Source organism: Shinella zoogloeoides, assembly GCF_003574625.1.
Lineage (GTDB): Bacteria > Pseudomonadota > Alphaproteobacteria > Rhizobiales > Rhizobiaceae > Shinella > Shinella zoogloeoides_A.
This window is the reverse complement of the sequence record NZ_QNUJ01000012.1, coordinates 1-56,876: the sequence shown is the minus strand read 5'-3', so window position 1 is coordinate 56,876 and position 56,876 is coordinate 1. Positions and strand designations below refer to the sequence as shown.

Genomic DNA, 56,876 nt, shown 5'->3' with positions numbered 1-56,876 from the left:
TGCCGAAAGCTGTGGTATGGGATCGTGCTGTCCATAGAGCTCGAAGATCGCTTTGTGATGGATCAGGAATGCAAGCTCCAGCCATTCCTCCCGATAGTGCGCGACGGTTTCGCTCCATTCGTCGCCCGCCTGCCGCGAGTTCAGTGAGAGTAGCGCTCGTCGCGACTTGTCGACGATCGGGATCGAGTAGCCGTTGGCGCCAACGCCATGATCTTGCGCATCGAGTAGGAATTCGTGCGCGGCAGATGGAATCTCGACTTCGCGCCAATCGAACGGCAACTGCCGGACGAGTCCTTCGCGGAGAACAGGGTCGATCCTGACGTAGTCACGCAGGAGATAGCGGGAAACCCAGCCATCGCGATAGGTGGTGCGCACGTAGGGCGTGTCCACAATATCCACAATCGTGAGCGCGAGATGATATGTTGAGAAGTCCACCCCGTATGCGAGCTGGAATATTTGAAGTGCGTCTTGAACGCTTTCAGCGTCCTGGACCTCAAGTGTAATCCTCTCAAACCGAGAAGGTCTTTTTGAATTCATTTGGCTGCTCCAAGGGTGTGGGCCACCGTTCGGCCCGATGTCAGTCGCGTTCCTCCACTATTATGTGTGGTTATGATATAACTGTAAGGGCTATTTAGTAATGCGACAGTTGGGCCAGTTAGAGATGCGACAGTCTCGCCTTTCGACGCACTGGTCAAAGCTAACGTTGGGAGCAAGGATGACGATCTTCAGCCTGGTTGAGACCATGAGCGGTCGGAGTCGTCATGTCCTTTATGATCACCATGTCGCAGAAAGAGTTGCATCGCCTCGACATCATCCAGAAGATCCGTGACGAACGCCTGAGCGTCGTCGAGGCTGCCGAACGGCTCGGCCTAAGTCGAAGCCAGGTCCATCGGCTGCTGCAGGCCTATGACCGGGATGGTCCGGCTGGCGTTGTTTCCAAGAAGCGATCACGGCCGAGCAATCGGCGCCACAGCGAGGAGTTTCGCAATGCGGCGCTGGATCTGATCCGCGAACGCTATCTGGATTTCGGTCCGACGCTGGCGCGTGAGAAGCTGATCGAGCTGCACCGGATCTCTGTGGCTAAGGAGACGCTACGGCAATGGATGACCGAGGCTGGTATCTGGGTCTCACGTAGAGAACGCAAGAAACGGGTTTTCCAGCCACGCGGCCGACGTGATTGCTTTGGCGAACTGGTGCAGATCGATGGCTCGCATCACTGGTGGTTCGAGAACCGTGGGCCCAAATGCGCCCTACTCGTCTATATCGATGACGCGACCGGCAAGCTGCTGCATCTACGGTTTGCCGGATCGGAGAACACATTCGACTATCTGCGCGCGACCAAGGCATATCTGCAGCAATGGGGCAAACCACTGGCCTTCTACAGCGACAAGCACGGCGTCTTTCGTTCGACCCATGCGTCGCAGAAGGACCGGACGAGCGGCCTGACACAATTCGGCCGGGCGCTTTATGAGCTGAACATCGACATCATCTGTGCCAACACCCCGCAGGCCAAGGGCCGTGTGGAACGTGCCAACCAGACATTGCAGGATCGGCTGGTCAAGGAGATGCGGCTTCGCGGCATCGACACGATCGAGGAAGCCAACGCGTATGCGCCTGAGTTCATTTTAGATTTCAACGCGCGTTTCGGCAAGGAACCGCGCAATCCGAAGGACATGCACCGGCAGTTGGCCGGTCACGAGAACCTTGATGGCGTCATGTGCCGCAAGGAAGTTCGCACGCTGTCGCAGGCTTTGACGCTGCGCTACGACAAGGTGCTGTTCATTCTCGATCCGACCGACGTTTCCAGGCCTCTGGCCGGCCAAAAGGTGATTGTTTGCGATTATCCGGACGGTCGCCTCGAGATCATGCACGAGAGTTTTGCCCTACCCTACAGAACCTTTGACAAGCTGCGGTCGGTCCATCGCCCGGAAGTCGTCGAGAACAAGCGTCTGGACGACATGCTGTCGATCGTCGCCGAGATGCAGGCTGGACGAGAACAGCAACGGAGCAAAAGCGGCCCTCGCCGCACCGGGCAGACGGATCATATGTTCGGCATTCGCGACGGCAGCACGGCGAACGGCTATCAGAAGCGTGGCCGTAAGCCGAGGACAGATTACATGAACGATCCGGCGGTGATTGCACGGCGAGAGAAAGCGTTATTGAGGCAACCAGCGGCGGAATAAGATTGTCAGTGCACGCCGATGTCGCTTTGCGTATCTGATTCCAGCTGCAGGCAGGCGGACCAAAGCGGCGTCTTGTGGAAGGCTCCGTCTTGAAGAAGCGTGAGCCCTTCTCGCGCCTCATAAAGCAGGCCCAGCCAGCACAGGCGCCGCAGGACACCATATTGGAGATCGGATTTTAGCTCCCAGGCTTCCAGTGTCATTTCGGTCTCAGATAGGGGCTCGAAGTCTGGGTGGAGGATCTTCACAAGCTCCAATGGCGTGCACCCTTCTCTGGCCTTGATATTGAGAAGGTTGAGGAACATGCGCCACCAGCGTAACCGCGCTTGGACCTCCTCCTTGCGCTCCGTGGCGTGGATATAGGAATAGAGATAATCCGTGGCGACGAGATCGAAGAAGCCTTGCGGGTTCACCAGGAACTCCCGGCCGCGTCTGGTTGGCAGCAGCACATCCTTTTTCCGGCGAAGAAGCTTCAGATGACGGGTCATGTCGCGCACGACCCAGAGCGGTGGCATGTCGCGCTCATTGAGCACCTTGTTCATGCTGTAGAGATCCTCAGCTGTGAACCCTGGCCAGAGAAAGTGCACAGCGGCCCAATGCACGAACTTGCGGTTCATGGCGCCGGTGGCTGTTAATCCGATGCCACCCTCACCGTCAGCATAGGCAACGGAAAGAAGCATACCTCGAAGAAGTGGTGACAGCGCGGCGACATCGACTTCACGCTGCAATTTGATTTCCGGAAGCATCGTGTGGCTTTGACCCCTACCTGCCCCACGCAGGTGCAAAAGAGTATCAGGCGGCGACGGAACAATTGCTACTGAGAAAGCTAAAGCAGGAAGGTGTCCCTCACCCGCCCCCGCTCCTTCCTTGCAACCCGGACCAGCCGGTCGGATCGGGGGCTGATCGTCAGAGCCAGACGAGATGCCGAGTGTCGCATTTCTAACTGGCTGGCGACGTCGCACCTCTATTCAGCTTTGACAATAACATATCGCATAAGATGCCTTATGGAACTTGGAGCGGCCGGGCTTTTTCGCCGCGTCCTCCAGTCAGCGGTCTCCGTAGCCGCGTATGTGTGCTTTGGAATTTGCTTCCAAGCTAACTGGTCGCATCAGCCGGATCGATCATGGCGACAAACTAAGTAGCGGCCCTGATTGAATAAACGTGAGCAAACCGCCCGGGCACGTGTGCCCGGACGGCCGCCTTTTCCCCTGGGAGGAGGAACTTATTTAATGTATCCAGCGCGCGTCATTTCGCGCACGGTCGCAGCCTGCGCCTGTGCAAGCGCATCATCAACAGAGGACTGCCCTGCGATGACCGCCGAGAACAGCTGGCCGACGGTCGTGCCGATGCCCTGGAACTCGGGGATCGCGACGAACTGGCCACCGATATAGGAGACCGGCTGAACCGAGGGCTTCGTCATGTCCGCGGCGTTCATCGCTGAAAGCGTCAGCTCTGCGAATGGCGCAGCCTTCAGGTATTCCGGGTTCTTGTAGAGCGAGGTGCGCGTGCCCGGAGGAACATTTGCCCAACCCTCCTTGGAGGCGACCAGCTCCGTATACTGCTTGCTCGTCGCCCAGGCGATGAACTTCTGCGCGATTTCAGCCTTCTGCGAACTCGCGGGGACAGCCAGGCTCCAGGCCCAGAGCCAGTTGCCGTGATTATTGATTCCCTGCTTGGTGGGGAAGAGGGCGTAGCCGACCTTGTCGGCAACCGTCGATTCCTTCGGATTCGAGACGAAGGATGCCGCAACAGTGGCGTCGATCCACATCCCGCACTTGCCCTGCTGGAAGAGTGCGAGGTTTTCATTGAAGCCGTTCGAGGATGCGCCGACCGGGCCGGCATCCTTCATCAGGTCTGCGTAGAACTGAAGCGTTTCCTTCCACTCCGGCTTGTCGAACTGGGGCTGCCAGTTTTCGTCGAACCAGCGACCGCCGAAGGTGTTCGTCATCGTGGTCAGCAGGGCCATGTTTTCACCCCAGCCGGCCTTGCCGCGCAGGCAGATGCCGTTCACGCCCGTTGAGCGGTCGGTCATCTTGCGGGCAGCATCGGCGATGAATTCCCAGGTCGGGGCTTCCGGCATCTTGAGCCCGGCCTTTTCGAACATGTCTGTGCGGTACATGATCATGGCGGACTCGCCGTAGAACGGAGCCGCGTAAAGCTTCCCGTCCAGGGACAACGCGCTGCGAACGCCGGGGAGCAAATCGTCGATATCATAGTCGGCGCCGAGTTTGTCGAGCGGCAGGATCCAACCCTGCTTGGCCCAGATCGGCACCTCATAAGTGCCGATGTTCATGACGTCGTACTGGCCGCCCTCGGTGGCGATGTCGGTGGTCAGGCGCTCGCGAAGAACTCCCTCCTCCAACGTGACCCAGTTGAGCTGGATATCCGGGTTGTTCTTCGTGAATTCCTCGGACAGCTGCTGCATACGCGTCAGGTCTCCGGTGTTGACCGTCGCGATCGTCAGCGATTCAGCGTGTGCAGCCACCGAGAACATGGCCGCAACGCAGCCACCAAGCATCAGACTCAAGCGCTTCATTCAGACTTCCTCCCTTTCGCCGCCGACCGGCACAATGCCCCCGAGTGCGGCTCCACAAAAACATAAGGGACTATGTCTTACGTTGTCAATCATGTTTTATCACTCTCTACTTTTGTCCTGCGTACAAGGCTTGAATGGCGTGCTCTCAGTGATGACTACGTTGACATGTCAAATTACGAGTTTTACCAATGAACGCTGGTGTCTGCATAGAGACCAAGGGAGGCTTTAAAAGGAAATGGCTGCCGTGAGCATCCACGAAGTTGGCGTACTCGCGGGAAGCCAGCCATTGAAAGGCGAAGGCGCCTTCAATCAAATCAACCGGACACGAATGCCACTATGGTAGGAACCTTCAAATCTGCTGACCGGCGTTTGAGGCGGCTAACCCCATCGAAGATTCACGGTGGTTGGCAGTGTAATCGATCGACGAATGGTGCCATTCGTAACGGATCACGATAAGACTACTTGGCGAATAGGCGGGAAAGTTCGAGGACGATGACGGGACGGGTCAACAAAAAAGAAAGGGCCACGATTGCGAAACCCTTGCAGCGGGCCACAATGCGCGATGTTGCAGCGCTGGCGGATGTCAGCATCAAAACTGTTTCGCGGGTTATCAACGGTGAGAGATACATTTCCGAAACGATCTCACTGCGCGTAAACGAGGCGATTCAGCGCCTCAACTACCGACACAATCTCGCCGCGAGCCAGCTGCGAGCCGGAGCCAATTCCTCCGCTGTCGGCGTTATCCTTGTTGATATTTCCAACCCTTTCTCCGCGGCTGTTCACCGCGCCGTTGAGGATGTTTTTCGAGAAACTGGCGTCGCCGTATTCCTCGCATCGACGGACGAGGAGTCCGATCGGGAAAGGGCCGCAGTCCACGCTTTTTCCAAGCGACGTGTTGATGGCCTCGTGATCATGCCGGCGAGTCACGACCAGGGCTATCTTCGCACGGAGATGGCAGCAGGAACGCATGTCGTCATCATCGACCGGCCTCCGGCATTTCTGAATGTCGATTCGGTGGTCTCCGAAAATCGGAAAGGCGCGAAGATCGGCGTCGATCATCTTATCCGCCATGGCCATCGGCGTATCGGATTCATCGGCGATTGGCCGACAGTCGCCTCTTCTCAGTTGCGACTAGCAGGATACGAGGACGCCGCAGCCGGCGCAAACATCGAACTGGACCCAGGGATCATCCTGCAGGGTTTTCCCGACGCGGTCGCTGTCCAAAGCGCAACAGAGAGGATGTTGGCGGCGGATCCCGCAATCACGGCGCTGTTTGTCGCGCAGAATGCGCTTTGCGCACCGGCGATGCGCGCTGTTTTCGCCCTGGGCAAGCGCAAGCAGATCGCAATCGTTGGCTTCGATGGCTTCGATGGTGCCGACCTGATCGAACCCGGCCTCACCGTGATCGCGCAGGACCCCGCCTTGATTGGAAAGACTGCGGCGGAGCTTCTCCTGAAGCGCATGAATGGCGAAACCCCGGAGCCATCCGCACAAATGCTCAGCACGCATCTGATCATTCGCGGGTCGGGCGAGATTCGGGGTCCGTTCTTCGAAGAACGGTAGTCCGTCCGACGCCAAAGCCACAACAACCAATCCTCCGATAAGGAACGACCAAGACGACCCTAATCGGAGGATTTCCTTCTGGAGCGCGCCCGGTGCGATATTGCAGTGACGCGCCAAACTAGCCGCTAGCGAATTGCCAGCCCGTCCCGATCGAAGCGATGGATATGGTCGGGATCGGGTGTCAAGTACACGACGTCGCCATGCCTGATCTCGATGTTGCCGGGCGCACGCACTGTCACATTGCCGGCCTGCTCCGTGTGAACATAGACGAAGGTGTCGGCTCCAAGATGTTCCGCGACTCCGACAGAACCCCTCCATGCGCCCTCGGTATTGGAGATCGCAATATGTTCGGGGCGGACGCCGATCGTCTGCGCATTGAACGGGACGGCTATATTGCCGGTGATGAGGTTCATCTTCGGCGAGCCGATAAACCCGGCGACAAAGAGGTTGTTCGGCCGATGGTAGAGTTCCATAGGGGACCCGACCTGTTCGATATTGCCGGCATTGAGCACAACGATCTTGTCCGCCATGGTCATGGCCTCGACCTGGTCGTGCGTGACATAGATCATCGTCGTTTTCAGCTGGTGATGCAGTTCGCTGATTTCCAGCCGCATGGTGCCGCGCAGCGCAGCGTCAAGATTCGACAACGGCTCGTCGAAGAGAAAAGCGGATGGTTCGCGCACGATCGCCCGACCGATGGCGACACGCTGGCGCTGGCCGCCCGACAGTTGGCCCGGTCGGCGCTCGAGATAGTTGGTGAGGTTAAGGACGCGCGCAGCGTCGGCGACCTTCTTGTCTATCGCCGCCTGCGACATCTTCGCCATCTTCAGGGGGAAGGCGATGTTCTTGGCGACGCTCATGTGCGGATAGAGTGCGTAGGACTGAAAGACCATTGCGAGCCCGCGCTTGGCAGGCGCGGCCGCGGTCACATCCTTGCCGTCGATCTCGATGGCCCCGCTCGTGGTATCCTCGAGGCCCGCTATGAGACGCAGAAGCGTGGATTTACCACAGCCGGACGGGCCAACGAAGACGACGAACTCGCCGTCCTCTATGGTGAGATCGATGCCCGGAATGACCTGCGTTGCGCCGAAGGACTTGTTGACTTTCTTGAGAACGATATTGCCCATGGGTTTCCTCCACCGATTTTCGTTTACTTCACGGCGCCGAAGGTCAGGCCGCGGACAAGCTGTTTTTGGCTGAACCACCCCATTATCAGGATGGGGGCGATGGCGAGCGTCGAAGCCGCTGAAAGCTTCGCCCAGAAGAGACCCTGCGGGCTGGAGAACGAGGCAATGAACGTGGTCAGCGGCGCAGCGTTCGTCGTGGTCAAACGGAGCGTCCAGAATGCTTCGTTCCACGCCAGGATGATGTTCAGCAACATCGTGGACGCGATCCCCGGAACCGCCATGGGGGTTAGGACATAGACCACCTCGCCCCAAAGCGTCGCCCCGTCCATGCGGGCCGCTTCCAGGATCTCGCCGGGGATCTCCCGGAAATAGGTGTAGAGCATCCAGATGACGATCGGCAGGTTGATCATCGTCAACATCACCGTGAGCCCTACCCGGCTATCGAGCAGGCCCAAATCCCGGAACATCAGATAGAACGGCACCAGCACCGCAACGGCAGGCATCATCTTCGTGGACAGCATCCACATCAGGATATCCTTCGTCCTGTTCGACGGCGCGAACGCCATCGACCAGGCTGCCGGCACACCGATCAGCAGAGCAATTAGGGTTGAGCCGAGTGACAGTACCACCGAGTTCAGGAAGAACTTGAAGTAACCGCTCTGGGCCTCCACCGCGGCGTAGCTCTCGAGCGTGCCCGAGGGGATGAGGTTGAAGCCGGTGATGGCTTCCGATTCCGACTTGAAGCTGGTGATGATGGTATAGAGGATCGGGAAAAAGATGATGAGTGCCACGATCCACGCGATGACGGTGACCACGGCCACCTTCTTCTTGGAAACTGCTCGAGCCATGATCGTTCCTCCTACTTGTCGAGATTTTTGCCAACAGCGCGCATCAGGAAGAAGGCGACGATGTTGGCGAGGATTACAGCGATAATACCGCCTGCGGATGCGCCACCGACATCATAACCGAGGAGCGCGGTGCGATAGATCAGGAATGGCAGATTGGTCGAGGCGTAACCCGGCCCGCCGTTGGTCGTGACCAGGATCTCCGCATAAACACCCAGCAGGAAGATGGTCTGGATCAGGATCACCACGGTGACGGAGCGAGCGAGATGGGGAACGGTTAGATAGAAGAACCGATTGAGCGCGCCAGCTCCATCCATCTCGGCCGCTTCCTTCTGTTCGGTATCCAACGATTGAAGGGCGGTCAGCAGGATCAGCGTGGAGAACGGCAGCCACTGCCATGCCACGATGATCACGATCGACAGGAGTGGGTATTGTGCAAACCAGTCGACCGGCTGCAACCCCAAGGCGCGATTGATGTCGGCGAGGACCCCATATCCAGGGTGCATGATCATGTTCTTCCAGACGAGCGCCGCAACGGGCGGCATCACGAAGAACGGAGAGATTACAAGGATACGAACGAGCCCCTGCCCCACGATTGGCTGATCGATCAGCAGCGCGAGCGCGATGCCTCCCGTCACGGTGATACAGAGCACGCCGAGAACAATAGCAAGCGTGTTCCAGATCGACTGGAAGAACGCCGGGTCGGTGTAGAAATACTTGTAATTGAACAAGCCCGCGAAGCTCACGTTGGCGGGGTTGAGAAGATTGTAGTTCTGAAACGAGAACCACAAGGTCATCACCAAGGGCACGATCATCCAGATCAAGAGCAGCCCTACGGACGGCGCCATCATCATGCGCGCCAGCATTCGCGTGTTTTGCGTAGCCATGTACCCCCCTAAATTTCGAGCTAGGTCGATCCTCATTGCGTCGGCGCGACGAGACACGGATATTCTGCGGAGAACAGGTCAGACCCGCCGACAAACGGCTCAAGAACCACGCTGCCGTACCAAAGCACGAACGACGCAGCCCACTTCCTCACATATGACCTGTCATCTCCCCAGGGCGACCGCTGCGTAGCGGCCCTCCGTCGAGCAGCGCGCCACTCGTCGCGTCCTCTATGAACGCGCCGGCATCCATATCCGAAGTCGGTTCATATGTCAACGTAGTCATGCTTTTGACTGAAGAGACACTCCACGATTGCAGCGTAGTGCGCTCCATCGGCGTGCCGACGAAAGCGACTAGGCGATTGATACCATTGTTTTTATTATACCGTATGGGTTGGTTTGGAACGAAGGAGTGGCTTCGTTTCTCCCCTGCATCGGCATGCCTTTCACGACAGGCACTCAGACAGAATAATATGACTACGTTGACATAATGAATTTTCGTGCGCTAGTAATGGGACGCTGATGGACGCTCGATCGACCGGGAGGCTTCCTGAAATCGCGCGGGCCAGGACCAGCAATGTGCATCAACGGGAGGATCGTATGCGCACAGGAAGACAGTCCACGCTTGCCCGCTATCTCAAGGGCGTTTCAATTGCCGCAATCGTAGCCCTGGCGTCGTCGACCGCAGCCTTCGCCGCGGATCTCACGATCGGCTACGTCACCAAGTCAGCGACCAATCAGGGCTGGATCCTGATCAGCCAGGGCGCCGCCGACGCCGCGAAGGAAGCCGGCGTGGAGTTGATTACCGTCGGCCCGTCGGCCGCGAACGATCTCGGCGGCCAGTTGGCGACAATCGAGAACATGATCAATCGCAAAGTGAACGCGCTTGCCATCGCGCCGGCCGACTCATCGGGCGTTACTCCAGCCGTGGAGAAGGCGATCGAACGGAATATCCCTGTCGTCGCGATCGATACCGCAATCTATGGCGCCAAGGTCACCAGCTTCGTCGCGACCGACAATCTCGCGGCGGCGGCGGCGCAAGGCAAATGGGTCGCGGAAAACATCGATGACAACGGCAGCATGATCCTCGTGAACGGCTCGCTGGGTCAATCGACGGGCCGTGATCGACACGATGGCTTCGTGAAAGCCCTCAAGGACCTGAAGCCCAACGTCACGATCTACGAGGTCCAGACGAAATGGGACCAGACAGAAGCCCAGAACGGGGTCGAGGCGCTGCTTCGCGCTCACCCTGAAGTCTCCGTCATCGCGAATGCCTGGGACGGCGGCACAATGGGCGCGATCGCCGCGCTGAAGGCGGCTCGCAAGACAGCAGGCGAAATCAAGATCGTCGGCTTCGACGGCGCCCCTGACGCCCTCAAGCAGATGAAGCTCGGATGGGTCCAGTGCGACATCGCCCAGTTGCTCTATATGCAAGGCTTCAAGGGCGTTACTGCCGCCATCCAGGCCGCGCGCGGCGAGAAAGTCGAAGAGCGTATCGACACCGGCCACGCGGTCGTCGTCCCGGACAACCTGGAAAAGTATGTTCAGGACAACCACCTCGGCTCGCTCTGAGCGGCCGATCGGGCGGGCCGGCGCACTCGCCGATCCGCCCGTCCACATCACTTCGAGATCTAGGGTCGTATCATGAATACTGCCGTTCAATCGCGCGGTCAGGCTAACAAGCCTGCGCCCGCATCCGGCTTCGGTCGCCTTTTGAAAATGGACTGGCTCGGCGCGGGGTGCGGGGTGGTTCTTGTTGTCACGCTGCTCAGCTTCGCATCACCTTACTTCCTGACCACCGACAACCTTCTTACGATCCTGGTCCAGACCGCGGTCGTCGCCATTCTTGCCGGCGGGCAGACATTCGTTATCCTGACCGGCCAAATCGACCTGGCGACAGCTTCGGTCGCTGCGCTTGCCGGCGCCGTCGTCGGGATGCTGATGGTCCATACGGGCCTCGATCCCTACCTCGCCATCGCCCTGGCGATAGGCATCGGCGGCGCGGTGGGTTTGTTCAACGGCTTCCTCGTTGCCGTTTTCCGACTGCCCGCCTTTATCGTAACGCTTGCCGGACTTTCGCTCTGGCGAGGCTTGGGACTTCACCTCACTGGCGGCTTCGATTCGTCGCCGATGCCGGACCTGATTGCGTTCCTCGGCCGCGGCGATGTCGGTTTCGTCCCGGTTCCGGTCATCATCATGCTGGCCTACTTCGTCATCATGGCATTCATCCTCAAGCAGACGAAACTGGGGCGCTACATCTACGCCATCGGAAGCAACGAGGATGCTGCCCGGCTCGCCGGTATTCGTGTCACGCCTTATAAGATCGCAGCCTTCCTCATTGGAGGCTTGAGTTCTGGTCTTGCAGCAATCGTCCTGATCGGCCGCCTCGACAGCTCCGGCGGCACGATCGCCCAGGGCCTCGAGCTTGATGCAATTGCCGCGGTCGTTCTCGGCGGCACGTCGCTGTTCGGCGGCAGAGGGAGCATTTGGGGTGCGCTGCTCGGCGCGATTCTGATGGCGACGATCCGCAACGGGATGGACCTTCTTCAGATATCACCGTTCATCCAGCTGATGACCCTCGGTGTCGTCATCCTCGTTGCGGTGGGCCTCGATGTGCTGCGCGTGCGCCGCTTCAGCCGCGTGTAAAGGAGAGTGATCATGCAGCATTCCAAGATGACACAGGAAGGCAAGAACGCCAGCGGCGCGAGCGAGCTTCTCCTCGATGCGCGTGGCATCAGCAAACACTATGGTGGGGTCGCCGCCCTCGATGGCGTCGACTTCTCCATCCGGCCGGGTGAACATGTGGCGCTCGTCGGGGATAACGGGGCCGGCAAATCGACGCTGGTCAAAGCACTGACGGGCGCAATCCGACCGGACAGCGGAACCATTCGCTTCGACGGCCAGGAGTGCCAGTTCGGTTCGCCGATCGACGCGCGCAAGGTCGGGATCGAGACGGTCTATCAGAATCTGGCCCTTGCGGACCATCTCGATGTCGCCTCGAACCTGTTTCTCGGCCGCGAGGATTTTCGGCTGCGGCTTGGCCCGCTCAGCCTCCTCGCTCATGACCGGATGAAGAAGAAGGCCATCGAGCTTCTGGCAAAGACCGGCGTCCACATTCCCCGCCTCGACGATGCTGTCCTCAACCTCTCCGGCGGCCAGCGCCAGACGGTCGCCATCGCCCGGGCCGTCGGCTGGGGTTCGCGGCTCGTTATCATGGACGAACCGACCGCAGCACTTGGTGTTCAGGAGACAAAGCACGTCGAGGACATCATCAAACGCCTCAAGGAGCAGGGCATGGCGGTCATGATCATCAGCCACAATCTCCGCCAGGTGTTTGAGCTTTGCGAGACCGTCTGGATCATGCGGCGCGGGCGTGTCGCCGGAAGCAGAAAGACAGCCACAACGTCGCCCGAGGAAGTGATCCGCCTGATCACCGGGGCAAACGAAATAGCGGCCGCATAGCTGCGGCTACTATGGCTTTTCCCTGCGGGCGCAATCGGTCCGCAGGGAACTCATGAAGCTTCGAGCTTCATTTGGTCGGTGCTGCTTCCATAGGTCCGCCATGGCGCTCGATGGCGTCAGCCTTCACACGGCATCCCGGATCGGGACTTTTCCGGAGATGGTCCGGCGGGCCGTTATCACGCCCGCCGGTTCAGGCTCATGAGGAAAGATAAGACTCAAGGGTTGCGTAGGTACCCTTGGACCAGACGCTTTCCAGGCCGGCTTTGAAAGCGGCAATGTAACGATCATTCCGGCTCAGGTCTCCGAAGATATCCGTCATTTCCAGCCATGCTTCGCCGGAGCTGCGCGCTCGTCGGGCATGGGCCTGAAGCCGATCCCAGTTTGGGTCGTTGGAAGCGATCGGCGCGCCGCTGTCGGTTTCGCCGTAGCAGTACCGGCACCAGAACGCCGAGACGAGAGCAAGACCGTCCACGCTTGCACCAGCTTTCAAGCGGTCTGCAACCGTCGGCAAGATGAACTTCGGCTGTCGGTTGGTCCCGTCGTGGCAAAAGCGAGTGATCGTGTCGCCGATTTTCGGGTTGGAGAAACGGCGATCTATCAGCTCGTAATAATCGTTCAGGTTCGTTTCGGGAACGGGCGGCACGACCGGGATGATCTCGTCGTGCTCAACCTTGCGGAAAAACGCGTTGATCAGTGGATGCTTCATGGCTTCATGAACGAAGTGGATATCCAGCAGCGCCGCAGGATAGCCGACGATCGCGCCTCCGCCATTGAGAATGCGGATCTTCATGAGTTCGAACGGAACAACGTCCGACACGAACTGCACGCCCACTTTCTCAAGAGCCGGGCGTCCGGCTGGGAAGTTATCTTCCAGAACCCATTGCCTGTAGCTCTCGCAAAACACCGGCCAGTTGTCGGAAATGCCGAATTCCTCCTCGAGTAGCTTGCGCTCGCGATCGCTTGTCAGCGGCGTTATGCGGTCGACCATGCTGTTCGGAAAAGCGACATTTGCTCGAATCCACTCCGCGAATTCGACATCGATCAGCTCCGCTAGCCCAACCACGACCTGCTGGGTGACATGGCCGTTACCGGGAATATTGTCGCAGCTCATGATGGTGAACGGCAGCATGCCAGCCTCGCTCCTACGCTTCAGGCCAGCAAGGATCAGGCCGAATGTCGTCTGGGGATTGGCCAGGCGATCCTGAACGTCCCTTACGATATCGGGGTGGTTGGCGTCGAGATGCTGCGTCGCCGGATCGATAAAGTAGCCGCCTTCGGTAATAGTGAGCGACACGATACGCGTGCTTGGCGCGGCGAGATGCTCGATGATCGAGAATGTGTCCCCAATCTCAAGGTAGTTGACCATGGACGCTGTGACCCGAGCTGCCGATCCAGACATCTCCTGTTCGACCACGGTGGTCAGCCAGTCCTGCGTTTTCAGCTTTTGCCGAATTTCTTCGTCGGCTGGGCGCATGCTCGCCCCGACGATTGCCCAATCACGGTCGTCGCCCGCATTGAAAAGGTCGTCGAGGTAGACTGCCTGGTGCGCTCGATGAAAGTTTCCAACCCCGAAATGCAGGATACCAGCCTGAAGCTGCCTTGCGTTGTAGGTCGGGACCTGAACCGCTTCGCTGAGGTTTGACAAATTTTCTGGGGTCAATCTAATCGCCATGGCTTCCTCGGGGTTGTCTGTTGCAGAGTGGAGATCTGGGACGCGCTCGCGGAGCGCCTCAAGTCGAAAAGCAAATTTGGAGCTTCACGTCGGTTGACCGCGCTTCGACTGCTCTATCGAAGGCCAGGACTGCGTCCTCGAAACAGAACGTTTCGGAAATCAGTGGCTGCAAATCGACGCTGCCCGCCGAGATCAGGGCGATCGCACGCTCGAACTGGTGGGCATAACGAAACACCGTCGCAACGGTGACTTCCTTGACGAGCAGCGACGCGATGTCAAAAGAGACCGGATCGACCGGCACTCCAACGACGACGACAGTCCCGCCGGGGCGCATCAGATCGCCGACACCCTGCCAAGCTTGTGGAGCGCCGGAGCATTCGAATACGACGTCGACGCCCCATTCATTGGTGAGGCCCTTGACGGCTTCCGCAAGGTTGCTCGTCCTTATGTTAACGGGAATTACGCCCTGATATTGCGCTGCGATCTCCAGCTTCGCCTGTGCGAGATCGGCTATGATAACGCGCGCGCAACCGCCAGCGAGCGCGGCCAAAGCGGTCATCGTTCCTATAGGCCCGGCGCCCAAAACCACTGCGGTATCGCCGGGTGCTATCTTTGCCTTGGACGCCGCCTGCAAACCGACAGCAAACGGCTCTACCATCGCGCCTTCGGCGAAACTCACATTTTCTGGCAGCTTGAAGGTGAGATGGGCCGGATGAACGACAAGGGGCGTCAAAACACCATGATAGGGTGGGGTCGCCCAAAATCGTACAGCGGGGTCAAGGTTATAGAGGCCCAGCTTGCTCGCGCGAGACGTTGCATCAGGAACGCCCGGTTCCATGCAAACGCGATCGCCCACCCGCAAGTGCTGGACGCCTGCTCCGACTTCGACCACAACGCCGGCGGCCTCATGGCCCAGGACTAAGGGCTGATCGACGACAAATGGCCCAATGCGCCCGTGCGTATAATAGTGGACGTCGGAGCCGCAAATACCGACCGTATGAATCTGTATCTTCACCATATCCTGGCCGACATCCATCGGCAGCTCGATATCGCGGAGACCCAGTTGGTGTTGGCGCTCAAGCACCAAGGCGCGCACTTCACTCATTGGACAAATCTTTCGATATGAAGGTTGGACCCTTACGCGAAAGCTAGGGTCGATGACCGACGACGTTCATCCACCACGCCAATCAAACGCTACTCAAGTCATGCCTATATGTCAACGTAGTCATACGCTCGCCTCCCCCTGCGTTTACGAAGTTTCTCCTAGTAACCAACAATTGTCTGTGCTGACATCTAAGGCGAGGAATTCCATATGATTACGTTGTCATATTGGCGTGGATCGCTTCGCCGCAAGTAGGTGAGCATCGACTTATCGCTTAAGTACGACTTTGTTGTCCGGCGCAAACTGTTCGTACATCGGAACGAGGGCAGCACCGAGAGCCCGCGCATCAAAGCCGATGGAACCCGCGCGAAACTCGGGCAGATTGATCCCTTCGAGATTGTAGCGAGGAATCCGTTCACCGATCCGCGCGATCAGCCGGTCGAGAAGGACGCGATGAAGCACGCCGTCGATAACGACGCTTTCTGCCTCAATGAAGCTCGTCCCGGAAATCGCGGCGTGGGCCAGGGCATCTGCGGCAAGGTCGCACCATTCGTCGAAACAGGCCCAGGCGGCTTCGTCGAGGGCCGAGGCAGGGCCTCCATCTTCCCGGAAAACGCCTATGGGAACACCCTGCCGCTCAGCGATCGTCTCCAGCCGATTGAGCGAAGCAGCCTCGATCAACTGGGCCGGCGGGCCGGATTTCGCACCACCGGATATGCCGAGCGGAACGGCGTTGACGGCGCCGGCATTGCCGGTTCGTCCGGTGATCAGGTTTCCCTCAAGGACCACACCGCCACCGATAAGCGTGCTGACATAGAAATAGATCATCGACCGATTTCGCTGGTCGCGGCTGAAGTCTATCTCCGCAAGGCAGGCTGCCGTCGCATCGTTGAGCACGACGGCACTCAGCCCGGATGCCTCTTCGACGTGCCCGAGCAGTTCCTTCTCCCGCAAGCGCGGCACGCTTCCGCCGGGGTCGCCGATCACCGCCTCCCCTGCTTCGATGGCCGTCGGTGCGGCGACACCGACGCCGACCAGTCGGGAGCGCTGAAGATCGGACAGGCTTGCAAAGAGACGATCGAAGGCCTCGGCGATCAGACCCGAAAATTTTCTGGAATCCAGCGCATCGTAGGTCACAGTCTTTTTCACGACCACGCTTCGATCGAAGGAGAGCGCCAAGAGATCAAGCGAGCGCCTGCCGATTTTCATCCCGATCGAAATCGCTCCGTCCGGCGCAAGCTCGATCGGCGTCGAAGGCTGGCCCATGCGCCCGCGGATCACCTCTTTCTTGCGAACGAGGCCCTCCTCCAGAAGCTTGTTGACGATGGTGGTCACCGTCATGGACGACAGCCGGGTAATTCGAGCAATCTCCGCCTTCGAGAGCGCACCCGCCTCTCGGACAAGAGCCATGATCAGACGCTCATTGTATTGCCTGACACCCGCTTGGTTGCCGCCACGGCGCGTGGCATCGCCCATCAGATCTGCATAGTTACTATCGTCCGACATCGTCGAAGAGAGCTCACGTTTTTCTGGGACACCGCGATTGGAAACGTCCGCGACCAGGGTGTTGGTGACGTCCCGCCATCCAGCACCCTCGCCGCCGGGACTTCCATCGGCCGACCAGACGTTTCGTACCGTCACCACGTCTGTGCCATGGAGACCGACATTAATCAAACCGATACCGATCTCATGCGACTTTGTAAAGCCAGTGGATTTAGTTATTGACGACCAGCAAAGAAATTGCGATAAAGCGCTCAACGCAGGATCTGACGTGAGGAGCGCCGGTCCTGCAGATTTCGCATCTCCGGAAATAAGGCAGTCCAAGCGTTTCGTGCATTCGTTCGCACGGGTTTCGTGTGGCCTGCTGCCATTCGAAGTCGTCTGGCCCGGCCAGTTCGACGCATGATCATTCGACGGAACCGACTGAAGGAGGCCGTAATGGACGACACTAAGTATGGAACACGCAACAAGCGTGGTGACTGGGCGCCGAACAAGCTTCTTGAGCTGGCGCCGATCTGGTCGTTTCCTCCCAATCTCGCAAAAATTCTGAAGTGGCTGCCCTCCTACTTCTTCCCGTACAATATCCTGTTCATGGCCTCCGCCGTGGCCTACTGGTATCTCGTCGTCCCCGCTCCCGAGGTTCTCCAGACGGTGACGTGGGGCTGGCCGCTCACGATGCTCGCTGTCAACGTCGTGCTGACGTTCCTCTGGTATCAGGCCTGGGAGTTGCCGCTCTACATTCGCCGGCGACAGGAAACCCGCTTCAAGTACAATCACAAATTCCCCGAAGACCAGCCGTCGGAGGTCTTCTGGTTTCAGAAGCAGACGCTCGATAACATGCTGCGCTCATTGCTGATCGGTGTCCCGATCTGGACAGCGCTGCAGGTTCTGATGCTCTGGGCTTCCGCCAACGGCTACATTCCGTGGCTGAACTTCGCCGAGCATCCCTATTGGCTGGCACTGGTCGCATTCGTTGTGCCGATCATTCACGATTTTCACTTCTACTGCATCCACCGCCTGATCCATGTGCCGGTGCTCTACAAGTACATCCACTCCGTCCACCATAATTCGGTCAATCCGAGCCCGTGGTCCTCGCTGTCGATGCACCCGATCGAACATTTTCTCTACTTCGGCACGGTCTTCTGGCACTTCATCATCCCGTCGAACCCGATCATCGCGCTCTATCAGCTGCATTTCGCCGGCTTCGGCGCCGTTCCCGGACACGTCGGCTTTGACAAGGTCGAGACCACCGAAGAAGGCGGCTTCGATACCCATGCCTACATGCACTACCTGCACCACAAGTATTTCGAGGTGAACTACGGCGGCGACGGCCTCGTCCCGTTCGATCGGGTCTTCGGCACCTATCACGACGGCTCCAAGGAGTCGGACGAACAGATGAAGGCCCGCTTCCGTGAAAAGAAGGAACGCCTGAAGGCAAAATCGCAGTGACGCTCGAGCGCTGATTTTCAAAGTTTTAGAGAAAGAGAACGACCATGCCTTGGATTGATGTTTGCGAAGCGGACGACCTTGAGGAAGAAAGCGGGCGTCGCTTCGATCACGGCGGCAAGACCTTTGCGATCTTCCGGAACGATCGCAACGAATATTACTGCACCGATGGGCTTTGCACACATGAGGAGATCCATCTCGCCGATGGACTCGTCATGGAGAACACGGTCGAGTGTCCGAAGCACTCGTCCATCTTCGACTTCACGACTGGCGAGGTTGAGACGCCTCCGGCGTGCGAAAACCTACGCACTTACGCTGTCAAGGTCGAAGACGGCCGCGTCAAGATCGATGTCTGAGGATGCTCCAATGACCACCGCCAAACAGAAAATTCTGATCGCCGAGGTTACGGCGCGTCTCGAAACCGCCGACAAGGTCGAGGAATTGCTCAGCGACTACGGTCATGTCGTCCGAAACGAGCCCGGGAACGAAGCCTTTGTCTGCTACCGCGTCGACGGCCAGCGTGAAAAATTCGTCGTCTACGAGATCTACGCCGATGAAGCGGCCTTCCAGGCCCATTTGTCAGCTCCCGAGAACGCTACGCTCAATGCCGCTCTCGCCCCGCTCGTCGAGGGCAATGGGTCGACCCTGACCTTCTTGCAGCGCGTGGATTGATTGAGACTGCGTTACAACAGCAAAGGGGGCGCAATGAGCCTGAAACAGAAACGACCGCACGTCGCGGACATCCGTGCACGCAAGCAGCGGGGCGAAAAGCTCTCCATGCTGTATGTCACCACGACGGATGAGGCTGCCGCGGCTGCGGCCGCTGGAATTGACCTGCTCTCTATCGAGGCCAAGGACTTCACGCCTGAGATGCGGGAAGCTGCCGGCGCATGTTTCGTGCAGGTTGGCCTGACGCCACCGACGAAGGGAACCGTCGACGGGAAATTGCTCGTCACCGCCGAGCATTTCCTCGAAGCGGCTTACAAGTATACGGCCATCGGCGGGGATTGCTTCTACTGCGCTGCCTCCTTCGAGATTCAGAAGGCAATGTGCGACAATCATATTCCCATCGTTGCACACGTCGGCCTCGTTCCGTCCTACATCACCTGGACCGGCTGGCGTGCGGTCGGCAAGTCCGCCGCGGAAGCCCTGGCGATGTGGCAGCAGCTTCAGCGCCTGGAAGAAGCAGGATGCTTTGCGGTCGAGCTTGAAGTCGTGCCGGCGCGGATAACGGAGTTTTTCGCGAAGAACACCTCGATGGTCTACTTCAGCCTCGGTTCGGGCTCCGGCGGCGACGTCCAGTATCTCTTTGCGGAAGATGTACTCGGCTATGGCCGCACGCGCTTGCCGCGCCACGCCAAGGCCTACCGAGACTTCAAGGCCGAATTCGACCGTCTCAACGGCGAACGGGTAGCCGCGTTTAGCGAGTTCCGCGCCGATGTCGGAAGTGGCGCCTATCCAGCTGACGAACATAGCGTTGCGATATCGGACGCCGAGTTCGAGAAGTTCCTCAATGGTGTTGAGAAACGCTAGCTCGTCGCCGTTCTTGGACATCCGCCGGCAACCGCTCGCCAGCGAGGTCCCGGCTGCTCTACGCCGGGACATAACGAGCGAGTGAAATTTCGCCGCGAACGGATAGCCGCGCTCACGTCCTGAAGCCTTCGGAGGGCAAGCTGAAATGAACGTTTCTCAGAGATGCAGTCTAACGGGAGGCCGGACATGAGCACCGCGGGAATGGTTATCTTGGGTGCGGGAGAGTGTGGCGCATGCGCTGCGTTCGCCCTGCGCAGCAACGGATACGATGGGCCGGTCACGCTGATAGGTAATGAAAGCCATCTGCCCTACGAGCGCCCGCCGCTGTCGAAAACTACGCTCGTTGACGGCGCTGGCCACAAGCCTGTTGCCCCCATCGAGGCCTATCGTGAGGCCAAAATCGATGTCCGCCTTGGTGTGATGGTCGACTCCATCTCCCTCGGGGACAGTCATCTATCGCTGAGCGACGGCAATCGCATTTCCTTTGAAAAACTGCTCCTCGCGACCGGTGCTCGCCCCCGCCGGCTTCCCGGATCGGAATTTGCTCACGGCAGGGTCAAATACCTCCGTACCTTCGACGATGCGGTCGACATCCGCTCCAGCATAGGTCCAGTGCGTCGCCTCGCGATCATCGGCGCGGGTTTCATTGGCCTCGAACTTGCCGCGACCGCCCGTTCACTGGGTTGCGATGTCACCGTCATCGAGGCCCAATCGCGCGTTTTGCAGCGCGGCGTTCCAGAGGCAATCGCCGCAGTCATTTCGGCCCGTCACCTCCAGGAGGGGGTCGTTCTACGCTGCGGCGTCGGTATCTCGTCGCTGATCGAGACCGAAACCGGGGTTGAAATCAACCTTGCTGATGGAACCGAGTTCACGGTCGATACCGTCGTGGTTGGTATCGGAGCGATGCCGAATACCGCCTTGGCCGAAGCTGCAGGCATCGACTTGGACAACGGCATCGCCGTGGACGAAACCCTGAGCACAAGCGCACCGAACGTTTTCGCCGCCGGCGACTGCTGTTCGTTCCCTCTTCCGGTCTATGGCGGTCGCCGGGTGCGCCTTGAAGCTTGGCGTAACGCCCGCGACCAAGGAGCACTGGCGGCAAGGAACATGTTGGGCGCCAACGAAGTCATCAATTCGATCCCGTATTTCTGGAGCGATCAATACGACCTGACGCTTCAGGTGGCGGGGCTTGCCGACGGTGCGGCGACCACAGTTCGTCGAGACGTCGATGGCGACGCGTTCCTCTTGTTCCACCTCAATGCCGATGGCGTTCTTGTGGCCGCCAGCGGGATCGGTCGCGGTCTTACCGTCGCTCGCGACATCAAGCTCGCCGAAAGGCTGATAGCATCGAAGGTGGTGCCGAATCCGGTCGCTTTGGCATCACCCGATGTCCGCTTAAAAACTTTGCTGGCCGGCTGAACCACATCCGACCGCTGCAACCCTCGCCCTTTTTAGACCAGACTGAACAGCCTACCGTGACGGTTTGGCTGCAATTCAACTCGGAGGCCATGAATGAAGACCTTTGTCCTGACCGTATCCTGCCAATCGACTCGCGGCATCGTCGCCGCGATCACCGGCTACCTGGCCGAGAAGGAATGCAATATCGTGGATTCGTCGCAGTTCGACGACCTCGAGACGGGCCTGTTCTTCATGCGCCTCACCTTCACCAGCGAGGGCGGCGCGACGCAGGACGAGATCGATGCCGGCTTCGCCCCGATCTCCAAGAAATTCGCGATGGTCCATAGGTTCCACAACAGCGACGAGCGCATGAAGGTGCTGCTGATGGTCTCGCGCTTCGGCCATTGCCTCAACGACCTGCTCTACCGCTGGAAGATCGGCGCGCTGCCGATCGACATCGTCGGCGTCGTCTCCAACCATTTCGATTACCAGAAGGTCATCGTCAACCACGATATCCCCTTCCACCATATCAAGGTGACGAAGGAGAACAAGCCGCAGGCCGAGGCGCGGCTGATGGAAGTCGTCGAGCAGTCCGGCGCCGAGCTGATTGTGCTCGCCCGCTACATGCAGGTGCTGTCGGATGCCGTCTGCAAGAAGATGTCGGGCCGTATCATCAACATCCACCACTCGTTCCTGCCGTCCTTCAAGGGGGCCAACCCCTACAAGCAGGCCTTCGAGCGCGGCGTGAAGCTGATCGGCGCGACGGCACACTATGTGACGGAAGATCTCGACGAGGGTCCGATCATCGAGCAGGACGTCGCGCGCATCACCCATGCGCAGTCGGCGGACGACTATGTCTCGATCGGCCGCGACGTGGAGAGCCAGGTGCTCGCCCGCGCTGTGCATGCGCATATTCACCACCGGGTGTTCATGAACGGCAACAAGACCATCGTCTTCCCGCCGAGCCCCGGCTCCTACAAATCCGAGCGGATGGGCTGAATGATGAGCGCTAAAACGATTGACGGGAAGCAGGTTGCCGCTTCCGTAATTGACGCGGTGAAGGCCGCGACCGTGACATTGGAAAACGAGGCCGGCATCAAGCCCGGTCTCGCAGTCGTCATCGTCGGCGATGATCCGGCAAGCCATGCCTATGTCGGCGCGAAGAGCCGTATGTCGAAGGAATGTGGTTTCAACTCCATCCAGCACACCTTGCCGGAACAGACGACGCAGGAAGCGCTGGCCGCGCTCGTCGAGACGCTGAATGCCGACGAGGCCATCCACGGTATCCTTGTCCAACTGCCGCTGCCCAAGCATCTGAGCTCGGATCCGATCATCCAGTCGATCAAGCCGGAAAAGGATGTCGACGGCCTGCATGTCGTCAATGCCGGCAAGGTGGCGACGGGCGATCTCGACGGCGGTCTCGTCTCCTGCACTCCGGCCGGCGCCATGGTCTTCGTGCGCCGCACCCACGGCGAGGACCTGTCCGGTCTCAACGCGGTGGTGATCGGCCGCTCCAACCTCTTCGGCAAGCCGATGTCGGCTTTGCTGCTCGCCGCCAATGCCACGGTGACGACGGCCCATTCGCGCACAAAGGACCTCGCCGCCGTCTGCCGCAACGCCGATATCCTCGTCGCCGCCGTCGGCAGGCCGGAAATGGTGAAGGCCGATTGGGTCAAGCCCGGCGCGACCGTCATCGATGTCGGCATCAACCGCGTTCCCGCGCCGGAAAAGGGTGAGGGCAAGACGCGCCTCGTCGGCGACGTCGCCTATGACGAGGTTGCCAAAGTCGCGGGCGTCATCACCCCGGTTCCCGGTGGTGTTGGACCGATGACGATCGCCATGCTGATGGGCAACACCGTCATCGCCGCCTATCGCAAGGCCGGCAGCACACCGCCGAAATTCTGAGCCAATTTCCAGATATGCTGCGGTAGTACCAATAGACTTCACGGCTTCCAATATGAAGGCCGTGAAGCCATGCAGGCGCGCCGGGCAATCCAATGTGGCGCGGCATGCTATGCTTGGTGACGCAACACCTCAACAACCAAAGAAGGCTTAGCCGACGAATACTGTCGGCTTGGATACCCGACCGCTTTAGCGGATATAAGCTGGTGACATATCTAACACTCCCGGCACATGCTTTTCAGCCCACTTTATCCGCTGACTTCGTCAGCCGAGATCACACCAGACAGAATCCAGGTCGCAATCTGATCTTCCGCATAACCGAACTCCCGCAAAATCTCGCGCGTGTGCTGGCCAACCAGCGGCGCCGGGCGGCGGATCGTGGCGGGGGTTTCCGAGTAGCGTACGGCCGGGGCGACGACCTTGACAGTTCCCGCACGCGGATGTTCGTAGCTCGTCACCATTCCCATATGGCGGACCTGCGGGTCCTCTGCGGCGCGCAGATGGGACTTCACCTCGCCGCACCAGATATCGGCCTCCAGCAGGGCATCCAGAAGATCGGCCGTCGACCATTTGCCAGTCTCTGCTGCAAGGCGGCGCCAGACCTCGTCCCTCTTCGCAAAGAGCGTTTCGGGGTCATCATAGACGAGCAGTTCGTCATTGCCGAGAACGCCGACCAGCGTGCGGTAGGGGCTCATGGCGATTGTCACCCAGCCGTCCGTGGTGGGATAGGTGCCGAAGGGTGCGTCCATGCCGGGATGGCCGATGCCGGAGCGGGGCCGCTGGAAATCCTCGTTGAAATTCAGCGCCATCACCATTTCTTGGTTCTGGTGGGCAAGCATGCCGGCAAGGAGGTTCACCTTGACTTCCTGCCCGAGCCCGGACTTTTCCCGCCAGTAGAGCGCGGAAAGGATGCCGTAGACCATGTTCATCGCACCGATCTGATCCGAGAAGCCGGCTCCGACCGGCGTCGGCGGCGCATCGGCCTGTCCGGTCGCCGCCATGATACCGGTCAGCCCCTGTACCAGCATGTCCTGTCCCGGACGGTCGGCATAGGGACCGTCCTCGCCATAACCGGAGCCGGAGCAATAGATGATCCGCGGATTGACCGCGCGGAAGTCCTCATAGCCATAGCCCATCGCCTTCATGACGCCGGGCCGGAAGTTCTGGACCACGATATCAGCGCTCTTCGCCATCTCCATGATGACGGCATGCACTTCCGGGGATTTGAGGTTCAGCGCGATCGAGCGCTTGTTGCGGTTCCAGGCTAGAAAATTCGGGCTCTCGCTACCGCCTACCCATTTGTTGCGGAAGGTCAGCGAGCGGAAAAGATCGCCCTTGCCGGGACGCTCGATCTTGATGACGTCAGCCCCCATGTCGGCCAGCAGCTGCGTGGCGAAGGGGCCTTGCAGCAGGTGCGAGAAATCGAGGATGCGAATGCCCGAAAGGGCGGCGGGAGCGGCGGCGGCGTTGGTGTCGGTCATGATATCAGCCTTTTCGGTCGTCGAGATGGCCTCTCGCCTTCTGGCGCGCGAGGCGCCAGAGCGTGCGAAGGGCCGCAAGGGTGGTTTCCGGTTCTTCCCGCCGCTCCAGTGCCAGGCGAACGCATTGCGCCGCGGCCGTCTGGAAGGCGATGTATCCGTCGAAGCGGGGGCGCAGGAGCGCCGTCTCGGCGGTGGCGAGCGTGCCGCGGTAGAAGTCGCCCCAGGCGTCGTTCACGCCCGCATCCCGCCAGGCGGCCCTCGCCGAGGGCTGGCCGCCGAAGGTGGGAAAGACCTCGACCTGCGTCGGTGCTGCAAGCAGCGAGGCGATGTGGTCAAGGAGTTCCGGGGTGGGCCGGCTGCGGCGCGAGAATGCAATGCCCGTCCCGCCGATCACGCCGCCCGCGCCGCCGCCCTGTCGGAGCGTATCGGAAAAGCGGACGACCTGCGGCGCATGCCCCAGCGCGGCATATGTGACGTAGCCGAAGACAAGGGGGACCAGCGCGATATCCCCGCCCCGTGCCATCGCCTCCAGAAGCCCGATGGGGTTGAGCGTTTCGCTTGCCGTGGGTCGACGGGCATGGAGGCGGTGCATGGTCTCCAGCGCCGCCGCGCCTTCCGCAACGGGCAGAAAGTCTTCGCCGCCCACGCAGCCGCCGGCGCCCGCGACCATCGACATCAATGTCAGAACCGCATGGGGGCCGGCGAGCGATTGCGCCACCGGCAGCCGCGCCGCCAGAGCGACGATTTCGTCCCAACTCTCCGGAGGTTCCGGAAGCCGGTCGGCGCGGCGGGCCATGACCTGCGTCGCGACATCCAGCGGCAGCGCCCATGTCCTGCCGTCCCAATGGTAGCTTGCGGCGGAAGGGCCGACGCTGTCGCGTCGCCAGAGGGCGAGCTGTTCGGCGGGATAGAGATCCTCGAGCGCCCAGAAACAATCCTCCGCGACCGCCTCGCCGATATGCGGATGGTCCATCACCAGCAGGTCATTGCGCTCGGCAAGGTCCCGGATGGGGGCACTCTCGAAACCTTCGAGGGGCTGCTTGTTCCAATGGATCAGGGGCTGCACGCGCCCCGCATTCACACGACGCGCCGTCTCAGCCAACGCATTGTAGCCGCGGGGATGGTCCCAGGTGAGGCCTATGAACGTCATGCGGTCACCCTCCACAACGGCGGGGCGCCTATATCGCAATCGATCTCCGCGATGTGCCAGCGGCCGAGATTGGCCGCAAAGAGCCGCGTGCCGTCGAAGGCGATGTTGGTCGGATGGCAGAGGAGATGCGCTGTCGGGTCTTCGGCAAGCGTGGCGACGTTGCCTTGCCTGTCGACACGCAGGATGCGCGAAGGTTCGTAAAGCGAGACCAGCAGATTGCCGGCCTCGTCGAAGGCCAGTCCATCCGGGTATCCCGGCAGATCCGTGACGTAGGCCGTGATCGCGCCCGCGCTGCCATCCTGCGCGATCGCGACGCGCGAAACGCGCCGGGCAAAGGTCTCGCAGACGTAAAGCGCCTCCTCTCCCGGCCGCATGGCAAGCCCGTTGGCGAAAGTGAAACCGGCATCGCACCAGAGGCTGCCGGGACCACCGGCAAGATCGAAGAACCAGATGCCCGGACCCGGCTCACTGGAATCATGGCTGTCCGAGACGAGAAGCCGGCCATGTCGCCGATCGACGACCGGATAATTCGGAATGCGCAGACCCGGGGCTTCAAGCCGCTCCAGAATTCCGGTGGCAAGGTCCAGCCGGAAAACGGCGGCATGCTTCAGGTCACAGGCGAAGAGAGCCCTGTCGCCATCGAAGGCGAGGCCGAGGAGAAAGCCATCGGTGCCCGCCACCCGTTCGATGCGGCTGCCATCCGGCGCGATACGGCAGATCTCCCCATCCTGATTGCCACACCAGATCCAGCCGTTAGGGCCGACCGCAACGCCCTCGGGATGGCTGAGCCGCGGCTCGCTCCAGATTCCGTCGAAGAACACCCGCAGGCGATCCTGCCCGAGGAGAGGCGCCGACATCACGCCTCCCCCCGGCGCAGGCCGGTCGCCGCATCGAAGAGATGCATACGCCCGGGCTCGAAGCTGAGGGTGACGGGGGCACCACGCTCCAGCCCGGCCTCCGGCGAAAGTTTCGCGGCGACCAGCGCATCGCCGGCCCTGACCGTCAGGATCGTGCAATCGCCCAGCAGCTCGGACGAAAAGACCGTGCCGGAGAAATGGCCGTTGCCATCCGCCGCGACACGCACATGCTCGGGCCGCACGCCCAGCGTGATGTCGCCGGCGGCATGTGCCAGCGCAAAGCGCCCGCCCTCGCTGGAGAACCAGCCGTCGGCGACCTGTCCCGACAGAAGGTTCATCGGCGGAGAACCGATGAAGCCGGCGACGAACGTATTGGCCGGGCGCGCATAGATCTCGGCGGGCGAACCGATCTGCTGGATGGTCGCCTTGTTGAGCACGACGATCCGGTCGGCCAGCGTCATCGCCTCGACCTGGTCATGGGTCACGTAGATCGTCGTGACGCCGAGGTCGCGCTGGAGGTTCTTCAATTCGCCCCGCATCACCGTGCGCAGCTTTGCATCGAGATTGGAGAGCGGCTCGTCCATCAGGAAGACCTGCGGACGGCGCACGATGGCCCGGGCGAGCGCCACACGCTGGCGCTGGCCGCCGGAAAGCTCGGCGGGACGCCGGGTGAGAAGATGGGCCATATCGACCCGCTCGGCGGCCGCGCGCGCCAGTGCCTCCCGCTCGGGCCGGGCAATCTTCCGGATCTTCAGCGGATAGGCGATGTTTTCGCCGACGGTCATGTGCGGATAGAGCGCATAGTTCTGGAACACCATGGCAAGGTCCCGGTCGCGCGCCGGCGTGTCGTTGACCCGGCGACCGCCGATATGGATCTCGCCCGAGGTCGGCTCCTCAAGCCCGGCGACGATGCGCATCGTGGTCGACTTGCCGCAGCCCGACGGGCCGAGCAGGACCAGGAATTCCCCGTCTCCGATCGAAAGGTCCAGCCCCTCCAGGGCGGTATAGGCACCGAAACTCTTGGTCAGCTTGCGCAATTCGATTGCGGCCATGTCACTTGTGTCCTTTCAGGAAGTCGCGGCGCCAGGCCAGATCGATCCGCCGCCCGGCACCGTCCGAGATCGAAAGCCGATCTCCTGTTATGGAAATGTCCGAAATGCCGTCCCAGCCCGCCGGGCGGGGCACTGCGCCCAGCACATGGCGCACGACGTGGCTGTGTCCCACGGCAAGCGGCAGGCCGGTCGGCACGCCTTCAGCGGCGACGGGATTGGCGACGGCAGCGGCCGCTTCCCCGGCAGGTCCCGGGCAGCACCCGTCCTCGACGCCCGTGACGCCGATGACCCGGCCGTTCCACGGCGCATGATCGCGCCCGCCATTCGAGAACCAGAGCATGGTGACCGGCAGCACGGACGGATCCTTGAGGAAGAAGACGATGTCGTCCTCCTCTTCACGGATCACCGCCGACCAGCCGAGCACCGCATCCGGCGCTTCGACCAGCGTGACGAAATCCTCGTTGCGCGAGCCGATCGGCCAGCGCGAAAGATCGACGGTCTCTCCTGCCGCACCGGCCATCTGCCTGATGTCGGTGGCGCGTGCGGGATAGGCAAGGTAGGAGCGACCCGGCTCGAACACCTCGGGAAAGGTGAGAGCCGCCCGTTTTGGCGAGGTGAAGAAATGTCCGCGGCCCGCAAGATGCAGCATCGGGTGGTGGGCGACGGGCAACACGCCCTGCCCGCCGTCGATCCTGTGTTCCTGATAGAGAAGCGGTGCGTCCTCCGCCATCTCAAGGCGCTTGACGACCCGCGCGCCGGATACATCGCGCCCGAGAACGGCCCGGATGGCGTGGGGTTCATGTGCCTCGACATGCCATGGGCTGTTGGCTGTCCAGCCATGGGCGGGAACAGCCGCGTCCGTCGCCGCCGCGAAGGGCGCACAGAAGAAATCTCCCGCCAGCCGACGTTCCGCCGGCGAGAGCCCCGAAGTGGCCTGAACCGCGGGCTCCTCCCGCCAGGGCGCGGCATAGAGCGGCTCGATCGAGCGGCCGGCCCAATGAAAGCGCAGGTGTGGAATGTTGCCGATCCGGGGATCGAACTGCAACACACCGCAGGCCGTGCCGATGGACGGGAGTTCCGACATCATTCGCCCCGGATGGCGAGGCCACCGTCGCAACGCACGATCTCGCCCGTGATGAAGCTCGCCTTGTCTGACGCCAGGAAGGCGACGAGTTCGGCGACCTCCATGGGCTGTCCGAAACGGCCGATCGGGTGCGCCCGGTTCCAGCTGTCGATCAGCGCCTGCGCGTCCTCGGTCTCCTCGAAAATCTTCTCGTTCATCGGCGTCATGATCGTGCCCGGCGCGACCGCGTTGACGCGGATACCCGCCTTGGCGAGGTCGATCGCGCATTGGCGGGTGAGCGCGATGATCGCGCCCTTGGTGGCCGCATAGGCCGGCCAGCCCTGGAAGCCGATCAGGCCCTGGACCGAAGAGAGGTTGACCACCGCGCCGCCGCCGCGCTTGCGCAGCAACGGCACGCAGGCCTTCATCGTGCGCCAGAAGCCGGTGAGATTGGTATCGATGACGGTCGTCCAGCGCTCCTCGTCGATCTCGTCGATCACGCCGTTGAGGGCGACGGCGGCATTGTTCACGATGATGTCGAGGCCGCCGAAGCGCGTCTCGGCAAGCTGCGCCATCGCCTCCATGTCGGCGAGACGGCGGACATCGCCGCGCAGGAACGCAACATCATCCCCCAGCCTGTCGGCCAGCGCCGCGCCGCCCGCCTCATCGATGTCGGAGAAGACGACTTTGCCGCCCCGCGCTGCGAAAATCTCCACGCAGGACCGGCCGATGCCCTTGGCCCCGCCTGTCACGACAATGACCTTGCCCTTGAATTCCATGATTATTCCATCCTGAACTGGGGATCGCGCTTTTCCAGGAAGGCATCGATGCCCTCCTGGCCATCGGCCGTGGAATAGAGGCGGAACAGGACTTCCTGCTCCAGGCTCTTGGCCGTTTCGATGCCTGCATCCTGACCTTCGCGAAGCAGCCGCTTCATTTCGGCCGCCGCGAGCGGGGCGATCTTCAGGCAGGCCCGCGCCCGCCGCAGGATCGCTTCATCCATGCCGTCGGCCGGCACGACATCGGCGGCGATGCCGAGTTCGAAGGCACGCTGGGCGGACATCCGCCAGCCGGCGAGAAGAAGATCGGAGGCCGCATATTTGCCGACCGCCCGCAGCAGCCGCTGCGTACCGCCGCCACCCGGGCAAAGGCCGAGCCGCCCTTCCGGCAGGCCGAGTTGCGCCGTGTCCGACAGGATGAGGATGTCGCAGCACAGCGCGATCTCGAAGCCGCCGCCCAGCGCGAAGCCATCGACCGCGCAGATGACCGGCTTGCCGATCCGCTCTAACCGGTCGAAGACACGGCGCGAGTTGAGTTGATAGGCGGTGAACTCCGCCCGCTTGTTGCCCTGGTATTCGGCGATATCGGCACCGGCGACGAAAGCCTTGCCGCCCGCCCCGCGCAGCACGATGACGCGAATGGCCGGATCATCGGCGGCCACATCGAGCGCCGCTTCGAATTCGCTCATCAGCGGCGTGGAGAGCGCATTGAGCTTCTCCGGCCGGTTGAAGAGAATCTGGCGGATGCCGGGAGAAAGATCGGACTGTTCGATCAGCGCCATGGCCTAACCTTTCACGGCACCGGCGGTGATGCCGGCGACGAAGTAGCGTTGCAGGAAGAAGAAGACGGCCATGACCGGCAGCGAGACCATGACCGAGGAGGCCATGAGTTCGCCGTAGCGGATGCCATACTGGCCGATGAAATCGTTGAGGCCGACCGGCAGGGTGCGCATCTCCTTGGTGGAGGTGAAGGAAAGCGCGAAGAGGAACTCCTGCCAGGTTACGATCAGCACATAGACCGACGTCGCAATGAGGCCCGGCCGGGAGAGCGGCACGACGATGTCCCAGAACACGCGCATCGGCGTCGCGCCATCCACGGCCGCGGATTCCTCCAGTGCCGCCGGAAGCTTCAGCAGGAAGCCCCGCAGCATCCAGATCGCCACCGGCAGCGTCACCGACACATAGGCAAGGATCAGCGACCAATAGGTGTTGAGCAGATTTGCGGCGCGCATCATCTTGTAGATCGGGATGATGATCGCCGAATGGGGAAACATCTGCGCCAGGACCACCAGCCCGATCAGCGCCGAAATGGCGGCAAGCTGCGCGCGGGTGAAGCTGTAGGCCGCGAGAAGGCCGAGGCTGACGGTGATGACGACCGTCGACAGCGACACGACGAGCGAGTTGAAGAAATAGGTCCGGAATTCGGGCCGGAACGCGGTGATGTAGTTGTCGACCGTGGGATTGTCAGGCCAGAGCCGGGCCGGGATCGCGAAGGGTTCCGCCGGCGGCTTGAGGCTTACGGAGATCATCCAGAAGAACGGCAGAAGGACGACGGTTGCCAGCAGAAGCTGAAGCAGCATCAATCCGAGACGGGTCGCGCGGGTTTGTTTCATGCTGCGGCCCTCCGCCGGTTGGCCCCGCCCTGGACGATGGCGTAGAGCGCCACGAGCACGGACAGAACGAGGATCGAGAAGACGCCGTAGGTCGCCGCTTCGCCGAAGCGGAACTGGCCGAAGCCCGTTTCGAAGATCTTGGTGGGGAAGATGTGGGTCGCCGACTGCGGGCCGCCCTTGGTCAGCACCCAGATGATATCGAAGTAGTTGAAGGTGAGGATCAGCGTCAGCACGATGTTGACCACGATCACATCGCGGATCGCCGGCAGGGTCACGTCGATCAGCCGGCGGACCGGACCGGCGCCATCGAGCATCGCCGCCTCGATCTGGCTTTTGTCGACATTCTGCAACGCCGCCAGATAGATCAGCATGGAGAAGGGAAAGCCCTTCCACACCGCAGCGACGATCACGGACGCCATGGCCATGCGGCTGTCGGCGAGCCAGGCGACGCTGTTTTCGATGAGCCCGGCCTGCAACAGCAGCGAATTCACGAGACCGAGCTGCGGATCGTACATGAAGCGCCACAGGATCGCGGCGACGACGCCCGGCAGGATGAAGGGCAGCAGCACGATGGCACGCAGCACGCCCTGCATCGGCAGGTTCTGGTTGAGCAAAAGCGCGGCAAGGAAGCCGAAGATGTTCTGGAGCAGTACGACCCCGAGCGTCCAGACGATCGAATTGAGGAGCACTTCGGTAAAGGTGCCGTCCGAGAGGACGCGCCGGTAGAGTGCGAGCCCTGCGAACTTCGGGCCCGGATTCAGGAAGCTCGTCTCGTGAAAGCTCTCATAGACCGTACCGACCATGGGGTAGTACAGCATGACCGCCATCAGGAGCAGAGCGGGTGCAAGAAGCAGCCAGTGAAGCCGGCGATCTTGGCGCATCGGAAAAAGCCTTGTCCTGTGCCGCACCCCGTTTCCGGGGTGCGGCGATAGATGGATTACTTGAGGGTGTTGATGACGTCGCAGGCCTTGGCCGCGGCATCGGCCGGCTTGCCGCCCGCATAGATGTCCTGGAACATGGCGACCTGCGCATCCGCAAGCTCGAGATAGCGCGGCGAAAGCGGCCGGGCCCTGGCGTTGTCGAGATGCGTCATGATGACCTGCGGCTCCTGGCGGTTCTTCGTCAGGAAGGCTTCGGCGGCCTTCTTGTTGGCCGGGATGAGATCGACGACGTCGCCGTTCACATCCTCACGCACCATGAACTGGATGAACTTCCAGGCGGCTTCCTTGTGCTGGGACGTCTCGAAGACGGCGAGGTTCCAGCCGCCGAAGGTGCCGACCGGAGTCTTGCCTTCCGGCGCCGTGCCGTTCACGAAGCCCCAGCTCAGGCTGCTCTTCTTGAGGGTCGGCTGTTCCAGCGCCGGCCAGAACTCGACGGCGAGCGAGCCGTTCAGGAAAAGTTCGCGCATGTCGCCCGACGATGCATTGAGGATGCCGCCGGGTGCGAATTTCGACAGCTCCTGGAGATAGGTCAGCGCCTCGACCGCCGGCGCTTCCGTCAGCGCGCAGCTTCCGTCGTCGTTGAGAATCCTGCCGCCGTTGGAGAAGATGAAAGAGTCGCCCACGACGACCGTATCCTCGCCCTTGTGCCCGAAAAGGCCCACGCCGAACTTGCCGTCGGCCGTGAGTTTCTCGGCCGCTGCCTTCAGCCCCTCGAAGGTGCCGAGGCTTGCTGGATCGACCTTGGCCGCGTCGAGCAATGCCTTGTTGTAATAGCTGAACTGCCAGACATCGACATTGAACGGAATGCCGTAGAGCTTGCCGTCGAGCACGGCCGAATCCCAGGCGCCGCCGAAGAAGCCGTCACGGGCGAGGCCCGCCGCGGCAGCCTCTTCCGTCAGGTCGGACACCGCACCCGCCTTGGCGAAGGCGCCGACCCAGATCTGGTCCAGCGTTGCGATATCGGGCGCATTGCCGCCCTGCACGGCCGTCAGCAGCCGCTGCTGGTATTCCGGATAGGGAACGGTCGTGACCTCGATCTTGATATCGGGGTTTTCCTTCATGAACCGCTCGACGGCCGCCTTCTGCACATCGGAAAGGCCGCTCTCGGTCTGCTGGTTGTCCCAGAACTGCAGCGTGATCTCCTCGGCAAGCACCGGGCTTGCCGAAAGCAGAGCTGTTCCCAGGAATAGGGTCGTCATCAGTGATCGCGCCATGGTTTCCTCCCTCGCGCTTGGTTTGTCTCAGGATCGATTCTGGTAGTTTCCGTCCGCCTCGAATGTCGGATCGGGATGGATTTCGCCCGCGATCAGCACGTCTATGCCGACCGAGCGGAAGCGCTGGCGGTCCTCGGGCAAGGCGCCGTCATCGGTAAGGACGGAGCGGATCTGCGAGATGCCGGCGATGCGGTGGTTGGCGTCCGAGCCGAGCGCGACGCTGTCGGCCAGCACGATGCCGATCTCGGCCGCATTGATGAAACGCAGGGCCGCCAGCGCGCGCCGTTCGTCCAGCGACGAAAGGCCGAAGCCGGGCGTCACGCCGTCCACGGCGATGAAGGCGAGATGCGGGCGCACCCGCTCGAAGATGGCTCCGAGGCTCGGGCCGACGAGGCAGCGATCGGCCTTCTGGTATTCCCCGGCCGTGAGGATGACCTTGATCGCGGAGACATCCTCAAGGGCATGTAGCACGTCGAACGCATTGGTAACGACGGTGATGCCCTGGACCTGCTCGGGCTTGTGCGCCGCCAGGCTTCGCAGCTCTTCCGCCAAGAACGTGTTCGCCTGCCCCTCGTTCAGCGCGACGACCATTCCGGACCGGATGAGCTGGGCCGCGCTCTGCGCGATCTCGCGGCGCAGCCGGGCAATCTCGGCGGAAATGCCGTGGTGGGGCGGAGAGACGACGAGCGCTGCGCCATAGAGCTTGCAGCGCACCTGCATGGCGGCGGCCATGCTGCGATACCAGTCATGCGCCGGATAGTGCGGCAGGAAGCCGATCCGGCGCGAGCGCAGAAGCTTCGCCTGGAAGCTGAGATGCATGCTGCCCAGCCGTTCGAGAACATCCTCCCGAAGACGCCAGCCTTCCGCGCCCTCTTCGAAATAGTCGGCAAGGGTTTCCGGCGTAATGACGGCGTGCGGTGTGACGGTGTCGGACGAATTCTGTCCGAGAATGCCCAGCACCGCCATGTCGATGGCAAGGCGTCCGACCACCTCGGGGAAAAGCGCCCCGACTGCGCGAAGCGGGCCGGGCTCGGCAAGCCGCGCCATGAAGCCGGCGCTTTCGCCGCCCATCGAATAGACCGTGACCTGCCGGTCGAGGCGCTGCGCGACCTCGATGCCCGCGATGGCCGCGTGATCGTTGACCGCAAAGACGAGATTAATCGCCTCGTCGGCGGCGAAGGCATCGTGGGCGACGCGCAGGCCGATCCGGTAGCTCCCCTGCCCGTTGACGCGGTGGGTCGCGATCGGCTTGACGCCCGCTTCCGCCAGCCCCGCCTCGAAGCCTTCCACACGCTCACGCGTGTTGAGAAGTTCGGCGACGCCGATCACCAGGAGCGATACGGGCCTATCGCTCATCTCGCGACCCGCCAGCTTCCCCAGTTCCTTGCCCGCAGCGAAGTTATTCGGGCCGAGATAGGCGCCGCCCGACTGCGGCGCGCTTTCGGCGATGAAGGGAATGCCGCGGCGAATGATCTCCCGGCGCAGCACATCGCTGCCGCGGCCAGAGATGGGCGGCAGGATGACGGCATCGAGGGATTCGAGATCGGAGGCGAGCGGCGTGACATCGGCGCCCGGCAGGGAGCCCTTGGCCCGGACGAGCGTTTCATCCGGAAGCGCCGCGCCGCCGTGACGGCGCCGGAGCGCGCCCAGCTCATCCAGCTGCGCCAGGTCGCGCCGAAGCGTCACGGCCGCAACGCCGGGCATGAACCGCTGCAATTCCTCCACGCTCACCACGCCCTGCTGGCGAAGGATCGAGAGAATGCGTGCATGTCGCTGTTCTTTGATCATTTGATCTCCTCGCCGCGCACGTTTGCGGATCAGAGATATTGGATCAAGCGAGGCCAGCCCCATAGATACGAGACGGCCGTATCATTCGGCGATATTCGATCAAAAACGATCACAAAAGCGACTTCGCGGTAACCAGAATGCCGTCGTGAACGGTCAACAACGAGCCGGCGAGGAATCCTATTGAGTACAAGGCGTGTGATCTCGTCCCGTCAATGAAAGTCTCGGCTTTTGACATTCAGTCGGCCGATTTGGGGATGGAATACAGCGATCGTGCCCCTTGATGCGGCCGCCTTCGACTTTTCATGCGTGCAGCGCCTTTTATCAGCCTCGGGCGACGAGCGGTCGGAACATCGCTGCTGCTTCGGGTTTGATTCAATCGCACCTCTTTTACGATCAGAACCAATTGTCTCGCTGCCCAACCCGATCAGCCGCATCAACGGCAGCTTCTGCCATTGTTGAGCTACGCGGCATGCCCGGTCCAGATCGGTCTGGTGCGACAATACTCATCGACGGGCACTTAGTTAGCGCATGAATAATACACCTCAGACGCTCGAAAAGTCCCGCCGAGACGCTTGCACTGAATAACAACGTCGATCGATGCTCTAAGCAAATTCAAGACTTCAACTCGCTCAATGTCCCGCCCTGCTTCTGACTCCTTAATCAAGAGCGCCAGTTGTTCGAATGCGAGCGCGACGGAGTCGGCATGCACAGTGGTAATGGAACCGGGGTGGCCGGAGTTGACGTTTCGAACGTAGTGGAAGGCGGTGCCATCACGAAGCTCCTGCATGAGGATGCGATCGGGGCGCATACGAAGACTAGATTCCAATAGCTCCTTCGGACCCGCATGGGACAAGCCTTGTCGGTCTTTTGAATAGAACAATCGTACATGGTTCGGTTGCGGGATAATGAGCTCGGGGGTGTCCTCGATCGAAATGACCCGCTCTTCCTGCGGTATATGCTTTATCAAGGCTTTGGAGAGAGTTGTTTTCGCTGAACCCGTTGCTCCCGAAATTAGAATGTTCTTCCGAGAGACGACCGCCTGTCGCAAGAATTCTTTGAACTGTCCGCTACGGTAGAGGTTAAGCAACTCGCCATCGTCGCTAGGCGCATCCGTCTCAACGGTTCGAGTGCTCGCAAAGAACTGCCTTGTCTCCAGGTCGTCGAGCGTAAAGTCGACGGATGACGGTTTGCGGATCGTCAGGCTCACCGTGCCCTTCAGCGTTGCAGGAGGGATAACAATCTGGATCCGCTCGTCGCCTGGAAGGGTCGCCGAGAGGATCGGTCTTCGTTCGTCGATCGATTGGTGGGAAAAGCTGGCGACGGCCCGGGCAATACGCATGAGTTTGTCGAAGGAAAGCTCCGGAAGATCATGGGTCCGCCACCCACCGGGTCCTTCGGTCAGCACCTGCCCGGGCCGATTGACGATCACCTCATAGAGCGAGGGATCCTGCAAGAATTCCGAGAACGGCTTCAGCAACTCACGAACAACTGCCGCATCCTGCACTTCTGTCATCGCCACACTACTTCGTTACCAACTTCGAGTCCGGCGTGAAATCTCCCAGCACCGCGCGATCGAGAATGCGGTTCCTCGGCTCCGTAACGCGCAAGCGATAGATCCCGGAAAAATCCAGATCGCGGGCTACGAAGATCGAGACGAGTTCGCCCTGATGCTTGTTCAGCGTTGGAGGAATGTTGATCGATTGCTCGACGGCGATCGCCGCCGCCTGCTGACCGGCACTGGTCGTGTTTTGCGCATCGACATCACTATCCTGCAGCCTGCTGTTGGCATAGCTGGTTGCATCGCCGACGATGGACAGAAGCAGAGCGCTGCCGAACCGTTCCCACCAATGGGTATCGACATAGCCGTCAACGCCGACGCGGCCAAGAGCATCCGTCGCCGGAGACGCCAGCGTGACGATCACCCCCTTCGGCGTCTTGGCTCGGTTCCACAAGACGAACAGCCGCTTCTGCCCCCGTTGCAGTCCACCGCGATATTCGCCAACGACTTGAGTGCCCTTTTCCATGAGGACGACTCTGCCGTTGTCGGAGAGAATGTCTCGATTGATCACGCAACTGGTGAACCCAGGCTGGTCGGACGCCAGCGCGGTTTCCAGCACGCAAGGGATCGATGTTCCCATGGCGACGATGAAGTCGCGATTGCCGAGCGTGCCGGCGCGAGAGCCCTCCAGTTTGGTCGGCCGCAACAGACCGTCGAAGCGCTGCTGGTCGCTGTTTTGTTGGTTCTGGTTCATCGTGGTGCTGTCGAGCGGCAGGAAGTTGCTGTTTGCGGCAATCTCGGAACTGTCCGTATCCTGGCGTTGCGTGGCATTCTTCTTCCCACCGCTGAAGGCCATCACCGGAGCGCGACGAGCAGAATCCAGCAATTCGTCCTTCTCCTCGGGAACGGGTTCCACAGCCGGGGTCGGGAGCTTTGCTTCGGGGACGACTTCCTTCGGCTCGACCTTCTCCTTGGCGGCCTCGAAGGGCGTTGTCTGGCGAATGACAATGCGCTCCGGCTGCGCGTTGTCGTCTTTCCCCTTTTTTCCTGTCGTCGACCACAGCGCAAACCCGACGAAGGCCACGACGGCGAGGGCCACCGCGCCTCTCTTCAGGACGGGGCTATTGTCGATCCGCCGGCCGGTGACGGTTTCTGCGCGCTCACCGGGAATGTGATTTTGGTCTTCCTGGGTCATGGTCTCCCCTTCCCTACTGAGCGGAAGCATCGCCCTTGACGATGCGCTCCACCGACGGCGAGGTCGTGTTGGTGTCCGGGTTGATGCCCACACGATCGTAGGCCTCGTTGAAGACGCACAGCACATCCTTGCCGCGGCGCAGGATGAACTTTCGGCTGATGGCGTGGACCATAACCAGGTTGCCATCGACGGATTTCGGGACCAGGCTCTCGGAACCGTCGGAATTCTCGATGTAAATGGCAGGCATTTCCTGATTGCCGACAAAGGCGAAGGTCGTAACCTTTCCGTTGTCGTAGACGCTCTGAGGCTCCAGCGCCTGCGATCCTTGTGCAGAATAGCGCCAGTTGCGCGGGCCATAGGCTTCGTGAAGAGCAAGCACATTGTCGGCTTCCTTCGCCTGATTGGCCAATGCGCGAGCAGCGGCCTGCTGGCGGCGAAGTTCCGCTTCATCGCCGGGATAGCGGAATTTCACATAGAAATAGGTGTTCTGCCCGGCTGCGACCGATCCGTCGCGCACGGTGAGCTCCATCTGGTAGCTCCGTGTCGATCCATCCCGGCGTGTCGTCACCACCGAGATGTTCGTCACCGGCTGGTTTTCGCGCGGCTTCAGGAACAGGATGTTGCCGGCCGGCGCCACCTCCCACGCGACGCTGTTGCCGAGTGCGACATGGGCGATCTCCTCGTCGGCCGCGAACTCGACCTGCACGGAAGAGCGCAAGGTGCCGACGATCCTGGTAATATTGAAGGGCTGATAGTTCACGAACCGGACTCGGCTATCCTGCGACGCACCGCGAGGAATTTCTAGCGCTGTAGCCGTTGAGGCGGCTCCAGCAATCAGGGCCGTAGCGAAGATGATCTTTCGTATCAATTGATTGCCTCCGGATCGGCGCGGTACTCGCTGACCGCAAAGCCGAGAGGGTTTACAAGCCGGTCCGTCGAGGACATCGGGGCGTTTGCATAGGAATAGGTGAGGGTCGCGACCCAGTGGGACGTGCGGACCTCGTCTCCGCGCGTGATGGTTCGCATATAGCGCACCGAGACCACGTTCTGATTGATCAGCGAGATCGAGGCGATGTTGATCCTTGCGGTCGCAGCGCGGCCGTAGGTGTTCTGCGGCGATTCCGGATTGCTCCCGCGGTAAATGGCGGAAAACCGAGCCTGTTCGGCTTGAGTTGACAGCAGTGCAATCGTGCGGAAGTTCTCCTGCGCCTCGCTCCAGACATACCCTTCTCGCGCGCGGACATATTTGGCAGCAAAGTATTTGGTGACGGCCTCATCATAGGTACCGGCCGTCGAAGTCAACGCCGAGACGACATCGACGATACCCGTGGAATTGTCGACGCGCACGACAAAGGGTTCGACGGTCTTCAGCGGCGTTAGGCCTGCGACCGCGAAGACGGAAACGCCGGCGATGGCGCTGGCGACGATCGCAATCGACCAGGCGATCCGGTTCGAGCGCTCGATCTGCATCATGCGATCCTGATCGAAACGACGCGCTTTCTCGAAGTAGCTTTTGAGGTTGTCTGTCGAGACCATATCGTCACCCCGCGCAACGGTGATGTGAGCCGTCGATATCGAGATGCGCGAAGGCTGCCGGTTCCCTGCCCTCCTCAGCATAGGGCGTGGCCGAGGTCGTGGATCGCCGATCCGACTGCTGACGCTTCAGCGTGCTGTCGCCTTCCCATTCCCACATCGCCCGATTCAACGGACGGCGCGAATACCCGTCGCATTTCGGGAGCGGATAGGTGAGCGAGGCGCAGCCGGCGAGTGCGGCCGTCATGGCCAGCAGAATTGGGAACCTGATCATACTAGGTGGACCTCTTCTCATTATTGGGAGCATCACGTGCTCCTGCCTCTGCCGCCGACGGTTCGGCCCACGAAGCGAGCCGTATGCATGATGGCGCGTCCGGTGGTCCTGGTGCCGCGGGCAAGCATGCCCTGATGAGCATCGCGTGCGGTGGTGTAGCCATAGGCCAGCGATGCCCCGCCGGATGCCAAGGCTGAAGCGATCGTCGGCAGCTGATAGAAGACGTAGAGCGCAGCGATACCGATGGCGCAGAGCGCGATCGGGCGCATGAGGACGTCGGTATAGGCGTCGATCGCCGTGAAGGTGGAATCGAGGCACGAGATCAGTAGCGCGCCGACAGCCACGACGAGGACCTGAAGAATGACGAAATTGACGAGCTGTCCGATCCAGGCCTCGGTGAAGCGGCGCGTCGACTGGAACATGGCGAGCGCGATGAAAATCGGGCCGATGGCCAGGACGATGGCGAGCGCCAGCCGCGCATAGAGCGAGACGACATAGCCAATGCCGGCGACGAGAAAGCTGACGCCGATCACCATCATGCCGCCGACGCCGGTGACAATGTCGACCGGCCAGGAGGCGCGAGACCAGATGTCGGTTGCCGAAGCCTGCCCCTTGTCGAGCAGACTGTCGAACGTGCTGGCGCTGGGTGTCGTGCCTGTGTTCAGTGCCTGGGCGATTTCGCGCGGGAGGATGTCGAAGAAGACGTTCGTGACGTAGGTCTGGTATTCGCCGGCGTTTTTCACCAGCATGACGATGATCGCCAGCTTCATCGCCCGGAAAGCGAACTCCAGGACTGGATCCTGCACTGAGCCGCGTAACACGAGGTAGCCGTACAAAATGACGTAAAGCGTCACGGCTGCCGTCAGCGGGCCGCTCACCCATTCGGCAATGTTCGAGGTGCCTTCCGAGACGAACGTCTCCAACGGCGTCTTGAATTGTCCGTCGATGAACTCGAACACCTGATACATGACCTTCAGCCCCCCAAGGCCTTTCGCATCTTCTCAAGGCGGAGCTTGCCGTCGGCCGCTTCCGCGTTCTGGCAGTTGTCAGTTTCCCGCAACTCGCCCGGATTGTTGCGGCACTCGGCCGTAATGCGGGAGAGCAGTGTCTCGTCAGCGACCAGTTGGTCGACGGTATAGGATTGCTCGGTTTTCTCTGAGCAGGCCGCAAGGAGGAGGAGTGCCAAAACGAGCAAAGATCGGCTCATTGCAGCGCCGCCTTCATCGCATCCATGCGCTGACGCCAGTCCTCGGCCTTGCGCTGTTCGTCGACCTGGTTCTGCGCCTGCTGCACCATGCGCAGACCTTCCATCCGCAGCACGTCGGATTGGAGAAACGCCTGTTCAGCTTGCAACCGTGCCTGAAGGTCGGCGATTTCCTTGGCATCGCTTGCCGTCGAAATCTTCTCGCGAAGCTGGTCGATCCCGTCGATGCGCTTCGTCGCAGCATCGTAAATCTGCTGTCCCAGGCTCATCTGGCCCGCGTTCTTGTTCTGCACGCGAGCGAGTTCCTTGGCGTAGAAATCGTCGGCGTCGGTGCGATAGGTGGAATTGCCCTCCAGGAACTTCGAGGCGGAATCCTTGAACACGCCGGTTCCCTCGCCCTTCAGCAATCCCTCGATCGCCGCAAAGTCCGATGGAAGCGCTTTGCGGATCGCAGGATCATTGAGCACGCTTGCCACATCAGCCATATCGGTCAGCTTGTTGAGCGAACCGTAAAGCTGCTGGGCCTGTTCGATCTGCTGATGAAGGGCGTCAAGCTGCGACTTCAGCTGCGCAATGCTCTCGATATGCTTCAGGATCGCCGTCTGGTCGATCACCGGAATCCCCTGCCCTGCCGCGCCGCCGGCGGAAAGGACAAGCGCTGCCGCGAACGCCGCGCCATGAAGTCTATAGGATGCCATCAGCTTGCACTCCTTCTTGCCTGGAAAACGGGAAGCCAGTCCTTCGGGTCGTTGCCGACTTCAGCGCGGATCGCGTCGAGGAGCTCGACATTGGCCGTACGGCCCGAGAGGATCGCAAGTTCGTCACCGAAGCCGTTGAGGTTCAGTTCGGCGACGACGCTGTTATGCCCCTGCTTCAACACGAACCGCCGGCTCTCTACGGAGAGTTCGCGGGCGATCAATTCGTATTCGCGCTCCGTGAGCTTGAACCCCTCCACATAGTCGGCATGGTTGCCGCGGGAGTTCGGCAGGAAAATCTGCGTCGGGCATTGCTCGATGATCGTGTGCGCGATCGGCGAGTTTAGCGCGTCGCGCGGGCTCTGCGTGGCAAACAACATCAGCCCGTTCTGCTTGCGGATCGTCTTCAGCTTGTTCTGCGCGAGGTCGCGGAAACCTTCGTCCTGCAGTGCTTTCCAGAATTCGTCGATGACGATGATGATCCGACGGCCGTCGATCAGTTGCTCAACGCGGTGGAAGAGATACGCCATCAAAGGCGTGCGGATTTCCTCGTTGTCGAGGAAGTCCGTCATGTCATAACCGATGAACTTGCCGTTGCCTCCCAGGTCGCCGAAGCCAATACCCTCAATGACATTATCGAAGACCCAGCCGAGCGGCCCTCCTCTCTCCCACCGCCGCAGCCGGGCCGCAATCCCTTCCATGTCGGTGTTGTTGAGGAAGGTGCGCAGCGCGCCGATCGTCCGTTGCTCTGTCGGCAGATCGGCAAGCCCGTCGATGGCGCCGGCGATATCGCGCAACTCGGTGACGCTCAGTTCACGCGAGCCGGAACCGACAAGCTTTCCGACCCAACGGGTCAGGAAGACCTTGTTCTCCGGTGTGAGGTCGAGGGCCTTGAGGGGAGCGCAGCCGGTAGGCGTGCCATTCTTGAGAGGCAGATAGGTGCCGCCGGCGGCGCGAACATAAAGGTCCGCGCCGCGGTCCTTGTCGAAGAAGACGACATGCGGGTCGTGTTTTTCAAGCTGCGACAGCATGAAGTTGACGATCACGGTCTTGCCGGCGCCGGATGGGCCGCACATGAACGTGTTGCCGAGATCACCATAGTGGAGATTGAAGTAATAGGGCGAGCCGGATGCCGTCTTCAGCAAGGCGACGGCCGGTCCCCACTCGTTGCCGTCTTTCTGTCCGATCGGATAGGAGTGGAAAGGCGACAGCGCTGCGAAGTTGCGTGAGGTGATCGCTCCCGATCTCGCGCGATAGCGGAAATTGCCCGGCAACTGCGCCCACCAGGCGGCCTCGAGACCGAGATCCTCGCGAGCAACGACCGCACCGCCGTTCGTCAGGCCAGCGCGCGCCTTGGCCAGATTGTCCGTCAATTCCTTGACCGAGGCGGCGAAGACAGCAAGCGTCAGGTGATGTTCACCGAGCACGAAGCGGTTCGATTCCAGATCGTCCATCGCATCATCGAGTTCATCGATTTGCGAGGCGGCCTTGTCGCCGCTGCTCACAAGCTGGTTCTGCTTGCGACCCATGATGACACGCGCATCCGCCTTGGAGGCGAAGCAGAAGGATTGCGACAGGATCAGTTCGAAGGGACTGGTAAGAACGCCGTCCAGCATCCCCGTCCTGGTGCGGGCGGGATATTCCTTGATGCTTAACATGCCGGCAAATCGGCTTTCCGCCTCGTGGCGGATTTCGATCGTCTCGCGGCCGATGATCACACGATCGGAATAGATTGCCGAGGAGATCCGGCCCTCGGTCAACGGGACCGGCTCGCGCCGGCCGCCAACCAATTGGTGCAGCACCTCGCTCGGCTCGGAGAACAGAACCCCGTCATGGTCATAGAGGGTGAGCACGCGCGGCTCGAAGCGTTTCAAGCCGGCGGTCACGTCGACGAGCTTGTCCTGCAGGTGCTTCAGTGCCTCCTCGTCGAGTTCGACGCCTGAACGGTATCGCTGCCGCAATCGGGATAGCAGCTTCGCGGCCTTGTCGGCTGGATCGCGCGCCGGCGACCAGAGGACGGTGAGGTAGAGGTCGTTGCGGAACAGGTCCTCGCGCACCATGCGCTCGCGATATTTTTCGTTGAGCGCGGCCGAGAAGGGCGTTGCGAACGTCCCGTCCGGATAGTCGCGATCGCGGCGTCGAATGAGATGCGCCCACAGGGCAAGCCGCTCATCCGCGATATTGCGATAGAGCGTGTTCAAATCACGATGCAGCGCGTTGAGGTCGAGAACGTCGGCGGTCTCGAAGGACACGCCGTCGAGCGCCACCATCACCATCAAGGTGCGGGAGTCGAGCGCGATGGTGGTTTCGTCGACATGGCGCACGTAGGGAATGAAGGTTTCCGGAGCGAGTTCGCGGGACTTGAGAGTGGCGATACTAGGCATATCCGAGATCCCTTTCGTCGAACCGCCGAACGAGCTTCAGCGGGGAAAGCGTGGCCCCACCCCAGTAGGTGCCGTTCCGGGTCCGTCCACGGGTCTCCACCCAGGCCACCAGGATCCGGAACATGTTGTGGTCGTGCTTGACCAGCGCCCGGAACACGAAATGGAAGACGACCCCCACGAGCGCATACGCGACCGAGCCCGCCGCGAGGTAGAAGATCGTGGTCGCCATGACGTTGATGCCTATGGCTTCCATCGTGACGCCCGCGATCATCGCCGGACGCGTGCAGGCGATGAACAGGGTGTCTTCCTCGAGCTCGGGTCGCGTGACCGCCATCTGGTCAGCTCCCGATGATCGTGCTGACGAGTTCCGAAGAGCCGGCGATCACGCCGATGCCGACGATCCAGTAGCCTGCGCGGCGGAGGTCCATGTAGCCAAACATCCAGGCCAGAGCGATCAGGATGACGGCGATAGTGGCGAACAGCCTGAAGATGTTGCCCTGCAAAAGATCGACGACGTTCTGAAGGATCGTCTCGATGCCGGCCGCCTGCGCAAAAGCCGGCTCGACCAGCATCGCCACCACAGCGAATGCCATCGCAGACGGGGTCGCAAACGCGCGGATACGGGAACTGAAAGTCATTCACTCTGCTCCATTTGATTGTTCTTAAACACCAGGACGGAAGACCCGCGTCGACTGTTGAAGACGTCCCATGTCGGCGCGGAAGCGATTGAAGTGGTTTTCGGCTCGGCGTTCTCCGCAACCACTTCTGCGACGACGTCGACAGGGGCGGAGGCGACAGGATCGTCGTTCCCCCTCCCCTCCCCCGAAGCCGCGATCGTCAACCGGGCGATGGTCGGGCCGAGCCGTTTGATTTCGCGACGAACCTGATCGTCGTAGTTGACCATCGCACCGACCGAGGGATCGTCGCGGCCATAGTAGGACTGAAGCATCACCTGTTCCGCCCTGGCAGGATCTGCGCCGGCCTTGACGGCAAGACGGTAGTAGCCATCCAGCAGCGTGGCCGTGGCTTGGAGGTTCAGGCAAGGATCGAAGGCGTCGGCGATGGAGAGCTTCAGCTTTTGAAGCTCCTCCACCCCGATTCCGCCGAGACCGAGCTGGATGTCGTGATGCTCAGCTACCAGCGATGTGGCGGTCTCGATCGCCTCGGCCTTCGTTGCCGGTTGTGTCTTGAGCGGCCGGCCGCTGTTGATGCGAATGTTGAAAGGCTCGAACCGACTCTCAAGGCTCACGATGCCGGCCAGTGTTTCGGACGCAACAAAGGGTGCGCAGGACTGCGCAAGATCGAGAAAAGCAACGGGCATGCCTAGAACCACACCCTCTGCTTGCCGACGCCGTCGATTGTCACATCGATGTATCGAGGTTTCTCACGGACCAGCGGGCGGCTGATGGTGTAGGCCATGCACTGATAGCGGCCATCGACTTGCTGCCAGCGTGGCGAGATTACGGAGCCATTGCTCCCGCCGGCATTGTCTCGGTCGCGCCGGCAAAGGCTATCGCTCACTGGCCGCATCGACGTCGACACGCGGCCGCTCGGACCGAAGCCGGCTGATAAGCGATAGCCGTCGTTGCAGTAGTAAGGCTCGTATCGAGGGCGGGAGCTTTGGAAGCCGACGCCGCTGCAGGTCGGGAAAGAACGGCCCTTGGCGAGCCATCTCCAGAGCTTCTGGATAGGCGGCCGGCACTCGGCGTATTGTGTCGGGCCACCGGGATTGGATAGGCACAGGATAACCTGGCAACCCCACTCATCCGCCCGCGCACTTTGCTCGGAACTGAGATATAGTGAACCGAACCCTAACGCCGCTATGAACGTTCGAAAGAAAAGGCCCTTCATGCCCCCTACCCTCCGATTGAAATTTCGTTGGACGGGATACGAAGAATCGTCTCGCCCTAACGCTCATACTATGCAAATAATAGATAGTTAAATCGATGGCAAGCAAATTGAGTGACGGATGGCAAAGCCAGGCGCTATCGGCCTTCGCCGTGCGTGAGATTCTCGAAAAACCGCTTGAAGACGAGACGGCGCAGTCCCGGATCAAGCAGATCGGCGTGTTGAACATCCTTTATATGATGCACCTGGCCGGCGAAGCATTAACGCTCTCAAATATCATCAATTTTACCGGGATGACCCGAGGCGGCGTCGTCGAGACGATGGATTTGCTCGTTGCGCGCGGAGTGCTCGTTGAAACGCTTGGAAAGAACTCAATGGGTCGCGGAACGGCCAGACAGTTTGCGCTGTCTCCGACGGTTTTTGCATTGCTTCGAGCTGGAGCCAACGGCAGCTAGTTCGATTTAACTCATTAAATTACGCCGTTATTCCTGCGCGAGGGTAATGGCGATGGGAGAATCACGTTTCATCCTTTGGCGCTTGACGTCTCGAACCAGTGAGTCGCGCTGAAAAGCCACTTGGATGGACGCCGTACGTGCTCACGACAGGTTATCGACTCTTTTTTGTTCGATCACCAGGAAGAGCGTGGAACTCACCAAGTGGTTTGATTCATTGGGCATTTGCAGCGTTCGAAGCCGGCGACGTTTAGACGTTAACCTTCTGTTAACCAATTAAGATTTGACCGGCCGCAGGAATCGGGCAATCGTCGGCGACGTTTTTTCAGCGATTGTCAGTTTTTTTCCGTCGAGAGCGATATGCCCGCTGCTGCAGCCACCAAACCTCCTATCGAGGAGTCCGTCTCGAAGATTACGCGTCACTCGCATTTGCTTGCGGCGCAGCTTCAGACGCTCCGCTCTCAGATGTATCCGCCCGAGGCAAAGAAGACTCTCAAAACCTTCACTTCCCGTGAAGCGGCGATGATGGTTGGCATCGCAGAATCGACCCTGAGACAGATGTCTCTTGATGGAGAGAGCGCTGCGCCGGAGCTACACGGCAAGGATAACCGTCGCCGCGCCTACACCCTCGCTCAGATTAATGAGATCCGCGAGCATCTTGCCAAAAAGCGGCCGAAAGAAGCACTGGACTTTCTTCCGCGTCGGCGGGCAGGTGAAAAGCTTCAGATCGTGGCCGTGGCTAATTTTAAGGGCGGGTCGGCCAAGACCACCACGACAGTCCATCTTGCACATTTCCTTGCCTTACAAGGTCTGCGCGTCCTTGCGATTGATCTTGATCCGCAGGCATCTCTGTCAACGATGTTCGGGTACCAGCCGGAGATCGACGTCGAAGATAACCAGACCGTCTACGGTGCGATTCGCTACGATGAAGGGCAGCGTGTTCCGCTCGCGAGCGTGATCCGCAAGACCTATTTCGAAGGTATCGACCTTGTCCCAGGCAATCTGGAGCTCATGGAATACGAGCACGAGACCCCTCAGGCTATCGCGCGTGGTGACGGCCGCGGGGAAGGCATGTTCTTCCGCCGGCTTGGATCCGTCATCGCCAGCGTTGAAGACGACTATGACGTGGTGCTTATCGATGCTCCCCCACAGCTCGGCTATCTGACGCTTGGTGCGCTTTATGCGGCGAGCGCCCTCCTTGTCACTGTCCATCCTGCGATGCTCGACGTCTCGAGCATGAACCAGTTCCTCAAGATGACCAGCGACATTCTCCAGGTCATTGAGGAAAATGGTGGTCATCTGCATCACGATTTCATCCGCTATGTGTTGACGCGTCACGACCCGAATGACGTTCCCCAGGTTAATATCGTTGCGCTTCTTCGCTCCCTCTTCGGCGAGGATGTGCTCGCACCTGTCGTCGTCGAAACAACCGCGATTGCGAGTGCGGGATTGGAGAAGAAGAGCCTTTATGAGATGGCGCGGGGTGCGGTTGGCAGAGACACGCTCAATCGCGCGTTGGAATCGGTAGACAGCGTCAATCAGGAGATTCTGAACCACCTCAAGCAGGTATGGGGTCGGACATGACGAACGCCAAGGACCGCTCTGACCGAATGAAGAGCCTTTTCGCCAATGTGAATCGCGAGGAGTTGGAAAAGCACATCCCCTCCCCCGTCAGTACGACCGTTCGACCAGCCTCATCCGGCAGCATGTCGGGTGCGGTGAAGTCGATGCAGCAGACCTTCTCAGCGGTTGAGGCCGAGAACGAACGGTTGCGAGCGCAACTTCAATCGGGCGACAGCGCGGTCGAACTGGATCCGGCGAGTGTCGTTCCCGCATTTGTTCGGGACCGGATGGACTTTGAGGAGAACCCGGAATTCGCTGGTTTTGTCGAAGGCATTCGCCGAGAAGGTCAGAAACTTCCTATTCTGGTTCGTCCCCTTCCCGACCATCCTGGCCAGTATCAGATCGCCTACGGGCACCGGCGCCATCGCGCCTGCCAGATAATAGGCATTCCCGTTCGTGCGATCGTCATGCAGATGACGGACGAAGAGCTCGTCGTCGCTCAGGGGATTGAAAACGCCGAGCGCGAGAACCCTTCGTTCATCGAGCAGGCGTTGTACGCATCCGATCTCAAAAAGCGTGGCTTTTCTCGAGAGACGATTGCAAGGGCGCTAGGACGCAACGAAGAAAAGGGGCTCGCCTATATCTCGATGTTGACGGCGACCGCCAACGCGGTTCCCGAAGCGCTTGCCCGCAGGATCGGTCCAGCGCCCGCGACCGGGCGTCCGAAATGGGAAAAGCTTGGCGCTTTCTTCAAGGACCAGAAGCTCCCGTCGGATACGAACTCGGCCCTCAACGGCTTGGTTGGTTCGGAGAAGTTCCGGGCGCTTGCTTCGGACGACCGGTTCACCGCGGTGATGCGTGTACTGGACAGGTCGTCACGACCAACCAACGCGCCGGAGTCGGCCGAAATCGATCTTGGCCATGGGGTGGTCGTGACGACAAAGCGGACCCCCAAGGCGATGCAATTTTCCATTCCTCACGCGCCGGCCGCCGGGCTTTCGACCTGGCTTGTCGAGCGTCTGCCGACGCTATTGGAAGAATTCAAACGTTCGGAGCGAGGCGAAGAGCAATGAACTAAGCCCTGAAAGGAAAAGGGCTCACCGACTGCAATCGGCAAGCCCTTTGATCCATGGCCAACAGAACGTTCCCGTTCCGTCAGCATCAGTCGTAGCAAACTGATTCTAGGACGAGGCGCTGATACAATCAAGCCCTGGGCTCAAGCCTCGGCTCGATATTTTGCGCCTGTTTTGTTGGCTAGACATCAACTCACCTATTGGAGCCGCGGTCGCTTGGTCGCGGGATGGTCAGCTATGGTCCGAGGAACTGAGATCGCGTCCTTCAGACGCGTTACACCTGCAATACTCGCGAGCGCTCGGCTCGCAATGGCAAATGATATCCCCGAGTCTACGAAGGCGGAGGTCGCAATCCTCCTGAAGAAGGCAGCACCGATCCTCGGGATCGATGGTTCGACCTACCATATCATGGATATCCTCATCGGGCTGTCGCGTGCTGATGATTGGGCGGGGACGAACCGCCCGATCGTGGCAATCTCCAACGCGAAGCTCGCCGAGTACACGGGTCGCTCGGAGCGGCAGGTGACGCGCTGCATTCGGCGCCTCGTGGAGGCTGGCGTCATCGCATATCGGGACAGCCCGACGGGGCGCCGTTTTGTATATCGCGACAAGGACGGAGACATCTCGAAGGGCTATGGCTTGGATTTCACGCCGGCGAGAGTGCGGCTGCATGAATTGAAGGCTCTTGTCGAAGACTTCCAGGCTCGGCTGAACAGCGAGCAGGAGGCCCGAAGGATCGTCAGCAGGACCTCGCGCGCCATCGTTGACGCATGTGCAGCATACCCTGAACACGCTGCGGCTTGGCACAGCGAACTGCAGGGCCTGAAGGAACTAGGGCTAGACAAGGAAGGGGAAGCGGAAGCGCTGGAGGCTATGCACGCCCGGATTGTTCTCGCGGTGACAGAGGAATATGTTCCGCAGAAAATGTCAGGCGAGGGTGACATCAGCGTCATGTCTATTATTAATACAACCCCTCAAAACTCTCTTGAAAGTAAGAAGAAACGGGCTCGCTCTAAAGAGCGAGAACTTGATACAAAACTCACCGGCCGCGCAGCGGCCGGAACATCAGCCGAAAAAAAGTCTAGAGCAGCTCAGCCCGAAAGCCATCCCCCCGTTCGGAAGAAATCTGCGGGCACGGTAGACGAAATCCAATCCCAGGTCCTAGCGTCCGTGTCGGTTGGCCTTGTTAGATCTGCCTGCAGCCAGGCATGCGAGATGGTAGGGGCGGAAATTCGCAGTTGGCCTGAGCTTGCTGCCGCGGCCTCTACAATGCGTCTCATGATTGGTTTATCCGAGGCTGGATGGCTGGATGGAACGGCGAGGGTCGGCCGCTTTGCAGCCGCCGCGATTCTTGCCACAGTGCTTGAGAAGGCCGCCCGATCGCCGGATCAGATTACGAGCCCAGGAGGTTATTTCCGGGCAATGATCGATCGCGCTGTCGAAGGGAACCTGCATCTGGAGAAGAGCTTGTTCGGATTGGCGGACGGCGTCATCAAACGGACAGGTGAGAGGCCCGCATAACGGATCGTTCGGGAGTCACAGCTGTGACTCTTTGGGGCGAGAAGCGCGAGAAAGATGCGGCAGCTAACAGGGCTGACGGTTCTGGGAACGGAATAATGCATTTTGATTCAATGGGATATGTGACCGACATCACAACTGTGACGGTCTGTACGGGGTCTCTTGTCTCCCCGATTGGATTTTCAGGGGGAGCCCATGCCGCATTATGACGTCGAAAGGCTTAAAGCGGAGGTGTCGTGCGCGGCGCTATTGGAAAGCGCTGGCTGGATGGTTGACTTGCGCGAGAGCACGCCAAAGGCGACCAAGTATCGTCGTGGGGAAGGAGAGATTATCATTGTGGTTCACCGCGGGCGAGGGTGGTTCGATCCGACATCGGAGGCCAAAGGCGACGTCTTATCATTGGCACAGCATCTTGGTGCCGTTGATTTCAGCTCGGCGCTGAAGCTGATCGCCGGGCTCGTCGGATTTCAACCTGTCGAGCCGGCATGGCAGCGTCAGTCGAAGTCCACTTCGCTTGCAGCGATCGCGAGGCGTTGGTCTCAAAGACCATGGTTGGCCCATGGATCCGCCGCCTGGGCATATCTCACGTCCGAACGCGCTATCCCGGAGAACACTCTCGTGCGAGCCGTTACGGCTGGCAAACTCAAGGAAGGGCCTCGGGGCTCCATCTGGGCACCCCATACCAACTCCTCAGGTACGGTAACGGGATGGGAGGAGCGCGGGCCCGTGTGGAGAGGCTTCTCCAATGGGGGGACGAAGGCGCTTTTTGTTATCGGCAACGATGATGCGTTACGCCTTTGCGTGACGGAAGCGGCGATAGATGCGCTGAGCCTCGCCGCCATTGAGGATTGGCGTGACGACACCCAGTACGTGAGTACCGGTGGAGGCTGGTCTCCTGCGACAGCCGACCGAATTGCGGCTCTTGCCGCCCGACCTGGCACTCGCCTCGTGGCAGCATGTGATGGAAACGACCAAGGTGATGTCTACGCAGCGCGATTGAGGGGTGCTGCCGAGACAGCGGGGGCGACTTTCCTGAGGTTGTGGCCAGAAGCTGAAGATTGGAATGATCAGCTACGGCAGAGGTGAGATAAATTGGATTGAGCCACAGGAGGACGATTCTGATGGATGTGCCAACGCTAAACGCGATGATCGACAACGGGCCAAAGGCAGAGACCGCTGCCACATCTGCAGTGGCAATATCCTTGTTGTTGAGATCAGTAAGCTACAGTCCCACCTTGTTACAGGGCTCCAGTCCGGTCTTAGTCCCGACACCTTGCATCCCGACGTACATTCGATCTTCAACTACCTCGACGATATCGTGCGATCCCGAACATACCGCTTAGTTGAAGCCGTCACCGTCAGAACCATTCACGGAAGCGCGATAGTCCGCCATCGCGTCGACAAGCAGCGTCCCGCGAACGTGGAACGCCCTAAGCATTTCATCGCCGTGTAGATACTGGTTATGTCGCTGGCAACGACTTGTAGCCAGAATGTGTCGATGGAAGCGGGTTTCGTCGACAGATCCCGATGATCAGTGCACCCTTTGTTCAAAGGGTGTGCACGCAGACAACCGATCAATTGAAAACGTCTCTAGACCCGTCTCTGCGGTGGCAGAAGACAGGGGGCTGGATCTTAGGATTCGCCAGCCTGGGATTCGTTCAGCAATTTAACCCAACGAGTAACTAGAGGTCGAGATGAAATCAATTTTCTAGTTACGGTCTGGTTGTATAGAAGTTTGCGAATGGTGAGAGAATCGGACCACCCTCCGAGAGTCGCAAACAAGTTGTCCTACATGACGCCCACACATATAAAATGGCTCCACAAAATCGACGAAGTTCTTAAAACCGCGGACGGCGCAACAGTTGAGGTTTGGGAGCTCAACCACGAAGAGGATGCCGCGGTTCTATCTGAATGGGCAAGGCATTTCCGGCAGCATTATTGCCTTGATGAGGAACTTGCTGATCTTGTTTCAGGGACGGGAAAGTCGAATGCCGAGTTCCTAACCGAGATCAAGTTTCCGAGCGCCAAGGGCGGGTCGGGGCCGGCCACGCGCTCTGGTGACTTTGGAGAAATTCTTGTTGCTGACTACATCGAGTTCATTCTCGGATACTGGTGCCCCCGTGAGCACCGCTACGAGGACCGCATCAACGCGAACGTCTCCGATAACGGCACGGATGTGGTAGGCTTTCGATTTGCCAGTGAAAAGCCGAGCCCTAGGGACGAGCTTTTTGTCGTAGAGTCCAAATCCGGCCTGCGTCCGACCACGGAGAATCGACTTCAAACAGCCGTCGACGATTCTGCAAAAGATCGTCTACGAGAGGCAATGACGCTCAGCGCCCTGAAAAAGAGGCTGCTTCGCAAGAATCGGGAAGCCGCCCTCAAGGTCGAGAGGTTTCAAGACGAGGCCGATCGACCCTTCACGCGATGGAGCGGGGCAGTCGCTGTCCTCGATGCAGAAACCGCGGCAAAAATGGAACTCGAGAAGACGCAGGTCTCAGACCACCCCAACAAGGACAAACTGAAACTCATCGTCATCAAGGGCATTTCGATGATGGATCTCGTGCATGCGCTCTACGAAAGGGCAGCCAATGAAGCCTGATGCAGCTGCACAACAAGTCCTCTCGACCGTTCGAGCAACGGCAAAAATGCACGAGTTCCGTGTCGCTGCGGAGGACTTCATCGAGCTGCGGCGCGATCCTGCCACGCTCTATTCTCTTGCGGTCGGAATCCTTGGAGATGCTGCGGGCGCCATCTCCGATCATTTTGTCGAACCGGGGACGAGCGCCCATCCTCCTACCTGGGCGGAAGACACATCAATCAATGAGAACGTCCGGTTTGCCGCGACTTTCTTCGACTCTTATCTCGAGGCAAAGTTAGACGGCAGCATATCCGTCGAATTCTCGCTTCTATGTGCGGCAGCCTATTATCTTTCTGACGCAATCGGAAACGCTGTGGTGGTGGTGAAGCGTTCAGATGAGCCTCCCGCTGACCTTGGAGGCGGACTAGCACTTCTTGCGAGCAGAATCCTGCGGAACCGACTGGAGCCGATTGACGTAGAAATCTTTCACTCGACATTCGCAAATCGCCTGCTCGAGTTGGTCCGTGCACATTATGCGCTTCAGGACGAGGACGAACGCGCCATTCCCGAGCTCTGCCGTGAGCTTCGCAAGACGCTGTATGAAATCGGAACCGACCGTGAGGTCCTTTACGCCGATATCGTCACGGCAATATGCGCGGGTAAAATCCAAAACTCGTCGCGCAACAGGCTTCCACCAGCTTCAGGATCGCCCCTGGCTGCCTGGTCACCGGCGCTTACGAAGCCGGGCTTCCCGATAGAACTCTGGCCGGCACAACGGCGTATCTGTGACGCCGATCTGCTAAATGGGCGCTCTGCCGTTATCCAGATGCCGACAAGTGCCGGAAAAACGCGCGCCACAGAACTTATCATCAGAGCAGCGTTCCTTGCCGGACGGACTTCCCTCGCGATGATCGTCGCGCCATTCAAGTCGCTCTGCCACGATATTCGCTCTGATCTAGTAAGAGCCTTTCAGGGCGAGAACATACTCATGGACGAAGTTTCGGATTCCTATCTGATGGACTTTGGAATTGAGCAGCTTCTTGCTCAAAATAGTGTCTTGGTCATCACGCCGGAGAAGCTGCTTTACATGCTGCGCCGGGCTCCTGAGTTGGCCGAGCGAATTGGACTGATTGTATACGACGAGGGTCATCAGTTCGAGGGTTTCACTCGTGGACCGACCTACGAGCTTCTCCTTTCGTCGCTTCGAATGATGCTAAAGCCCGCTGCGCAAATCATTTTAATTTCCGCGGTGATCGGCAATGCGGACCAGATTGCGGATTGGTTGATTGGAGACCCGTCTGCGATCGTTGGGGGAAAGGGCCTTCTGCCGACTGCGAAGAGCATTGCTTTCGCGAGCTGGCAGAAGGAGCGAGGATGGCTTCGGTATGTGAATCCGTTGGATCCTGACGAAGACGAGTATTTTGTTCCTCGAATTATTGAAGAACTTCCGCTTGAAAAGAAGAGTAAACGGGAACGCGATCGCGTCTTTCCCGATCGTAATCACTCCGCAGAAATCTCGGAGAGTGTTGACATTGGACTATACCTCGCGTTGCACCTCGGCAGCAACGGGAGTGTGGCACTGTTCTGCGGCCAAAAGGCCAGCGTTTCGAAGGTCTCCTGGCGCGTAGTCGATCTGTTCACGCGAAAGGTCGAGTTGGAGAAACCGAGCGCATGGTGTGATCAACAAGAGCTAGACCGCCTTGCGAACCTAATCGCGAACAATCTCGGTGATGACGTCGACGTGGTCGGCGCAAGTCGCTTGGGGGTCCTTTCTCATCACGCAAGCACGCCACACGGGATTCGCCTTTGTGTCGAACATGCGATGAAGGCAGGTCACGCACGGATCGTCGCCTGTACGTCGACGCTGGCGCAGGGCGTGAATTTTCCGATCAAATACTTGGTGGTGACTGCCACGCAACAAGGCAAAGAGAAAATCAAAGTCCGTGACTTTCACAACCTCATGGGTCGAGCAGGCCGCGCCGGCATGCATACGGAAAGCAGTGTCATATTCTCTGCGCCTCCGATCTACGATGAGCGAGAAGATGAATATAAGAACTGGCGATGGGAGGCTGCGAAAAAGCTTTTAGACCAGGACGGTGCTGAACCCAGCCAGAGCAGTATCCTCCAAATTTTCGACGATTATAAACAGACAGCTGGCACTCCGATCGTCCTCACCTTCGATCTGGCTGGTGAGAATTTAGCGTTCGCAGATGAGGCGGCGATTGAGTTGATTGTCGTGGAAGTTCTCAAGCAGTTCCCAAATGTGAGCGCTTCCGAGCTCAAAGACTATCTACAGGGGAGGGCGAGGGCGATTCAAAGCATAGCAATGTACCTCGCTCAACATATCGACTTCGAAGCGGAAGACGCCGTTGAAGCCGCCGAACGCTTGGCCGCAAACACTCTGGGCTATCATCTCGCTGATGAAACAACACGACCTCGCGTGATTGCGCTCTTTCAAGCGACGGTCAAATCGATCCAGAACAATACCGACGCCGCTTACCGCTTGCTGATCAAGAAGTCCCCACTCGCGCCAGCTGCGCTTCGCAAACTCAGCGCGTGGGTCGAAACAAGCACCGAGCAGCTGACTGCAGCCGTTAAAGACGGAACCCTGTTGCCGCTTTTGATAGAGCAAGCGCTCCCACTGGCTTCAGCAAAATCACTGTCGGCGTTGAGTGATGCCGCAGTCATCCCCACCATTCTATCGGCCTGGACCGACGGAAAATCCTTCGCCGAAATACGGCAGATCCTTGTGAAGGACGATATCCGTGTGAGTGGCAATCATGCCACCGCCGATCACCTCGTAGCGATATGCGAGGATGGCTTTGGTTATCATGTTGCGATGATTTTGGCTTCGGTCGTGGACCTGCTCGAAACGATTGAGCCAGACCTAGTCGACGCCGCGACGTTACTTCAACGCCAGGTGAAAAATGGACTTCAGACAGAATCCGCGCTTGCTTTCTACGAGGCGGGCTTTGCGGACCGAGTGATCGCGCAATTGCTGGCCCAAGCGTTTCCAAATGTGAACGATCGTTATGGCGCAAAGGCAGCTTGCAGAGACAATATTGGGATAGTTGCAGCGCTGCTAGACGCTTCGCCAGAATATTTCCGAGAAGTAGCGCAAGAGCTGGCAAGCATGTGATTTGTAGGAGGGAGCGCGGCACCTGACGGGCGACTATGAGGGCTCTGGGCTTCGATAGAGGTTTTTCAGCTGCAGCAGGTCTTCCGGTGTCGGACTACAAACCCGCTGCCTTTGTCAAGTTGACGCGGAAACGATCGCGCCGCCGCTGGTAACGGCGGGTCATTTCTGCCGAGGCATGACCGAGCTGCTTCTGCACATAACGCTCATCGACCTCGGCCGACGAGGCGAGGCCGGCGCGTAGCGAATGCCCTGCAAACTTTTCGGTGCGCTCTCCTTCGCTCAGGTCGCCGCGTATGCCGGCGGCCAGCGCCGTCTTCTTGACCAGGCGCGCCACCTCCTGATCGTTGAGTCGATCCGGGCCGACGTTCTTGCCCCGACCGGTTACGCGGCGGAACAGGGGGCCTTTTGCGAGCTTGGCGAACTTGATCCAGGTTTCGACGGCGACGACCGGGCAGGTGGCGTCAGAGGAACCGCGGCCGATCTCCACCTCACGCCAGCCGGTTTTTCCACGCAGCGTCACCAGCATGCCCTTCTCAAAAATCTCGATCCAGCCGCGTCCGTCCTCCGTCTGGTCGCGGCCAAGATCGAGCCCGGTGATTTCCGAGCGGCGCAGGCCACCGGCAAAGCCGATGAGTAGCATGGCGCGGTCCCTGATGCCGCGCAGCGAACCGCGGTCGAGTGTCTCCAGCATGGCGATCAGGTCTTCCGGCAGGATGGGGGCGGAACAAGATTTGTTCCCCCAGACACGTTAAGGCCGAACGGAGAGTGAACGTCACGCTGCGCGAAGGATTTTCCCTGGAAGCCGCAATGGCCTGAAGCCCTCGGACATCTGCT

53 protein-coding genes and 1 pseudogene (1 of these 54 running past the window's edge) are annotated in these 56,876 nt (G+C 60.1%); 20 read left to right on the top strand and 34 right to left on the bottom strand.

The annotated features are described in order from the left end of the window. Positions 1 to 537: the 5' portion of a LuxR family transcriptional regulator gene (locus DSD28_RS21575; RefSeq protein WP_119258495.1), read on the bottom strand. It extends 201 nt beyond the left edge of the window; the window shows 537 of its 738 coding nt (coding positions 1–537); its start codon is at positions 535 to 537; its stop codon lies beyond the left edge, outside the window. A gap of 224 nt (positions 538 to 761) precedes the next feature. Between DSD28_RS21575 and DSD28_RS21565 the strand changes: the two genes are divergently transcribed. Next, positions 762 to 2,183, top strand: a complete 1,422-nt coding sequence (locus tag DSD28_RS21565; protein WP_119258493.1) for an ISNCY family transposase — start codon at positions 762 to 764, stop codon at positions 2,181 to 2,183. A 5-nt stretch (positions 2,184 to 2,188) separates the two neighbouring features. Here DSD28_RS21565 and DSD28_RS21560 read toward each other — a convergent pair whose 3' ends face one another. Next, entirely contained in the window at positions 2,189 to 2,926 is a 738-nt protein-coding gene (locus DSD28_RS21560; RefSeq protein WP_119258492.1) for a hypothetical protein, read from the bottom strand. Between the two features lie 476 nt (positions 2,927 to 3,402). Beyond that, on the bottom strand, positions 3,403 to 4,716 hold the full coding sequence (locus DSD28_RS21555) for an ABC transporter substrate-binding protein (RefSeq protein ID WP_119258491.1): 1,314 nt from the start codon (positions 4,714 to 4,716) through the stop codon (positions 3,403 to 3,405). A gap of 492 nt (positions 4,717 to 5,208) precedes the next feature. On the opposite strand from DSD28_RS21555, the gene DSD28_RS21550 reads away from it, so the two are divergent. After that, positions 5,209 to 6,279 carry a LacI family DNA-binding transcriptional regulator gene (locus DSD28_RS21550; protein WP_119258490.1) on the top strand — a complete coding sequence of 357 codons (1,071 nt, stop codon included), beginning with the start codon at positions 5,209 to 5,211 and terminating at the stop codon, positions 6,277 to 6,279. Between the two features lie 125 nt (positions 6,280 to 6,404). Here DSD28_RS21550 and DSD28_RS21545 read toward each other — a convergent pair whose 3' ends face one another. The 3 genes from DSD28_RS21545 to DSD28_RS21535 are packed head-to-tail and all read right to left on the bottom strand — an operon-like array spanning position 6,405 to position 9,138. Beyond that, positions 6,405 to 7,406, bottom strand: a complete 1,002-nt coding sequence (locus tag DSD28_RS21545) for an ABC transporter ATP-binding protein (protein WP_119258489.1) — start codon at positions 7,404 to 7,406, stop codon at positions 6,405 to 6,407. 23 nt (positions 7,407 to 7,429) lie between these two features. Then, positions 7,430 to 8,254, bottom strand: a complete 825-nt coding sequence (locus tag DSD28_RS21540) for a carbohydrate ABC transporter permease (protein WP_119258488.1) — start codon at positions 8,252 to 8,254, stop codon at positions 7,430 to 7,432. A gap of 11 nt (positions 8,255 to 8,265) precedes the next feature. Next, positions 8,266 to 9,138, bottom strand: coding sequence for a carbohydrate ABC transporter permease (locus tag DSD28_RS21535; RefSeq protein WP_119258619.1), 873 nt, complete (start codon positions 9,136 to 9,138; stop codon positions 8,266 to 8,268). Positions 9,139 to 9,735: 597 nt separating this feature from the next. Here DSD28_RS21535 and DSD28_RS21530 point away from each other — a divergent pair. The 3 genes from DSD28_RS21530 (at position 9,736) to DSD28_RS21520 (ending at position 12,597) form a co-directional block, all read left to right on the top strand. Next, positions 9,736 to 10,707, top strand: a complete 972-nt coding sequence (locus DSD28_RS21530; RefSeq protein WP_162911503.1) for a sugar ABC transporter substrate-binding protein — start codon at positions 9,736 to 9,738, stop codon at positions 10,705 to 10,707. Between the two features lie 72 nt (positions 10,708 to 10,779). Continuing rightward, on the top strand, positions 10,780 to 11,781 hold the full coding sequence (locus tag DSD28_RS21525) for an ABC transporter permease (RefSeq protein ID WP_119258486.1): 1,002 nt from the start codon (positions 10,780 to 10,782) through the stop codon (positions 11,779 to 11,781). Between the two features lie 12 nt (positions 11,782 to 11,793). Continuing rightward, complete coding sequence (locus tag DSD28_RS21520; RefSeq protein ID WP_245424900.1) at positions 11,794 to 12,597, top strand: ATP-binding cassette domain-containing protein; 804 nt, start codon at positions 11,794 to 11,796, stop codon at positions 12,595 to 12,597. A gap of 196 nt (positions 12,598 to 12,793) precedes the next feature. Here DSD28_RS21520 and DSD28_RS21515 read toward each other — a convergent pair whose 3' ends face one another. From DSD28_RS21515 to DSD28_RS21505, 3 genes are all read right to left on the bottom strand, one after another. Beyond that, a complete protein-coding gene (locus DSD28_RS21515; protein WP_119258485.1) occupies positions 12,794 to 14,269 on the bottom strand; it encodes a mannitol dehydrogenase family protein in 1,476 nt (491 codons plus the stop codon). Between the two features lie 58 nt (positions 14,270 to 14,327). Next, positions 14,328 to 15,374, bottom strand: a complete 1,047-nt coding sequence (locus DSD28_RS21510) for an NAD(P)-dependent alcohol dehydrogenase (RefSeq protein ID WP_119258484.1) — start codon at positions 15,372 to 15,374, stop codon at positions 14,328 to 14,330. Positions 15,375 to 15,638: 264 nt separating this feature from the next. Further along, entirely contained in the window at positions 15,639 to 17,012 is a 1,374-nt protein-coding gene (locus DSD28_RS21505) for an ROK family transcriptional regulator (RefSeq protein WP_162911502.1), read from the bottom strand. A 297-nt stretch (positions 17,013 to 17,309) separates the two neighbouring features. On the opposite strand from DSD28_RS21505, the gene DSD28_RS21500 reads away from it, so the two are divergent. The 7 genes from DSD28_RS21500 to folD all read left to right on the top strand — a co-directional run bounded on the left by DSD28_RS21500 (position 17,310) and on the right by folD (position 23,153). Next, on the top strand, positions 17,310 to 18,320 hold the full coding sequence (locus DSD28_RS21500) for a sterol desaturase family protein (protein WP_119258482.1): 1,011 nt from the start codon (positions 17,310 to 17,312) through the stop codon (positions 18,318 to 18,320). A 44-nt stretch (positions 18,321 to 18,364) separates the two neighbouring features. Beyond that, the gene (locus tag DSD28_RS21495) at positions 18,365 to 18,673 is read left to right on the top strand and encodes a MocE family 2Fe-2S type ferredoxin (RefSeq protein ID WP_119258481.1); all 309 of its coding nucleotides are present in this window, start codon (positions 18,365 to 18,367) and stop codon (positions 18,671 to 18,673) included. 10 nt (positions 18,674 to 18,683) lie between these two features. Continuing rightward, on the top strand, positions 18,684 to 18,989 hold the full coding sequence (locus tag DSD28_RS21490; RefSeq protein WP_119258480.1) for a putative quinol monooxygenase: 306 nt from the start codon (positions 18,684 to 18,686) through the stop codon (positions 18,987 to 18,989). A 33-nt stretch (positions 18,990 to 19,022) separates the two neighbouring features. Then, the gene (locus DSD28_RS21485) at positions 19,023 to 19,850 is read left to right on the top strand and encodes a 3-methyl-2-oxobutanoate hydroxymethyltransferase (RefSeq protein WP_119258479.1); all 828 of its coding nucleotides are present in this window, start codon (positions 19,023 to 19,025) and stop codon (positions 19,848 to 19,850) included. Between the two features lie 186 nt (positions 19,851 to 20,036). Then, positions 20,037 to 21,269 carry an NAD(P)/FAD-dependent oxidoreductase gene (locus tag DSD28_RS21480; RefSeq protein ID WP_119258617.1) on the top strand — a complete coding sequence of 411 codons (1,233 nt, stop codon included), beginning with the start codon at positions 20,037 to 20,039 and terminating at the stop codon, positions 21,267 to 21,269. 93 nt (positions 21,270 to 21,362) lie between these two features. After that, a complete protein-coding gene (gene purU / locus DSD28_RS21475) occupies positions 21,363 to 22,247 on the top strand; it encodes a formyltetrahydrofolate deformylase (RefSeq protein WP_119258478.1) in 885 nt (294 codons plus the stop codon). A 3-nt stretch (positions 22,248 to 22,250) separates the two neighbouring features. Next, complete coding sequence (gene folD / locus DSD28_RS21470; protein WP_119258616.1) at positions 22,251 to 23,153, top strand: bifunctional methylenetetrahydrofolate dehydrogenase/methenyltetrahydrofolate cyclohydrolase FolD; 903 nt, start codon at positions 22,251 to 22,253, stop codon at positions 23,151 to 23,153. Positions 23,154 to 23,398: 245 nt separating this feature from the next. Here folD and DSD28_RS21465 read toward each other — a convergent pair whose 3' ends face one another. The 24 genes from DSD28_RS21465 to DSD28_RS26275 all read right to left on the bottom strand — a co-directional run bounded on the left by DSD28_RS21465 (position 23,399) and on the right by DSD28_RS26275 (position 45,722). Next, positions 23,399 to 24,631 (bottom strand): CaiB/BaiF CoA transferase family protein, encoded by a 1,233-nt coding sequence (locus tag DSD28_RS21465; RefSeq protein ID WP_119258477.1) that lies wholly within the window; start codon positions 24,629 to 24,631, stop codon positions 23,399 to 23,401. Positions 24,632 to 24,635: 4 nt separating this feature from the next. Continuing rightward, entirely contained in the window at positions 24,636 to 25,781 is a 1,146-nt protein-coding gene (locus DSD28_RS21460) for an extracellular solute-binding protein (RefSeq protein ID WP_119258476.1), read from the bottom strand. Next, positions 25,778 to 26,638 (bottom strand): SMP-30/gluconolactonase/LRE family protein, encoded by an 861-nt coding sequence (locus DSD28_RS21455; protein ID WP_119258475.1) that lies wholly within the window; start codon positions 26,636 to 26,638, stop codon positions 25,778 to 25,780. The genes DSD28_RS21460 and DSD28_RS21455 overlap by 4 nt, the downstream gene beginning before the upstream one ends. Next, positions 26,638 to 27,690 carry an ABC transporter ATP-binding protein gene (locus DSD28_RS21450; RefSeq protein WP_119258474.1) on the bottom strand — a complete coding sequence of 351 codons (1,053 nt, stop codon included), beginning with the start codon at positions 27,688 to 27,690 and terminating at the stop codon, positions 26,638 to 26,640. Before DSD28_RS21450 ends, DSD28_RS21455 begins: the two co-directional genes overlap by 1 nt. Before the next feature lies 1 nt (position 27,691). Continuing rightward, positions 27,692 to 28,774, bottom strand: coding sequence for a hypothetical protein (locus DSD28_RS21445; protein ID WP_119258473.1), 1,083 nt, complete (start codon positions 28,772 to 28,774; stop codon positions 27,692 to 27,694). Further along, positions 28,774 to 29,532, bottom strand: coding sequence for an SDR family NAD(P)-dependent oxidoreductase (locus DSD28_RS21440; protein ID WP_119258472.1), 759 nt, complete (start codon positions 29,530 to 29,532; stop codon positions 28,774 to 28,776). Before DSD28_RS21440 ends, DSD28_RS21445 begins: the two co-directional genes overlap by 1 nt. Before the next feature lie 2 nt (positions 29,533 to 29,534). Continuing rightward, the gene (locus DSD28_RS21435) at positions 29,535 to 30,314 is read right to left on the bottom strand and encodes an enoyl-CoA hydratase/isomerase family protein (protein WP_119258471.1); all 780 of its coding nucleotides are present in this window, start codon (positions 30,312 to 30,314) and stop codon (positions 29,535 to 29,537) included. Between the two features lie 3 nt (positions 30,315 to 30,317). Beyond that, positions 30,318 to 31,145, bottom strand: a complete 828-nt coding sequence (locus tag DSD28_RS21430; protein ID WP_119258470.1) for a carbohydrate ABC transporter permease — start codon at positions 31,143 to 31,145, stop codon at positions 30,318 to 30,320. Then, complete coding sequence (locus DSD28_RS21425; protein WP_119258469.1) at positions 31,142 to 32,026, bottom strand: carbohydrate ABC transporter permease; 885 nt, start codon at positions 32,024 to 32,026, stop codon at positions 31,142 to 31,144. The genes DSD28_RS21430 and DSD28_RS21425 overlap by 4 nt, the downstream gene beginning before the upstream one ends. Before the next feature lie 56 nt (positions 32,027 to 32,082). Next, complete coding sequence (locus tag DSD28_RS21420) at positions 32,083 to 33,300, bottom strand: ABC transporter substrate-binding protein (RefSeq protein WP_245424899.1); 1,218 nt, start codon at positions 33,298 to 33,300, stop codon at positions 32,083 to 32,085. Between the two features lie 27 nt (positions 33,301 to 33,327). Then, complete coding sequence (locus tag DSD28_RS21415) at positions 33,328 to 35,088, bottom strand: substrate-binding domain-containing protein (RefSeq protein ID WP_162911501.1); 1,761 nt, start codon at positions 35,086 to 35,088, stop codon at positions 33,328 to 33,330. Between the two features lie 517 nt (positions 35,089 to 35,605). Continuing rightward, positions 35,606 to 36,601 carry a P-type DNA transfer ATPase VirB11 gene (gene virB11, locus DSD28_RS21410; protein WP_119258615.1) on the bottom strand — a complete coding sequence of 332 codons (996 nt, stop codon included), beginning with the start codon at positions 36,599 to 36,601 and terminating at the stop codon, positions 35,606 to 35,608. 7 nt (positions 36,602 to 36,608) lie between these two features. After that, entirely contained in the window at positions 36,609 to 37,781 is a 1,173-nt protein-coding gene (gene virB10 / locus DSD28_RS21405; protein ID WP_119258466.1) for a type IV secretion system protein VirB10, read from the bottom strand. A gap of 13 nt (positions 37,782 to 37,794) precedes the next feature. Next, positions 37,795 to 38,649, bottom strand: a complete 855-nt coding sequence (gene virB9 / locus DSD28_RS21400) for a P-type conjugative transfer protein VirB9 (RefSeq protein ID WP_162911500.1) — start codon at positions 38,647 to 38,649, stop codon at positions 37,795 to 37,797. Further along, positions 38,646 to 39,317, bottom strand: a complete 672-nt coding sequence (locus tag DSD28_RS21395; protein ID WP_119258465.1) for a virB8 family protein — start codon at positions 39,315 to 39,317, stop codon at positions 38,646 to 38,648. The genes virB9 and DSD28_RS21395 overlap by 4 nt, the downstream gene beginning before the upstream one ends. Positions 39,318 to 39,321: 4 nt before the next feature. Further along, a complete protein-coding gene (locus DSD28_RS21390) occupies positions 39,322 to 39,588 on the bottom strand; it encodes a hypothetical protein (RefSeq protein WP_119258464.1) in 267 nt (88 codons plus the stop codon). A gap of 32 nt (positions 39,589 to 39,620) precedes the next feature. Next, on the bottom strand, positions 39,621 to 40,556 hold the full coding sequence (locus DSD28_RS21385; protein WP_119258463.1) for a type IV secretion system protein: 936 nt from the start codon (positions 40,554 to 40,556) through the stop codon (positions 39,621 to 39,623). A 5-nt stretch (positions 40,557 to 40,561) separates the two neighbouring features. Further along, a complete protein-coding gene (locus DSD28_RS21380; protein WP_119258462.1) occupies positions 40,562 to 40,795 on the bottom strand; it encodes an EexN family lipoprotein in 234 nt (77 codons plus the stop codon). After that, positions 40,792 to 41,490 carry a P-type DNA transfer protein VirB5 gene (gene virB5, locus DSD28_RS21375; RefSeq protein WP_119258461.1) on the bottom strand — a complete coding sequence of 233 codons (699 nt, stop codon included), beginning with the start codon at positions 41,488 to 41,490 and terminating at the stop codon, positions 40,792 to 40,794. Before virB5 ends, DSD28_RS21380 begins: the two co-directional genes overlap by 4 nt. Beyond that, the gene (locus DSD28_RS21370; protein ID WP_119258460.1) at positions 41,490 to 43,871 is read right to left on the bottom strand and encodes a VirB4 family type IV secretion/conjugal transfer ATPase; all 2,382 of its coding nucleotides are present in this window, start codon (positions 43,869 to 43,871) and stop codon (positions 41,490 to 41,492) included. The genes virB5 and DSD28_RS21370 overlap by 1 nt, the downstream gene beginning before the upstream one ends. Further along, on the bottom strand, positions 43,864 to 44,205 hold the full coding sequence (locus DSD28_RS21365; protein WP_119258459.1) for a type IV secretion system protein VirB3: 342 nt from the start codon (positions 44,203 to 44,205) through the stop codon (positions 43,864 to 43,866). The genes DSD28_RS21370 and DSD28_RS21365 overlap by 8 nt, the downstream gene beginning before the upstream one ends. Before the next feature lie 4 nt (positions 44,206 to 44,209). Next, complete coding sequence (locus tag DSD28_RS21360; RefSeq protein ID WP_119258458.1) at positions 44,210 to 44,509, bottom strand: TrbC/VirB2 family protein; 300 nt, start codon at positions 44,507 to 44,509, stop codon at positions 44,210 to 44,212. Then, positions 44,506 to 45,192 carry a lytic transglycosylase domain-containing protein gene (locus DSD28_RS21355; protein ID WP_119258457.1) on the bottom strand — a complete coding sequence of 229 codons (687 nt, stop codon included), beginning with the start codon at positions 45,190 to 45,192 and terminating at the stop codon, positions 44,506 to 44,508. Before DSD28_RS21355 ends, DSD28_RS21360 begins: the two co-directional genes overlap by 4 nt. Positions 45,193 to 45,194: 2 nt before the next feature. Further along, positions 45,195 to 45,722: a hypothetical protein gene (locus DSD28_RS26275; RefSeq protein WP_119258456.1), complete on the bottom strand. Its 528-nt coding sequence runs from the start codon at positions 45,720 to 45,722 to the stop codon at positions 45,195 to 45,197. A 95-nt stretch (positions 45,723 to 45,817) separates the two neighbouring features. Between DSD28_RS26275 and DSD28_RS21345 the strand changes: the two genes are divergently transcribed. From DSD28_RS21345 to DSD28_RS21315, 8 genes are all read left to right on the top strand, one after another. Beyond that, positions 45,818 to 46,174, top strand: coding sequence for a hypothetical protein (locus DSD28_RS21345; protein WP_024271394.1), 357 nt, complete (start codon positions 45,818 to 45,820; stop codon positions 46,172 to 46,174). Between the two features lie 357 nt (positions 46,175 to 46,531). Beyond that, positions 46,532 to 47,755 carry a plasmid partitioning protein RepA gene (repA, locus tag DSD28_RS21340; RefSeq protein ID WP_119258455.1) on the top strand — a complete coding sequence of 408 codons (1,224 nt, stop codon included), beginning with the start codon at positions 46,532 to 46,534 and terminating at the stop codon, positions 47,753 to 47,755. Further along, entirely contained in the window at positions 47,740 to 48,807 is a 1,068-nt protein-coding gene (gene repB, locus DSD28_RS21335; protein ID WP_119258454.1) for a plasmid partitioning protein RepB, read from the top strand. Before repA ends, repB begins: the two co-directional genes overlap by 16 nt. Positions 48,808 to 49,044: 237 nt before the next feature. Beyond that, the gene (gene repC, locus DSD28_RS21330) at positions 49,045 to 50,328 is read left to right on the top strand and encodes a plasmid replication protein RepC (protein ID WP_119258453.1); all 1,284 of its coding nucleotides are present in this window, start codon (positions 49,045 to 49,047) and stop codon (positions 50,326 to 50,328) included. Between the two features lie 192 nt (positions 50,329 to 50,520). Next, on the top strand, positions 50,521 to 51,411 hold the full coding sequence (locus DSD28_RS21325; RefSeq protein ID WP_119258452.1) for a DUF3991 and toprim domain-containing protein: 891 nt from the start codon (positions 50,521 to 50,523) through the stop codon (positions 51,409 to 51,411). After that, positions 51,389 to 51,778 carry a hypothetical protein gene (locus DSD28_RS26045; RefSeq protein WP_162911499.1) on the top strand — a complete coding sequence of 130 codons (390 nt, stop codon included), beginning with the start codon at positions 51,389 to 51,391 and terminating at the stop codon, positions 51,776 to 51,778. Before DSD28_RS21325 ends, DSD28_RS26045 begins: the two co-directional genes overlap by 23 nt. A 339-nt stretch (positions 51,779 to 52,117) precedes the next feature. Next, positions 52,118 to 52,924, top strand: a complete 807-nt coding sequence (locus DSD28_RS21320) for a hypothetical protein (protein WP_119258451.1) — start codon at positions 52,118 to 52,120, stop codon at positions 52,922 to 52,924. After that, positions 52,914 to 56,042 (top strand): DEAD/DEAH box helicase, encoded by a 3,129-nt coding sequence (locus DSD28_RS21315; RefSeq protein WP_119258450.1) that lies wholly within the window; start codon positions 52,914 to 52,916, stop codon positions 56,040 to 56,042. The genes DSD28_RS21320 and DSD28_RS21315 overlap by 11 nt, the downstream gene beginning before the upstream one ends. A 94-nt stretch (positions 56,043 to 56,136) precedes the next feature. Here DSD28_RS21315 and DSD28_RS21310 read toward each other — a convergent pair. Further along, a pseudogene (locus tag DSD28_RS21310) lies at positions 56,137 to 56,757 on the bottom strand (tyrosine-type recombinase/integrase); the annotation flags it as partial. Positions 56,758 to 56,876: the final 119 nt, after the last annotated feature.

Coding starts and splice junctions, on each gene's coding strand:
- DSD28_RS21490 (WP_119258480.1), top strand. CDS start 18,684: ATGACCACCGCCAAACAGAAAATTCTGATCGCCGAGGTTACGGCGCGT.
- DSD28_RS21415 (WP_162911501.1), bottom strand. CDS start 35,088: ATGATCAAAGAACAGCGACATGCACGCATTCTCTCGATCCTTCGCCAG.
- DSD28_RS21325 (WP_119258452.1), top strand. CDS start 50,521: ATGCCGCATTATGACGTCGAAAGGCTTAAAGCGGAGGTGTCGTGCGCG.
- repC (WP_119258453.1), top strand. CDS start 49,045: ATGGTCCGAGGAACTGAGATCGCGTCCTTCAGACGCGTTACACCTGCA.
- DSD28_RS21380 (WP_119258462.1), bottom strand. CDS start 40,795: ATGAGCCGATCTTTGCTCGTTTTGGCACTCCTCCTCCTTGCGGCCTGC.
- virB11 (WP_119258615.1), bottom strand. CDS start 36,601: ATGACAGAAGTGCAGGATGCGGCAGTTGTTCGTGAGTTGCTGAAGCCG.
- DSD28_RS21385 (WP_119258463.1), bottom strand. CDS start 40,556: ATGTATCAGGTGTTCGAGTTCATCGACGGACAATTCAAGACGCCGTTG.
- DSD28_RS26275 (WP_119258456.1), bottom strand. CDS start 45,722: ATGAAGGGCCTTTTCTTTCGAACGTTCATAGCGGCGTTAGGGTTCGGT.
- DSD28_RS26045 (WP_162911499.1), top strand. CDS start 51,389: ATGATCAGCTACGGCAGAGGTGAGATAAATTGGATTGAGCCACAGGAG.
- DSD28_RS21370 (WP_119258460.1), bottom strand. CDS start 43,871: ATGCCTAGTATCGCCACTCTCAAGTCCCGCGAACTCGCTCCGGAAACC.
- DSD28_RS21455 (WP_119258475.1), bottom strand. CDS start 26,638: ATGTCGGCGCCTCTCCTCGGGCAGGATCGCCTGCGGGTGTTCTTCGAC.
- DSD28_RS21520 (WP_245424900.1), top strand. CDS start 11,794: ATGCAGCATTCCAAGATGACACAGGAAGGCAAGAACGCCAGCGGCGCG.
- DSD28_RS21565 (WP_119258493.1), top strand. CDS start 762: ATGTCCTTTATGATCACCATGTCGCAGAAAGAGTTGCATCGCCTCGAC.
- DSD28_RS21450 (WP_119258474.1), bottom strand. CDS start 27,690: ATGGCCGCAATCGAATTGCGCAAGCTGACCAAGAGTTTCGGTGCCTAT.
- repA (WP_119258455.1), top strand. CDS start 46,532: ATGCCCGCTGCTGCAGCCACCAAACCTCCTATCGAGGAGTCCGTCTCG.
- DSD28_RS21445 (WP_119258473.1), bottom strand. CDS start 28,774: ATGTCGGAACTCCCGTCCATCGGCACGGCCTGCGGTGTGTTGCAGTTC.
- virB5 (WP_119258461.1), bottom strand. CDS start 41,490: ATGGCATCCTATAGACTTCATGGCGCGGCGTTCGCGGCAGCGCTTGTC.
- DSD28_RS21560 (WP_119258492.1), bottom strand. CDS start 2,926: ATGCTTCCGGAAATCAAATTGCAGCGTGAAGTCGATGTCGCCGCGCTG.
- DSD28_RS21320 (WP_119258451.1), top strand. CDS start 52,118: ATGACGCCCACACATATAAAATGGCTCCACAAAATCGACGAAGTTCTT.
- DSD28_RS21460 (WP_119258476.1), bottom strand. CDS start 25,781: ATGACGTTCATAGGCCTCACCTGGGACCATCCCCGCGGCTACAATGCG.
- DSD28_RS21555 (WP_119258491.1), bottom strand. CDS start 4,716: ATGAAGCGCTTGAGTCTGATGCTTGGTGGCTGCGTTGCGGCCATGTTC.
- folD (WP_119258616.1), top strand. CDS start 22,251: ATGAGCGCTAAAACGATTGACGGGAAGCAGGTTGCCGCTTCCGTAATT.
- DSD28_RS21480 (WP_119258617.1), top strand. CDS start 20,037: ATGAGCACCGCGGGAATGGTTATCTTGGGTGCGGGAGAGTGTGGCGCA.
- DSD28_RS21395 (WP_119258465.1), bottom strand. CDS start 39,317: ATGGTCTCGACAGACAACCTCAAAAGCTACTTCGAGAAAGCGCGTCGT.
- DSD28_RS21485 (WP_119258479.1), top strand. CDS start 19,023: ATGAGCCTGAAACAGAAACGACCGCACGTCGCGGACATCCGTGCACGC.
- DSD28_RS21465 (WP_119258477.1), bottom strand. CDS start 24,631: ATGACCGACACCAACGCCGCCGCCGCTCCCGCCGCCCTTTCGGGCATT.
- DSD28_RS21420 (WP_245424899.1), bottom strand. CDS start 33,300: ATGGCGCGATCACTGATGACGACCCTATTCCTGGGAACAGCTCTGCTT.
- DSD28_RS21510 (WP_119258484.1), bottom strand. CDS start 15,374: ATGAGTGAAGTGCGCGCCTTGGTGCTTGAGCGCCAACACCAACTGGGT.
- DSD28_RS21525 (WP_119258486.1), top strand. CDS start 10,780: ATGAATACTGCCGTTCAATCGCGCGGTCAGGCTAACAAGCCTGCGCCC.
- virB10 (WP_119258466.1), bottom strand. CDS start 37,781: ATGACCCAGGAAGACCAAAATCACATTCCCGGTGAGCGCGCAGAAACC.
- DSD28_RS21540 (WP_119258488.1), bottom strand. CDS start 8,254: ATGGCTCGAGCAGTTTCCAAGAAGAAGGTGGCCGTGGTCACCGTCATC.
- DSD28_RS21440 (WP_119258472.1), bottom strand. CDS start 29,532: ATGGAATTCAAGGGCAAGGTCATTGTCGTGACAGGCGGGGCCAAGGGC.
- DSD28_RS21390 (WP_119258464.1), bottom strand. CDS start 39,588: ATGATCAGGTTCCCAATTCTGCTGGCCATGACGGCCGCACTCGCCGGC.
- DSD28_RS21530 (WP_162911503.1), top strand. CDS start 9,736: ATGCGCACAGGAAGACAGTCCACGCTTGCCCGCTATCTCAAGGGCGTT.
- DSD28_RS21430 (WP_119258470.1), bottom strand. CDS start 31,145: ATGAAACAAACCCGCGCGACCCGTCTCGGATTGATGCTGCTTCAGCTT.
- DSD28_RS21435 (WP_119258471.1), bottom strand. CDS start 30,314: ATGGCGCTGATCGAACAGTCCGATCTTTCTCCCGGCATCCGCCAGATT.
- DSD28_RS21355 (WP_119258457.1), bottom strand. CDS start 45,192: ATGCCCGTTGCTTTTCTCGATCTTGCGCAGTCCTGCGCACCCTTTGTT.
- DSD28_RS21495 (WP_119258481.1), top strand. CDS start 18,365: ATGCCTTGGATTGATGTTTGCGAAGCGGACGACCTTGAGGAAGAAAGC.
- DSD28_RS21515 (WP_119258485.1), bottom strand. CDS start 14,269: ATGGCGATTAGATTGACCCCAGAAAATTTGTCAAACCTCAGCGAAGCG.
- DSD28_RS21425 (WP_119258469.1), bottom strand. CDS start 32,026: ATGCGCCAAGATCGCCGGCTTCACTGGCTGCTTCTTGCACCCGCTCTG.
- DSD28_RS21315 (WP_119258450.1), top strand. CDS start 52,914: ATGAAGCCTGATGCAGCTGCACAACAAGTCCTCTCGACCGTTCGAGCA.
- purU (WP_119258478.1), top strand. CDS start 21,363: ATGAAGACCTTTGTCCTGACCGTATCCTGCCAATCGACTCGCGGCATC.
- DSD28_RS21550 (WP_119258490.1), top strand. CDS start 5,209: ATGACGGGACGGGTCAACAAAAAAGAAAGGGCCACGATTGCGAAACCC.
- DSD28_RS21360 (WP_119258458.1), bottom strand. CDS start 44,509: ATGACTTTCAGTTCCCGTATCCGCGCGTTTGCGACCCCGTCTGCGATG.
- DSD28_RS21345 (WP_024271394.1), top strand. CDS start 45,818: ATGGCAAGCAAATTGAGTGACGGATGGCAAAGCCAGGCGCTATCGGCC.
- DSD28_RS21500 (WP_119258482.1), top strand. CDS start 17,310: ATGGACGACACTAAGTATGGAACACGCAACAAGCGTGGTGACTGGGCG.
- DSD28_RS21365 (WP_119258459.1), bottom strand. CDS start 44,205: ATGGCGGTCACGCGACCCGAGCTCGAGGAAGACACCCTGTTCATCGCC.
- DSD28_RS21545 (WP_119258489.1), bottom strand. CDS start 7,406: ATGGGCAATATCGTTCTCAAGAAAGTCAACAAGTCCTTCGGCGCAACG.
- DSD28_RS21535 (WP_119258619.1), bottom strand. CDS start 9,138: ATGGCTACGCAAAACACGCGAATGCTGGCGCGCATGATGATGGCGCCG.
- repB (WP_119258454.1), top strand. CDS start 47,740: ATGGGGTCGGACATGACGAACGCCAAGGACCGCTCTGACCGAATGAAG.